This is a genomic window from Savagea serpentis, assembly GCF_015351395.1.
In the GTDB taxonomy this organism is placed as follows: Bacteria; Bacillota; Bacilli; order Bacillales_A; family Planococcaceae; genus Savagea; species Savagea serpentis.
This window is the reverse complement of sequence record NZ_JADKPV010000004.1, coordinates 115,344-173,014: the sequence shown is the minus strand read 5'-3', so window position 1 is coordinate 173,014 and position 57,671 is coordinate 115,344. Positions and strand designations below refer to the sequence as shown.

At 39.9% G+C, this 57,671-nt stretch carries 57 protein-coding genes and 1 riboswitch (2 of these 58 cut by a window edge); of the genes, 41 read left to right on the top strand and 16 right to left on the bottom strand.

Annotated features, from left to right (window positions below; genetic code table 11):
* The 10 genes from IRY55_RS09290 to IRY55_RS09245 all read left to right on the top strand — a co-directional run.
* Positions 1-674, top strand: the 3' portion of a protein-coding gene (locus tag IRY55_RS09290) for an SDR family NAD(P)-dependent oxidoreductase (RefSeq protein WP_194563036.1). It extends 85 nt beyond the left edge of the window; only the last 674 of its 759 coding nucleotides appear in the window; the start codon falls outside the window, past its left edge; the stop codon is at positions 672-674.
* A gap of 14 nt (positions 675-688) precedes the next feature.
* Positions 689-1,726, top strand: coding sequence for a TRAP transporter substrate-binding protein (locus IRY55_RS09285; RefSeq protein WP_194563035.1), 1,038 nt, complete (start codon positions 689-691; stop codon positions 1,724-1,726).
* Positions 1,727-1,789: 63 nt separating this feature from the next.
* Positions 1,790-2,302, top strand: a complete 513-nt coding sequence (locus IRY55_RS09280) for a TRAP transporter small permease (protein WP_194563034.1) — start codon at positions 1,790-1,792, stop codon at positions 2,300-2,302.
* Positions 2,303-3,589 carry a TRAP transporter large permease gene (locus IRY55_RS09275; protein ID WP_194563033.1) on the top strand — a complete coding sequence of 429 codons (1,287 nt, stop codon included), beginning with the start codon at positions 2,303-2,305 and terminating at the stop codon, positions 3,587-3,589.
* A gap of 156 nt (positions 3,590-3,745) precedes the next feature.
* Positions 3,746-4,336 carry a class D sortase gene (locus tag IRY55_RS09270; protein ID WP_235961110.1) on the top strand — a complete coding sequence of 197 codons (591 nt, stop codon included), beginning with the start codon at positions 3,746-3,748 and terminating at the stop codon, positions 4,334-4,336.
* 288 nt (positions 4,337-4,624) lie between these two features.
* Entirely contained in the window at positions 4,625-6,061 is a 1,437-nt protein-coding gene (proS, locus tag IRY55_RS09265; protein ID WP_194563031.1) for a proline--tRNA ligase, read from the top strand.
* A 175-nt stretch (positions 6,062-6,236) separates the two neighbouring features.
* Positions 6,237-6,644: an Rrf2 family transcriptional regulator gene (locus tag IRY55_RS09260; protein WP_194563030.1), complete on the top strand. Its 408-nt coding sequence runs from the start codon at positions 6,237-6,239 to the stop codon at positions 6,642-6,644.
* Between the two features lie 74 nt (positions 6,645-6,718).
* A complete protein-coding gene (locus tag IRY55_RS09255; protein WP_194563029.1) occupies positions 6,719-7,354 on the top strand; it encodes an NAD(P)-dependent oxidoreductase in 636 nt (211 codons plus the stop codon).
* Entirely contained in the window at positions 7,351-7,752 is a 402-nt protein-coding gene (locus tag IRY55_RS09250) for a DoxX family protein (protein ID WP_194563028.1), read from the top strand. Before IRY55_RS09255 ends, IRY55_RS09250 begins: the two co-directional genes overlap by 4 nt.
* A complete protein-coding gene (locus IRY55_RS09245) occupies positions 7,749-8,345 on the top strand; it encodes a nitroreductase family protein (RefSeq protein WP_194563027.1) in 597 nt (198 codons plus the stop codon). The genes IRY55_RS09250 and IRY55_RS09245 overlap by 4 nt, the downstream gene beginning before the upstream one ends.
* A gap of 40 nt (positions 8,346-8,385) precedes the next feature.
* Here the strand turns inward: IRY55_RS09245 and IRY55_RS09240 are convergent, their stop codons facing one another.
* Positions 8,386-9,852 (bottom strand): helix-turn-helix domain-containing protein, encoded by a 1,467-nt coding sequence (locus IRY55_RS09240; RefSeq protein ID WP_194563026.1) that lies wholly within the window; start codon positions 9,850-9,852, stop codon positions 8,386-8,388.
* A 217-nt stretch (positions 9,853-10,069) separates the two neighbouring features.
* Here IRY55_RS09240 and IRY55_RS09235 point away from each other — a divergent pair, with 217 nt between their 5' ends.
* The gene (locus IRY55_RS09235) at positions 10,070-12,253 is read left to right on the top strand and encodes a SpaA isopeptide-forming pilin-related protein (RefSeq protein ID WP_194563025.1); all 2,184 of its coding nucleotides are present in this window, start codon (positions 10,070-10,072) and stop codon (positions 12,251-12,253) included.
* 63 nt (positions 12,254-12,316) lie between these two features.
* On the opposite strand, the gene IRY55_RS09230 is transcribed toward IRY55_RS09235, so the two are convergent.
* Positions 12,317-12,988, bottom strand: a complete 672-nt coding sequence (locus IRY55_RS09230) for an ABC transporter ATP-binding protein (protein WP_194563024.1) — start codon at positions 12,986-12,988, stop codon at positions 12,317-12,319.
* A 4-nt stretch (positions 12,989-12,992) separates the two neighbouring features.
* On the bottom strand, positions 12,993-14,060 hold the full coding sequence (locus IRY55_RS09225; RefSeq protein WP_194563023.1) for an ABC transporter permease: 1,068 nt from the start codon (positions 14,058-14,060) through the stop codon (positions 12,993-12,995).
* Between the two features lie 329 nt (positions 14,061-14,389).
* Between IRY55_RS09225 and IRY55_RS09220 the strand changes: the two genes are divergently transcribed.
* On the top strand, positions 14,390-15,391 hold the full coding sequence (locus tag IRY55_RS09220; RefSeq protein WP_235961109.1) for a c-type cytochrome: 1,002 nt from the start codon (positions 14,390-14,392) through the stop codon (positions 15,389-15,391).
* 63 nt (positions 15,392-15,454) lie between these two features.
* On the opposite strand, the gene IRY55_RS09215 is transcribed toward IRY55_RS09220, so the two are convergent.
* On the bottom strand, positions 15,455-16,639 hold the full coding sequence (locus IRY55_RS09215; protein ID WP_194563022.1) for an alanyl-tRNA editing protein: 1,185 nt from the start codon (positions 16,637-16,639) through the stop codon (positions 15,455-15,457).
* A 104-nt stretch (positions 16,640-16,743) separates the two neighbouring features.
* Positions 16,744-17,640, bottom strand: coding sequence for an EamA family transporter (locus IRY55_RS09210; protein ID WP_194563021.1), 897 nt, complete (start codon positions 17,638-17,640; stop codon positions 16,744-16,746).
* A gap of 336 nt (positions 17,641-17,976) precedes the next feature.
* Here IRY55_RS09210 and IRY55_RS09205 point away from each other — a divergent pair, with 336 nt between their 5' ends.
* Positions 17,977-18,675: a CBS domain-containing protein gene (locus IRY55_RS09205; protein ID WP_194563020.1), complete on the top strand. Its 699-nt coding sequence runs from the start codon at positions 17,977-17,979 to the stop codon at positions 18,673-18,675.
* Positions 18,676-18,816: 141 nt separating this feature from the next.
* Here the strand turns inward: IRY55_RS09205 and IRY55_RS09200 are convergent, their stop codons facing one another.
* The gene (locus tag IRY55_RS09200) at positions 18,817-19,074 is read right to left on the bottom strand and encodes a CsbD family protein (protein ID WP_213086692.1); all 258 of its coding nucleotides are present in this window, start codon (positions 19,072-19,074) and stop codon (positions 18,817-18,819) included.
* A 127-nt stretch (positions 19,075-19,201) separates the two neighbouring features.
* Here IRY55_RS09200 and IRY55_RS09195 point away from each other — a divergent pair, with 127 nt between their 5' ends.
* Complete coding sequence (locus IRY55_RS09195) at positions 19,202-20,281, top strand: AI-2E family transporter (RefSeq protein WP_194563018.1); 1,080 nt, start codon at positions 19,202-19,204, stop codon at positions 20,279-20,281.
* 125 nt (positions 20,282-20,406) lie between these two features.
* Positions 20,407-21,678, top strand: a complete 1,272-nt coding sequence (locus IRY55_RS09190; protein ID WP_194563017.1) for an acetyl-CoA hydrolase/transferase family protein — start codon at positions 20,407-20,409, stop codon at positions 21,676-21,678.
* Positions 21,679-21,712: 34 nt separating this feature from the next.
* Here IRY55_RS09190 and pepT read toward each other — a convergent pair whose 3' ends face one another.
* Both pepT and IRY55_RS09180 read right to left on the bottom strand, forming a co-directional pair.
* A complete protein-coding gene (gene pepT, locus IRY55_RS09185; protein ID WP_194563016.1) occupies positions 21,713-22,939 on the bottom strand; it encodes a peptidase T in 1,227 nt (408 codons plus the stop codon).
* Between the two features lie 96 nt (positions 22,940-23,035).
* On the bottom strand, positions 23,036-23,257 hold the full coding sequence (locus IRY55_RS09180; protein WP_194563015.1) for a DUF2187 family protein: 222 nt from the start codon (positions 23,255-23,257) through the stop codon (positions 23,036-23,038).
* A gap of 239 nt (positions 23,258-23,496) precedes the next feature.
* Between IRY55_RS09180 and IRY55_RS09175 the strand changes: the two genes are divergently transcribed.
* Both IRY55_RS09175 and IRY55_RS09170 read left to right on the top strand, forming a co-directional pair.
* Positions 23,497-23,763, top strand: a complete 267-nt coding sequence (locus IRY55_RS09175) for a metal-sensitive transcriptional regulator (protein ID WP_194563014.1) — start codon at positions 23,497-23,499, stop codon at positions 23,761-23,763.
* A gap of 125 nt (positions 23,764-23,888) precedes the next feature.
* Entirely contained in the window at positions 23,889-25,019 is a 1,131-nt protein-coding gene (locus IRY55_RS09170) for an MBL fold metallo-hydrolase (protein WP_194563013.1), read from the top strand.
* Between the two features lie 40 nt (positions 25,020-25,059).
* Here IRY55_RS09170 and IRY55_RS09165 read toward each other — a convergent pair whose 3' ends face one another.
* Positions 25,060-25,680: a glycerol-3-phosphate acyltransferase gene (locus IRY55_RS09165; protein WP_328799648.1), complete on the bottom strand. Its 621-nt coding sequence runs from the start codon at positions 25,678-25,680 to the stop codon at positions 25,060-25,062.
* Positions 25,681-25,836: 156 nt separating this feature from the next.
* A riboswitch (SAM riboswitch) is annotated at positions 25,837-25,942 on the top strand.
* Positions 25,943-26,048: 106 nt separating this feature from the next.
* On the opposite strand from IRY55_RS09165, the gene IRY55_RS09160 reads away from it, so the two are divergent.
* A complete protein-coding gene (locus IRY55_RS09160) occupies positions 26,049-27,335 on the top strand; it encodes an O-acetylhomoserine aminocarboxypropyltransferase/cysteine synthase family protein (protein WP_194563011.1) in 1,287 nt (428 codons plus the stop codon).
* 38 nt (positions 27,336-27,373) lie between these two features.
* On the opposite strand, the gene IRY55_RS09155 is transcribed toward IRY55_RS09160, so the two are convergent.
* The gene (locus IRY55_RS09155) at positions 27,374-28,261 is read right to left on the bottom strand and encodes a YitT family protein (protein ID WP_194563010.1); all 888 of its coding nucleotides are present in this window, start codon (positions 28,259-28,261) and stop codon (positions 27,374-27,376) included.
* A gap of 348 nt (positions 28,262-28,609) precedes the next feature.
* Here IRY55_RS09155 and IRY55_RS09150 point away from each other — a divergent pair, with 348 nt between their 5' ends.
* The 3 genes from IRY55_RS09150 to IRY55_RS09140 all read left to right on the top strand — a co-directional run bounded on the left by IRY55_RS09150 (position 28,610) and on the right by IRY55_RS09140 (position 32,223).
* A complete protein-coding gene (locus tag IRY55_RS09150; protein ID WP_194563009.1) occupies positions 28,610-29,614 on the top strand; it encodes a TAXI family TRAP transporter solute-binding subunit in 1,005 nt (334 codons plus the stop codon).
* 69 nt (positions 29,615-29,683) lie between these two features.
* On the top strand, positions 29,684-30,202 hold the full coding sequence (locus IRY55_RS09145; RefSeq protein WP_194563008.1) for a DUF1850 domain-containing protein: 519 nt from the start codon (positions 29,684-29,686) through the stop codon (positions 30,200-30,202).
* Entirely contained in the window at positions 30,199-32,223 is a 2,025-nt protein-coding gene (locus IRY55_RS09140; protein WP_194563007.1) for a TRAP transporter permease, read from the top strand. The genes IRY55_RS09145 and IRY55_RS09140 overlap by 4 nt, the downstream gene beginning before the upstream one ends.
* 48 nt (positions 32,224-32,271) lie before the next feature.
* Here the strand turns inward: IRY55_RS09140 and IRY55_RS09135 are convergent, their stop codons facing one another.
* The gene (locus IRY55_RS09135) at positions 32,272-32,511 is read right to left on the bottom strand and encodes a MerR family transcriptional regulator (RefSeq protein WP_408015160.1); all 240 of its coding nucleotides are present in this window, start codon (positions 32,509-32,511) and stop codon (positions 32,272-32,274) included.
* A complete protein-coding gene (locus tag IRY55_RS09130) occupies positions 32,508-33,011 on the bottom strand; it encodes a QueT transporter family protein (protein WP_194563006.1) in 504 nt (167 codons plus the stop codon). The genes IRY55_RS09135 and IRY55_RS09130 overlap by 4 nt, the downstream gene beginning before the upstream one ends.
* Before the next feature lie 175 nt (positions 33,012-33,186).
* Here IRY55_RS09130 and IRY55_RS09125 point away from each other — a divergent pair, with 175 nt between their 5' ends.
* The 7 genes from IRY55_RS09125 to IRY55_RS09095 all read left to right on the top strand — a co-directional run bounded on the left by IRY55_RS09125 (position 33,187) and on the right by IRY55_RS09095 (position 39,829).
* Complete coding sequence (locus IRY55_RS09125; RefSeq protein ID WP_194563005.1) at positions 33,187-33,879, top strand: response regulator transcription factor; 693 nt, start codon at positions 33,187-33,189, stop codon at positions 33,877-33,879.
* Between the two features lie 147 nt (positions 33,880-34,026).
* Positions 34,027-36,216: a sensor histidine kinase gene (locus tag IRY55_RS09120; protein ID WP_194563004.1), complete on the top strand. Its 2,190-nt coding sequence runs from the start codon at positions 34,027-34,029 to the stop codon at positions 36,214-36,216.
* Between the two features lie 249 nt (positions 36,217-36,465).
* Complete coding sequence (locus tag IRY55_RS09115; protein ID WP_194563003.1) at positions 36,466-36,813, top strand: lmo0954 family membrane protein; 348 nt, start codon at positions 36,466-36,468, stop codon at positions 36,811-36,813.
* Between the two features lie 12 nt (positions 36,814-36,825).
* The gene (locus IRY55_RS09110) at positions 36,826-37,413 is read left to right on the top strand and encodes a PspA/IM30 family protein (RefSeq protein WP_194563002.1); all 588 of its coding nucleotides are present in this window, start codon (positions 36,826-36,828) and stop codon (positions 37,411-37,413) included.
* A 73-nt stretch (positions 37,414-37,486) separates the two neighbouring features.
* Positions 37,487-38,179, top strand: a complete 693-nt coding sequence (liaF, locus tag IRY55_RS09105) for a cell wall-active antibiotics response protein LiaF (protein ID WP_194563001.1) — start codon at positions 37,487-37,489, stop codon at positions 38,177-38,179.
* Entirely contained in the window at positions 38,176-39,219 is a 1,044-nt protein-coding gene (locus tag IRY55_RS09100; protein ID WP_194563000.1) for a sensor histidine kinase, read from the top strand. Before liaF ends, IRY55_RS09100 begins: the two co-directional genes overlap by 4 nt.
* Positions 39,188-39,829 carry a response regulator gene (locus tag IRY55_RS09095; protein ID WP_194562999.1) on the top strand — a complete coding sequence of 214 codons (642 nt, stop codon included), beginning with the start codon at positions 39,188-39,190 and terminating at the stop codon, positions 39,827-39,829. Before IRY55_RS09100 ends, IRY55_RS09095 begins: the two co-directional genes overlap by 32 nt.
* 25 nt (positions 39,830-39,854) lie before the next feature.
* Here the strand turns inward: IRY55_RS09095 and IRY55_RS09090 are convergent, their stop codons facing one another.
* Positions 39,855-40,022, bottom strand: a complete 168-nt coding sequence (locus tag IRY55_RS09090) for a hypothetical protein (RefSeq protein ID WP_194562998.1) — start codon at positions 40,020-40,022, stop codon at positions 39,855-39,857.
* Positions 40,023-40,215: 193 nt separating this feature from the next.
* Here IRY55_RS09090 and IRY55_RS09085 point away from each other — a divergent pair, with 193 nt between their 5' ends.
* Complete coding sequence (locus IRY55_RS09085) at positions 40,216-41,838, top strand: long-chain fatty acid--CoA ligase (protein ID WP_194562997.1); 1,623 nt, start codon at positions 40,216-40,218, stop codon at positions 41,836-41,838.
* A 67-nt stretch (positions 41,839-41,905) separates the two neighbouring features.
* Here IRY55_RS09085 and IRY55_RS09080 read toward each other — a convergent pair whose 3' ends face one another.
* Positions 41,906-43,624 (bottom strand): globin-coupled sensor protein, encoded by a 1,719-nt coding sequence (locus IRY55_RS09080; RefSeq protein WP_194562996.1) that lies wholly within the window; start codon positions 43,622-43,624, stop codon positions 41,906-41,908.
* A 261-nt stretch (positions 43,625-43,885) separates the two neighbouring features.
* Between IRY55_RS09080 and IRY55_RS09075 the strand changes: the two genes are divergently transcribed.
* Positions 43,886-44,719 (top strand): undecaprenyl-diphosphate phosphatase, encoded by an 834-nt coding sequence (locus IRY55_RS09075; RefSeq protein ID WP_194562995.1) that lies wholly within the window; start codon positions 43,886-43,888, stop codon positions 44,717-44,719.
* A gap of 129 nt (positions 44,720-44,848) precedes the next feature.
* On the opposite strand, the gene IRY55_RS09070 is transcribed toward IRY55_RS09075, so the two are convergent.
* Entirely contained in the window at positions 44,849-45,469 is a 621-nt protein-coding gene (locus IRY55_RS09070) for a superoxide dismutase (RefSeq protein WP_194562994.1), read from the bottom strand.
* Positions 45,470-45,661: 192 nt separating this feature from the next.
* Here IRY55_RS09070 and IRY55_RS09065 point away from each other — a divergent pair, with 192 nt between their 5' ends.
* The 11 genes from IRY55_RS09065 to IRY55_RS09015 all read left to right on the top strand — a co-directional run bounded on the left by IRY55_RS09065 (position 45,662) and on the right by IRY55_RS09015 (position 57,398).
* Entirely contained in the window at positions 45,662-45,895 is a 234-nt protein-coding gene (locus IRY55_RS09065; RefSeq protein ID WP_194562993.1) for a glutaredoxin family protein, read from the top strand.
* Positions 45,896-46,136: 241 nt separating this feature from the next.
* Positions 46,137-46,826 carry a response regulator transcription factor gene (locus IRY55_RS09060; protein WP_194563087.1) on the top strand — a complete coding sequence of 230 codons (690 nt, stop codon included), beginning with the start codon at positions 46,137-46,139 and terminating at the stop codon, positions 46,824-46,826.
* On the top strand, positions 46,826-47,851 hold the full coding sequence (locus IRY55_RS09055) for a sensor histidine kinase (protein ID WP_194562992.1): 1,026 nt from the start codon (positions 46,826-46,828) through the stop codon (positions 47,849-47,851). Before IRY55_RS09060 ends, IRY55_RS09055 begins: the two co-directional genes overlap by 1 nt.
* A gap of 109 nt (positions 47,852-47,960) precedes the next feature.
* The gene (locus IRY55_RS09050) at positions 47,961-48,734 is read left to right on the top strand and encodes an ABC transporter ATP-binding protein (protein WP_194562991.1); all 774 of its coding nucleotides are present in this window, start codon (positions 47,961-47,963) and stop codon (positions 48,732-48,734) included.
* Positions 48,721-50,634 (top strand): ABC transporter permease, encoded by a 1,914-nt coding sequence (locus IRY55_RS09045; protein ID WP_194562990.1) that lies wholly within the window; start codon positions 48,721-48,723, stop codon positions 50,632-50,634. Before IRY55_RS09050 ends, IRY55_RS09045 begins: the two co-directional genes overlap by 14 nt.
* Positions 50,635-50,650: 16 nt before the next feature.
* Entirely contained in the window at positions 50,651-51,793 is a 1,143-nt protein-coding gene (locus IRY55_RS09040) for a VanZ family protein (protein WP_194562989.1), read from the top strand.
* Positions 51,790-52,155: a YxeA family protein gene (locus tag IRY55_RS09035; RefSeq protein WP_194562988.1), complete on the top strand. Its 366-nt coding sequence runs from the start codon at positions 51,790-51,792 to the stop codon at positions 52,153-52,155. Before IRY55_RS09040 ends, IRY55_RS09035 begins: the two co-directional genes overlap by 4 nt.
* 404 nt (positions 52,156-52,559) lie before the next feature.
* Entirely contained in the window at positions 52,560-54,791 is a 2,232-nt protein-coding gene (locus IRY55_RS09030; RefSeq protein ID WP_408015159.1) for a ribonucleoside-diphosphate reductase subunit alpha, read from the top strand.
* Positions 54,776-55,246 (top strand): flavodoxin, encoded by a 471-nt coding sequence (locus IRY55_RS09025; RefSeq protein WP_194562986.1) that lies wholly within the window; start codon positions 54,776-54,778, stop codon positions 55,244-55,246. Before IRY55_RS09030 ends, IRY55_RS09025 begins: the two co-directional genes overlap by 16 nt.
* A gap of 41 nt (positions 55,247-55,287) precedes the next feature.
* Positions 55,288-56,328, top strand: coding sequence for a ribonucleotide-diphosphate reductase subunit beta (locus tag IRY55_RS09020; RefSeq protein WP_194562985.1), 1,041 nt, complete (start codon positions 55,288-55,290; stop codon positions 56,326-56,328).
* 104 nt (positions 56,329-56,432) lie between these two features.
* Positions 56,433-57,398 (top strand): 2-hydroxyacid dehydrogenase, encoded by a 966-nt coding sequence (locus tag IRY55_RS09015; RefSeq protein WP_194562984.1) that lies wholly within the window; start codon positions 56,433-56,435, stop codon positions 57,396-57,398.
* A 172-nt stretch (positions 57,399-57,570) separates the two neighbouring features.
* On the opposite strand, the gene IRY55_RS09010 is transcribed toward IRY55_RS09015, so the two are convergent.
* Positions 57,571-57,671, bottom strand: the 3' portion of a protein-coding gene (locus IRY55_RS09010) for a DHA2 family efflux MFS transporter permease subunit (protein ID WP_194562983.1). 1,348 nt of this gene lie beyond the right edge of the window; the window shows 101 of its 1,449 coding nt (coding positions 1,349-1,449); its start codon lies off the right edge, out of view; it ends in the stop codon at positions 57,571-57,573.

The window sequence follows — 57,671 nt, the reverse complement described above, 5'->3', positions numbered from 1 at the left end:
AAGAAGGAGCGAATGTTTCGGTAACAGGCCGGCGTAAAGAAGCGGCAGAAGCATTCCAACAAGCTCACGAAGGAATACAAGTCTACACATTAGACGTCATGAATCCGGAGGAACGTGCGCAACTTGTCGAGCGATATATGAGCGACTATGGAACGATTGATGTCCTCGTCAATAACGTGGGCGGCAGTAGCGGTTCAACAACACAAGAAACCGATTTAGAGCAATTTCGTGAAGCATTTGAATTTAATTATTTCCAAGCCGTTGATTTTAGTAAGCGATTTGCATCACATATGGTTCGAAAAGAAAGTGGTGCCATTATTAACATCGCCTCAGTGTATGGACGAGAAAGCGGTGGACTAGTCACTTATAACAACGCAAAAGCGGCATTAATTAGCTTCTCAAAATCATTATCGAATGAACTGATTCCACATGGTGTACGCGTTAACTGTATCGCACCAGGAAGTGTCTTCCATAGTGATGGTGTATGGGATCAACGAATGAAAGAAAATGAATCTTCGGTTCAAAATTTCATTTTTAATGAAATTCCAGCCAATCGTCTCGGTACGCCAGAGGAAATCGCAAATGTCGTCACATTTTTAGCATCAGAAAAATCATCATGGATCGTAGGCGCTTGTTTAACCGTAGATGGTGGACAATCTCGCATGAACCATTAAAAGGAGAAAAGAAAATGAAAAACACATTACAAAAATTTAAAGTATTGTTACTCGTTACGGTATTAATGACAGTGTTAGCAGCATGTTCAGATAAAGAAGGGGCAGAGGGAGCAGAAGGCGAAGTTATTAAAATTCGCATGGCGAACCAAGTAGATGAGGGTAACTTCTTAAATCAAGGATATGTGAAATTTAAAGAAGTATTAGAAGAAAAAGGAAAAGGACAATTCGCTGTAGAAATTTACAATGGCGGTACGTTAGTCGGATCAGATGATGGAATTGTAGAAGCTTTAAAAAGTGGTTCAATTGAAATTTCAACATCATCTGCTTACGGAACAGCGAATACAACAGGCGTAAACGGTTTTAAATTATTCGATATGCCTTTGTTAATTGACAATCGGGAGTCGTTTTACAATTTATTAGATGGTGAATTCGGTGAAGGATTGAAAGAAGAAGTTGCCAAAAATAATAATTTAAAAGTATTAGGGTTTATCGACTTAGGCTTTTATTCTATTTTGAACGGTAAAAAAGACGTCTCAACACCAGCTGATTTAAAAGGTTTGAAAATTAGAAGTTCAGCAGCAGATTTACATTTAGATTCATTAGCAGCAATGGGTGCAAATCCGACGCCACTGTCATACACAGAAGTATTTACAGGATTACAACAAGGGGCGATCGATGGCGTTTCAACGACGACACCATTAATTTATGGAGACCGTTTCTTTGAGATCAATAAACATTTGACATTGACGAATCATGTATTACTCCCACACGTATTGATGATTAATGGCGATCTTTACGAGCGTTTAACAGATGAGCAAAAGAGCATTTTAGAAGAAGCGACAGCGGAGTATATAAAATATGCGCGTGAATTATCAATCGAAGCAGAAAAAGAAGCGGTTGAAGGTATGAAGGCGGAAGGTGTGACAGTTACAGAATTAACAGAAGACCAAAAAGAAGAATTTAAAAAAGTGGTCGCGCCTGTCATTGATAAGCATATTAATGAAATTGGAAAAGATGTGTACGACAAAGCAATCGAAGAATTGAATAAATAATTGATCGGCAACTTGCATATGAATTTTCGTATGCAAGTTCCTTATTCAGATAGGAGGAGGAGTATGAATAAAAAGAAACGACCGATTGAGGCCTATCTTTCATTCTTCTTATTATTGTCAATGACAATTATTATGTTTATTGGGTTTGTTTTCAGATATGTTTTCAATGCCTCGTTATCATGGTCTGAAGAATTGTCACGTTATCTCTTTATTTGGTTTATTTTTATCAGTATGAGCTATGCGGTAACGGAGCGTGCTCACATTCGAGTAGAAGCGTTAAATCGTTTAATTCCGTTAGAAATTCGAAAGTATGTCAATATTTTCGGGAAATGTATTTGGCTTGTCTTTTCATTGTTCGTCTCGTATTTAGGCGTGACGTATGCGATGACGATGTCGAGTTCTGTATCGGCTGCATTAAAATTACCGATGTCCGTTGTCTATTTCGGAATTCCACTTGGATATGCACTCATGTCGGTACGATTATTCGTTCAAATTATTCAAGCGTTCAAAGACCCTTACTTAGAAGTGGCCAATGATTTAGCTGAAGAAAGTTATATAGAAGGGGAGGAAAAATAGATGGCATTTACTTTACTTACGATTTTAGTCGTTTTCCTCATTACTTTATTCGTTAATATCCCGATTGCAATCGGGTTAGCCATTTCTGGTATGGTTGTTGTTCTTATGGAAGGTTCGATTCCTCTTTCATTCTTCGTTCAATCGACGTTTGGAGCGAGTGATTCCTTCCCTTTACTTGCGATTCCTTTCTTCATTTTAGCTGGAGAAATTATGAGTACAGGTGGGATTGCGAAACGTTTAATTGAATTCGTTCAAAACCTCGTCGGTTCGATTACAGGAAGTCTCGGTTTAATTACGATTATCGCAAGCTTCATTTTTGCGGCGATTTCTGGTTCGGGAGCTGCAACGGTTGCGAGTATCGGAGCGATCACGATTCCTTACATGTTGAAAAATGGATACACGCCTGCCTATGCAGCTTCTATCGCAGCGAGTTCGGGATCACTCGGTCCAATCATTCCACCGAGTATCATCTTTATTTTATATGGAGTGATGGCTGGGGTTTCCATCGGTGATATGTTCATTGCAGGATTAATTCCAGGTGTATTAATGGCGGTTGCCTTAGTGACGATCAACTATATCATTTCGAAAAAAGAAGGATTTGGTGGTTCTGAGAACTTTGTAAAGCAAAGTTTCTGGAAGTCGTTAAATGAAGCGAAATGGGCATTGCTTGCACCAGTTATTATTCTTGGTGGAATTTACAATGGTTGGGTAACGCCGACAGAAGCGGCTGTAGTAGCAGTTGTCTATAGTTTAATCATTAGTGTATTCGTTTATAAAGAATTTAAAGTTAGCGAATTGATGGAAGTCTTTTTAAGAGCGGCAAAAGTTTCTGGAACGATCATGATTTTCGTCAGTGCAGCATCATTTTTCGGAAAAGTCCTCGCTTTAAAACAGATTCCACAATATATTGCGATGGTCATTGCTGATTTTACAACGAATCCAATTATCATTTTAATTTTAATTAATATTTTCTTATTGCTTGTCGGAATGTTTATGGAAACAGTCGCGGCAGTGTTATTATTTGTTCCGTTATTGTTGCCGATCGTGTTACCTTTAGGAATCGATCCGATTCATTTCGGTATTATCGTGAGCATTAACTTGTCATTAGGATTAATTACGCCACCATTGGGCATTAATATTTTCATCGCTTCGAATATCGCCAAGATTCGTTTCGAAGAATCATTGAAATATTTCTTCCCTATCTTTATGTCTTTAATTATTATCCTTTTACTCGTGACATTTATTCCGCAGCTAAGCTTATTCTTACCTGAATTATTATCTAAATGATAAAAGACCTCTTTCATTTTTAATGAAGGAGGCTTTTTTGAGTTTAAAAGATGCGTTGAATAACCGTATTGTATACAATGAAACGAAAAGGCTATCTAATCGAATAATTTTAGTACGATATAAGAGAAAGAGGATATTAAAAGAGGAGATTGAATGATGAAGAAATGGATGGGTATTGTCATTATTTTTGTAGGGATTGGATTAATCGCTTATCCTTTTTATATGGAGTACGAGCAAAATAAAGAAGTGCGTGCGTTAGAAGAAGCGATGGAACTCATCATGTCCGCAGATGAAGGAGAAGATATCGATTTAAGCGAAATTGACAATTTACCGTTTACGGAAGATGAAATTCGCAATGTCATGGAATTAGAAATTCCTTATTTAAACATTCGGCATAAAGTATTGGATACGACAACCACACATAATTTAAATGTCGCACTTACGCAAATTAAAGAAAATCAAACCCCGGGAGAAGGAAATTTCACGATAGCCGGACATCGCGGTTATCGAGACGGTCGCCATTTTAGCAATTTGGCAGAAGTTCCGATTGGAGAAGAAGTGTATTTGCATGTAGGTTCAACAAAATATATTTATCAAATTACCGATCGTGATGTAATTGAAGCGACCGACGTCCACGTATTGGATGATCGTGAAGGAATTGATGAATTGACGATGATTACATGTACGATCACAGGAAAACAACGGGTCGCTGTCCGGGCAAAGCTTTTAGATATTGTGAGTGGGTAGGAACATATTGTGAAATTCTCGAAAATTTGGTATAGTAACGTTGATATAAGAGTCATTGAAGCGACTAAGTAAGGATTGAAATGAACAGAGAGTGGCGCATTGCTGAGAGCGTTATCCATCCCTCATCCTGAAACCTATCGACGGAGACTGTACGTTTTGCCAACGTTATGAGGCAACCTGAGGGCTATCATTAGCTAAATCAAGGTGGTACCACGTCTACAATGCATAGACGTCCTTAACTTCAAGGGCGGACTGTGCTTTTTTTAATGAAGAGGAGGATTTTTAATCATGTCAGAACAGAAAAACGATTTTACAAGTTGGTATATTCGCACGATTCAACAAGCGGATTTAATGGATTATACACCCGTGCGCGGTTGTATCGCCTTTAAACCAGACGGCTATGAAATTTGGGAACATATTCAATCGGAAATGGACCGTCGTTTTAAAGAAACGGGTCACCGTAACGCCTATTTCCCAATGTTAATTCCAGAAAACTTCTTCCAAAAAGAAAAAGATCATATCGAAGGATTCTCACCAGAACTTCCTTGGGTGACAGAAGCCGCAGGAGAAAAATTAGAAGAGCGTCTCGCCCTTCGTCCGACATCTGAAACGATGATTGGTCACCTTTATTCCGACTGGATTAAAAGTTATCGTGATCTTCCAGTGCTCATTAACCAATGGGCGAACGTCTTCCGTTGGGAAAAGAAAACACTCCCATTCATCCGTACGTCAGAATTCCTTTGGCAAGAAGGACATACAGCTCACGTAGATGAAGAAGAAGCACGTGAAGAAACGATGAAAATGCTTGAAATTTATAAAGAAGTCGTGGAAGAACTATTAGCGATTCCCGTATACGACGGACAAAAAACACCGTCTGAGCGATTCGCTGGAGCGGTCGATACGTATTCAATCGAAGCGATGATGAAAGACGGAAAAGCGGTACAAGCAGGAACGTCCCATTATCTTGGAACGAAATTCGCTGAAGCGTTCGATATTAAGTATTTAACGAAAGAAAATAAACATGAATACGTTCATACAACGTCATGGGGTACTTCAACACGTTTGATCGGTTCAATGATCATGGTGCACGGCGATGAGCAAGGGCTCGTTTTACCACCACGTGTCGCACCGACACAAGTCGTTTTAATCCCGGTCGGACCGTGGAAGAAAAACCCGGCAATCGTTGAAAAATTAGACGAAGTATTCGCTGCTTTAAAAGTACAAGGGGTACGTGTCCGTCTTGACGATTCAGACCAATCACCAGGATATAAGTTTAACGAGTGGGAATTGAAAGGTGTGCCGGTTCGTATTGAGCTTGGACCACGTGATTTAGAGAAAGATGCAGCGATGTTGAAAGCGCGTGACGAAGACGAAAAGCGTCAAGTTCCATTAGAGGGAATTGTCGATGCAATCGTTGCAGAACTCGACACGATGCAAGGACGCCTCCTCGAAAAAGCACGCGAATTCCGTGCGGAACATTCACATTTGAATGTTGATACGATGGAAGATTTAAAAGCACATATCGAAGCGAAACAACAAGCGGGAGAAATCCCAGGTTGGGTACTCGCAGGATGGTGTGGCGATGATGATTGTGAAGCGAGCGTTCAAACAGAAACGAAATTCACATCACGTAACATTCCATTTAATCCACCAGCAGAAAAAGAAGTATGTATTAACTGTGGTAAACCATCACAACATACCGTTTGGTTCGGTCGAGCATACTAAAATTCGAATGTACGATGAAATTTTTCATCGTACATTTTTTTATATAAAAGTTGAATGGGCAATGTTTATAATCATTCGACAAGTCATAAAATACGTAAACCTAAAATAAAGTGAGCATATTTATTTGACATTTCTTTTACATGTAACTATGATGGTTACATAGGTGGTGGATGAAATGATTAACACACGATTTTCTGTAGCGATTCATATCATTTCTCTTATCGCATCCAATCCGAATGAACAAATGTCTTCTGAATGGATCGCGGGTAGTGTGAACACAAATCCCGTCGTCATTCGTCGCATTATCGGTTTATTAAAAAAAGCAAATATTGTACGCACTTCACAAGGAGTAGCAGGTGTCGAACTTGTCAAATGTCCTTCTGAAACGACATTGCTTGAAATTTATAATGCGGTCATTCATCAAGATGAATTATTTTCGGTGCATGAGAAGCCGAATGTTGCTTGTCCGGTTGGGCGTAATATTCAAAAGGCACTTGATGTTACATTTGGAGAAGCGCAAGAAGCGATGGAGAAAGTATTAGCTGGGAAAACAGTGAGTGACATTATCGACGATATGCGTTAAAAATAGTCGGTAATGCCAATCATTTTTCACACCTTACATGTAACTGAATTAGTTACAAGAAGGAGGAGTTTGAGATGAGAATAGCAGTAGTCGGAGCGACAGGTCGAGTAGGGCGTTTAGCAGTCGACGAGGGAGTAAGAAGAGGATATGACATAACAGGGTTTGTACGTGACGCAAATAAGTGGTTAGAGGCCCCGGTGTCATTAGTGGAGAAGGATGTATTACAATTGACGAAGGAAGATGTGGAATCATTTGACGCCGTCATTAGTGCATTTGGAGCGGAGCCAGGGAAAGAGTCATTATTCGCAGACGTTGCGACTCATTTCATCGAGATCCTTCAAGGAACGAAAACGCGTCTCATCGTCGTCGGAGGGGCGGGAAGCTTATTGATCGGAAATACGATGTTAGCTGACACACCAGATTTCCCAGAAGCATTTTTACCGACGGCGAAAGGACATGAGCGTGCTTTACGTATATTTGAAGCGAGTGCAGGAATCGATTGGACATACGTTAGTCCGGGTGCATTGTTTGAGCCAGGAGAACGCACTGGACATTATGCGACAGGTGGCGATGAATTTTTCGTCAATGAAGCGGGCGAAAGTTATGCAAGTATGGAAGATTACGTCCTCGCACTATATGACGAAATTGAAAACCGTCAACATGTAAATGAACGATTTAGCGTCGTGACTGAGCGAGGTGGAGCGTCATGAATAAGCAAACATTTGCACTCGTCGTCATCCGTATTAGTTTAGGACTCATTTTTGCGATTCATGGTGGGGCGAAATTTGCGGGAGGAATTGGTGGAACCGCAGCTTTTTTTGAAAGCATTTCAATTCCTAGCTTTTTAGCCTACATCGTTGCTACAATTGAATTAGTTGGTGGTGTCTTGCTCATATTCGGCGTATTAACGAAAATCATTTCTGCTTTATTCGTCTTCATCATGTTAGGTGCTATTTTCACAGTGAAAGGCCCACTCGGTTTTTTAGATGGATATGAATTAGAGTTTGCTTTAATCGCGATGAGCGTAACGACATTTATCGCAAGCGACTGGAAAACAGTATTCGCTTTCGTCCCTACAACAAAACAGATAACGGAGGTTTCATCATGACAACAAAGTCAGTATCAGCAGCAATTCAAGAACGTCGTTCCATTCGACGTGTTAAAAAGGATCCAAACGTCACGAAAGAACAAATGGAGCAATTGCTTCAAAAGGCAGTATACGCACCGTCGGCCTTCAATATGCAAAGCGGTCGTATGATGCTTGTAATGGATGAAGATAACGAAAAACTATGGTCAATCGTCGAAGAAGAACTTCGTAAAGTAGTGCCAGCAGAAGATTTCGCAGCGACAGAAGCTCGTTTAGCAGGTTACCGTAACGGAAATGGAACGGTTCTCTTTTTCGAAGATGATGCAACATTAGAACAGATGCGTCAAAACGCACCTTTATATGCAGAGTCATTTACAAATTGGTCATATGAGGGAACAGGAATTTTGCAATATGCGACATGGTTATTGCTTGAAGAAGCAGGACTTGGCGCATCAATTCAGCACTATAATCCGTTAATCGACGAGAAAGTAGCAGCGGAGTGGGACATTCCAAAAGAGTGGCGTTTAATCGCTCAAATCCCATTCGGAGCAAAAGATGAAGAAGCAGCAAAACGTGAATTTTTACCATTTGAAGATGTAGTGAAAATAATTTGATCTTTATAGAAGACACCCCCTTTTTAATGTGAAGGGGGTGTTATTTATTGTCCGCTTGTTCCCAAAAATGAGTTCGTCTTTCAACTTGTAATCGTTTCACTTCTTTTCGAATTAAAATGATATCTTGGTCTTTTAAAATCGTATCGACTAAAATCACTTTATTTTCTAATGAAGGTAGAGGAGTATCGGTCACGATAATATCATATTGCTCTTGCATAGATGGATACCACTCATAGTAAGGGATGCTCGTAACTTTTAAATCATCAGAGAAGTACTGAAATAATGTGGCATTTGTCCACATCTTCAACGTGATTGAATCTGAAAACAAGAAAAGAAGTCGTTGTTTCATTAAATGGAACATAAGTAAATGACGTTCTAAAAACAATGCTAAGTGTAAAAGTAAATCTGTAGAGAACGGTGGTAAGTCATGCTCGTTCGTCCATTTAATGCATACTCTCTTTAAAATATTCATTTGCTTTTCAAATTTTTTTCGTACAGGTGCATTGACAAAAGAATCATCTAATTGAACGAATTTTAAATTCATTAAACGATAGTTAAGACGTTGTTGAAAGTCAAACAAGTGTGAAACGAAGGCCTCGTCCTTTCTTAAAGTCGGCAATTCAAAATGACATTCTAAATGTTGAATAAAAGAAAAAAGTAAAGGATGTTGTTCCTTTTGTTGAAGTAATGCTTCATATGTTTTTGTGTAATTATAAATATGCTTATGCCATGTAAAATCTAAAAAGAAGAAAAATGAAAATGCTTCAATAGACTCAACCTCGGGAAGGCGAACATTGTAGTACTCTTCTATAATATTTTTCCATTTCAAGTATAATGGATGATTTCGAATTAATTCTTCTTCTTCGAGTGCATCAACGAAATATCCTTGAGCCATTCGATGACGTGCAAATGTAAAATAAAGGTGAAACTTACAAATCGGTTGAGAAAGAAGACGAATTCCTAATGTTTTTAGTTGTTGAATGAGTGGCATCGGGTTGTTTTCTTCTTGATATTGATAGTATAAATTTTGTTCTCCAAAAGCGGCGATGAGCAACTTGTAATGCACGATACGAATGTAAGTCTCATCTCCTAAAATACGCAAAGGACTACGTGCTAGTTGGAGTTCGTGTTTATTTAAAAAAAGTTCAAGTCGTTTAACATAGTCTCGTGTTGTAGTCATATGAAAATAAAAGTGATCACCCAACTTTTCTAAAGTAGGATGTTCATTTTCTAAAATAAAATGAAACATATTATACAAGATTATATGCTCGTTTTCGATATTATTAAGTGTATTGATGTTTTCGTCTGCAGGTTTTAAAAGACGAACCCCTTTTCCGCGAAGACGTTCAATCGACCAATCAGGAGGAAAGCTGATTTCCATCTGTTGAATGTCCGTCCGAATCGTTTTATCAGAGTAATGAAGTGCTTCCCCGATTGTCTTCAAGCTCGTCCAATCTGTTTGTTTTTCTAAAAATCGTAAAATTTTAACTTGTCTAGCGGTAATCAATGGCCGTTCCCCCCTTCTTGTCTACTATCGACAAAAATTCAAAAAATGAAGCTCGAATTTTAAAATAGGTCAAATTCGCTATACGTTTATTTCCTTTGGCAAGTCCAAAAAAGCGACTTAATAAAAAAGTAAAGCCAGTATAAAATCAAAAATGATGAAACAACTAGTCTGAAGTCAGACCTTTGAAAATAAATGTAAAGATGAAGGAGATTTATGTATGAAAAAGCGAGTAGTATATTCGTATGTAGCAATTTTTGTGCTCATATTTCAAATGTTTGTCCCATTGTCGACAACGTATGCGGCAGGCGGTCAACAACTACAAGTTGATATTTTAAATGTAGAACTTCAAGGGAATAAAGAAACCTTCTATAATGGAGATTCGGTAGGAATTACAACGGAGTGGAAAATCCCAGAGAGAACACAAGTACATCCAGGCGATTACTTTTTCTTATCGTATCCTTCTTACTTACAAATCGCTGCACAAACATTTCAAATGCAACATGGTGTATGTGAACCATTTGGAGCAGACCAAATGCGTTGTACATTTGACGAACGTGTGCGAGATTTAACTCATGTGAGTGGTGAATTAGAATTAGGAGCTCAGCTTACGGTGGAATCAGGATCGGGTAAGCAGACGAAACCAATTACAGTAAATGGTGTATCTGCGGGTACGATTACAATTGATGGCGGGAGTTCTACAGGTGAAGTAGGACCAGGTGGTACAACAGGTAGAGAAATTGGTAAATGGGGTAAGCATTCTATGGCGAATCCTTCTTTAATCAATTGGACAGTAGAAATGAACGGAGATAAAAACTTTTATGAAGTTCGTTTACTCGATCGACCACAAGAAGGTCATAAAATTGTGCCAGAAAGTATTTCGATTGGAATTAACAATCAGATCGTGACGAAAGATAGTCCTTACGTAAAGTCATTTCATGTCAGTGAAGATTTAATTGATATTACATTATATACGTATAATTTAGATTACACAGTCGAAAAATATATGGCACTTATTTATTATGATACGAAGATTGTAAACCCTACGCAAAAGAAATTTAAAAATACAGCAACACTCATTAATAATCAAACTTCTGAAGAGATCGGATCGAAAGAAGAAACTGTAAAAGTGTGGGGTAGCGCAAGCTCTCAAGGTGAATTAGCGAAATATCAAGGAATGTTAAAGATTCATAAAGTAGATGAAGAAGGCCAGCCGTTGGCGGGAGCAATCTTCACTTTAAAAGGGATGGATGATTCTATTTACACAGTGGAGTCAGATCAGCAAGGAAACGCGAAAATTGAAAACTTAAGTGGAGGCTTTTATACATTAACAGAAGTAAAAGCACCTAAAGGTTATGAAATTGAACTTGCATTCGAAGATATTATGTTGAACTTTAAAGAACAACCTATCATTACACATAAGGTTATCAACAAAAAAATCGAAGAGCCGACACAACCAGAGCCAGAAACACCAGTCGTTCCGGAAGAACCGACGCAACCAGAGCCAGAAACACCGGTCGTTCCGGAAGAACCGACGCAACCAGAGCCAGAAACACCGGTAGTTCCGGAAGAACCGACGCAACCAGAGCCAGAAACACCGGTCGTTCCGGAAGAACCGACGCAGCCAGAACCAGAAACACCAGTCGTTCCGGAAGAACCGACGCAACCAGAGCCAGAAACACCAGTCGTTCCGGAAGAACCGACGCAACTAGAGCCAGAAACACCGGTCGTTCCGGAAGAACCGACGCAGCCAGAACCAGAAACACCAGTCGTTCCGGAAGAACCGACGCAGCCAGAACTAGAAACACCAGTCGTTCCGGAAGAACCGACGCAGCCAGAACTAGAAACACCAGTCGTGCCAAGTGTACCAACGAAACCAGAACAACCAGAAGAAGAGGAAAAACCGGTTGTAGTAGTACCAGAAGAGCCAAAACCGGAGACACCTAAACCGTCTAAACCTTCAGGTGGAGGTAATAGTTCTAAGCCGAGTGAGCCGACTAATCCAGCTCCAGAAAATCCAGCAATTCCAGAAATACCAGTGGAAGAAGATAAACCATCTATCGTTGTTCCAGAACAACCAACTGATGAACGACCTGTTGTAAAACCAGAGCAGCCAGAAGAAGAGGATAAACCAACAGAGACTATCCCTGAATCTCCGCAAGAAGATTTAGAAGAGGTTACTGCTCAACCAGAAGAAATCGAAGAAAAGGAATTAGGGGAAATCGTTGTAAATCATCACACACCGATTTCCACACAACCGAAGCATCCATTGGCTTCACAAACATCGAATGTTCCAACATTGCCTCAAACAGGGGAAGAACATATGCTCATAATGCAATGGGCAGGGGTATTATTAGCTCTTCTCGGTAGTGTACTTCTATTTACACGTAAAAAAGAAGCATGATAGAGAAAAAATAAAGAAATAAAAGTGCTTAGGAACAAGTAATCATTGTTCCTAAGCACTTTTTTAACGTTCTTGAGTGAGCACACCATCTGTCATATTGTAGACGTGATCGAAGTAATCCAGGAGACGTGTATCATGCGTGACGACAATGGTTGTCGTATTTTTATTTTTCGTTTCTTTTTGTAAAAGCTCCATCACTTCAAAAGCTCGTTCTGAGTCAAGTGAAGCGGTTGGCTCATCGGCTAAAATGACAGATGGATTCGTATATAATGCTCGTGCTATAGCTAATCGTTGACGTTCACCACCCGATAAGTCAGTCGGATATTTATTTTTTAATTTTAAAATACCGAGATCACTCATTAACTGTTTTAAATGATTCGCTCTCATATTTTTCTGTTTCACACGATCCATCAATTTAAACTGATCTTTCACTTTTAAAAAAGGGACAGTATTGGAGGCTTGCAAAATAAATCCAATTTCTTCAAGTCGTAATTTAGAGCGCTTTTTTTCATTCAATCGTGATAAGGAACGACCATTAATAATGACTTCACCAGAGGTCGGACTCAATAAACCTCCAACGATGGTGAGAAAAGTACTTTTACCAGAACCAGAAGGTCCGATAATCGCAATTAATTTTCCTCGTTCAGCTTCGAAGTTTGTCGGTTTGAGTGCTTCGATTGTTTTCGAGCCATCGTTATATGATTTTGAAACATTTCGTAATTGTAAAACCGTCATCATTTTAACCTCCTATCGCTTTCAATGGATCAATTTTGACAATCGTGCGCACAGAGAATAATGAACCTAAAATAGCGACGATGACAAAAATGGCTCCATAAGTGAGTAAAATCGGTAAATCAAATGTAACAGGTACAGCATCTGGTAAAAACATGCCTGTTAATAAAGCTAAACCAAGACCGATTGCCACACCGACAAATGCTAAAATGAATGTTTGAGCGACAACGGAACGTGCTAAGTAAGCGCTCGAAATACCTTGTGCTTTCATGACACCAAAAATATTAATCTTCTGAACAGTGAGGACGTACAAGAAGATAGCAACAATCACCGCAGAAATAATGAGTAAGAAATAAATCATAAAATTCAATGTCATATTTTGTTCTGAATAACCAGGTAATTTTTCGATGAAGCTTTCGATTGGAATAGCTTCTAATTCTGAATCTGTCGTAATCGCATTTACGTCATTTGATTGGACGATGAAGCCATTTAACTTTGTGTTATTCGTCTCACTAGTTTCTCCATATTTGATTGAGTAAAATGTATCAAAGTCCGTATAAAGTACAGGAGCAACGTTAAAACGTGCAGAAGCAATAAAGCCGACGATCGTCAAATCATCGTCGGAACCTGATAATTTCACGCGATCCCCAATGGTAAATCCTTCAGATTTTAAAGTCTCACTAGCGATGACTTCAAACTTGTTTTTAAAAGCTTTTCCTTCAAGCACTTCCGGCATAATGAAAGAGTCTGACTCGATAGCGAATAAAGAAATGTTTTGCTTTTCATCTTTGTTGTTTGCGATGGCATTCAATTGACCGATTGGTGCAATTTGGTCTGCTTTTAAATTGTCTTCTTTTTCTCGTAACATAATCGATTGCGCCAAGCTTTTATCCGCTTCATCCGTCAAGACGATTGCATCCGCATCCCAACGGTCGACAGCTTCCCGGTTTAACGTTTGTAAACCTGTTGCGAGCCCTGATAAAAAGAACACTAAATAGGCTACAAGCATTAAAACTCCCGTAATGAGAAAGAACCGTAATTTATTACGTCTAATTTCATTCCATGCTAAAAACATGTATCAATCCCTCCTTATCTACTTTCTTTATTTTACCCTAAAAATTGAAAAATAACGCATTTGAAAGCCTTTAATTGATTATTATTATCATTTATATAACTTATATAGAATAAATATCGTTAAGGATGACCGAAAGTCCTTTTGGAAAGAGAAGTGTAAATGAATAAGTGAAATAAGTATGAATAATCGACTGATGTTCAAAAGCTTGTGATGAAAATGTCAAAACTTTATAAGCAATCTTGTTTTCATATGCAAATAGGCATAGACGCTGTTGTGAAAAGTGTGATAATTTGAAGGTAACAGAAAGAGAAATAAAGGAGGTAACACGAATGAGTAATAAAAAAGGTTTTCCGATGGCATTATTAGCAGGTGTATTTGTACTCGGACTCATTATGGTTTTATCGATGTTCGGTATGCAAGTTGCTAAGGAGAAACGTGCTGAGGCACCGAAAGATACAGAAGTGGCAGAAGGAGAAGAAACAACAGCACCAGCACCTGTCGCAGGAGGGAAAATCGCACATAATCCACCATCATTAGATGATGTTCCAGAAGGTCCATTAGGTGAAGCGATTTTACGAGGTTATGAATTAACGAACAACACATCAGAAGTATTACGCAGTGAAGCAGCGACACCAGAAGATGGTGAGAAACTCGTCAACGAATTATCATGTACAAGCTGTCACGCAGGTGCAGGTATGGATGAGCATTCTTCGTCAATGGTCGGTGTATCTGCCGTGTATCCAATGTACATCCCACGTTCAGGCAAAATTGTTACTTTAGAAGACCGTATTAACGGTTGTATGATTCGTAGTATGAACGGTCAAAAATTCGAAGCGAATGATCCAGACTTAAAAGCGATGGTCGCTTACTTAACTTACATTTCAGAAGGTATTCCAGTCGGTGCTGAATTAGACTGGCGTCACCTTAACAGTATGGATGATGTGCCCGTTCCAGATGTAGATGCAGGAGAGCAATTGTACAATCAATCTTGTATCGCATGCCACGCAGGTGACGGTTCAGGAACAGGTTCGAACACAGGTCCAGCCCTTTGGGGTTCAGGTTCATTTAACGATGGAGCAGGACTCGCACGCATGGGCAAAATGGCAGGATATATTCAACGCAATATGCCAATCGGTCAAGAGAACTCATTGTCAGACCAAGAAGCAGCTGACTTAGCAGCGTTCATCTTGTCACAAGATCGCGATTCTTACCCAACACCTGAAAAAGATTGGCCAAATGGCAATCGCCCATCAGATATTATGGATAAAGAAAAACGTGAACAAGTGAAAAATGGAACAATTGATTGGAACGAAGTATTAGGTAAAAACTAATATATACGAAACACTCCCTTTTAAAAATCCTCCTGTCCGGTAAGGACGGGAGGATTTTTGTCGTTAGACGAGGGAAATACGTGTGATCATTTCATCGAGTAACTGTTGGGCGCTGATATTTACTTTTGGTCCGCCGCCTTGAATAAATTTTGGGCTACCGCCACCGCGTCCTTCAAATAATGGAAAGATTTCTTTTCCAAAATCACGCATATTCGGCAAAGCCTCTTCACCACGCATCGCAATGAGTTGGACAAGTTCATCGTTCGTTGTCGTAAATAAGACGACTACGCTTGTTCGCTGTTCCACAATTTTTGTAGCGAGTGCTTGAATTTCCTGAAGTGGACGATTCTTGAATGTCGCGGTAATGAGTTGCTCAGAATTTTGCAGTAGCTGTGTCGCTTCTACATCGAGTAATTGCTTACGCATATCTCGAATGAGCTGTTCTTGTGCTTCTCTTTCTTCAATCCACCGCTCAATTTTAGGTACAACTCGGGATTCTGACGTTTCGAGTAATTGGGCACAGCGTTTCACTCGCTCGTTTTGTAAAGCGTAGTGAACGAGTGCGCGGCGTCCCGCGATGAAAGAAAGGCGAGTTCTTTTCTTCATGCGCTCTGTTCCAAGCAATTTAATGAGTTGAATTTCATTCGTTGCACGAGGGTGCGTTCCACCACAACCGTTGTAATCGATGTCTGGAATGATGACGAGTCGAATATTATCGTGCGCTTTGATGTCGCTGCGAAGTGGATAATTTTCTAATTCTTCTTTTGTTACCCAATGTGTTTCGATAGGAATATTGCGTAATACGACTTCATTTGCCATTTGTTCGGCGCGCATCATTTCTTGCCTCGATACTTGTTCTGTCATAAGGTCGATCGTCACGACTTCATCGCCTAAGTGAAAGCTATCTGTTTCATACCCTAAAATATCATGAAAAATTGCCGTGACAATATGTTGTGCGCTATGTTGTTGCATATAATCGAAGCGTCGTTCCCAATCGATGACACCAATTACGTGTTCTTCTTCTAAAGGCGCATCGATATAGTGACGAATCACTCCATCAATTTCTTCCACATTATGTACAATACTGTTGTTTAAATATCCCGTATCATAGGGCTGCCCGCCGCCAGTTGGATAAAAAGCAGTGCGATTTAAGATCACATACTGCCCGTGTTCATCTTTACCTTGTTCTATAACGTCTGCTTCAAAGGTTGTTTCATATGCGTCTTTATAATACAGTCTTTCAGTCATTTCATCGCCTCCTCAGAAAATTATAATGATACTCTCTTTAGTATAGTAGAAATGGCGAACGGATACACAAAAAAGAAGCGCAAAGGATTTACGCTTCTTTTCGTTTAAGTTTGCTGTCGTTTTTTTAGTTTCAATTGTTGCATGATGGTTGGGAATGTCATGCCGATTAAAATAATCGCAATCCCTAAAAACTGCAAAGCGGTTAAACGTTCGCCTAACAGTAACATAGACGCAATAATCGCAACAGGCAATTCCATCGCACTTAAAATAGAACTCATACCAGCGCCAACTTTTGGTACTGCGATAGAGAATAGATAAATCGGAACGACAATTCCGAAGAGGCCTAAAATAAGCCCGTATTTCCAAAGCCCTTCTCCGAACAAAGTACCGTCCCACACAATCTCAGGGTTTTGGAACAATGTAATAAAGAATGCCGCAAAAATAGAAGTGAAGAGAAGACGCGTTAATGTGTCCATCCCTTCTACTTGTTTGGAATTCACCATGACGAATGAAGAGAAGCTAATCGCTGAGGCCATTCCCCATGCCCAACCTTGCCACGGAATAACAGAGAGATCGACATCGATGACACCTGCTGCTAAAATCGTTCCTGTGAATAGTAGGATGAGTGAGAATAGTTCTGGACGCGTAGGGAAACGTCGATTCGCAATACAATCGAATAACATGCCAATCCACGTGAATTGGAACAGCATGACCACTGCGAGTGAAGCAGGCATGTACTCGACAGCTTGTCCGTACACAGTACCTGTTGTCGCTGTAAACAAACCAGCAAAAATTAAAGTTTTTCCACCACCCCATTGTGGTTTAGACTTTTTAAAAATTAAAAAGAGTACGATCGCAATAAAAAGCCCAACATAATATTGGCTCGTCACAGCTTGTGAAGCGGTGAAGCCATCTTGAATGGCTAATTTTATAATCGTGGATAAAATCCCGTAACAACTCGCCGCAAAAACGATGAGTAAAGGATAAATCATATTTTTCATAATAATTCCTCCTAACCAACACGGTATTATAACATGAATAGAAGAAACTGTTTGGAAAAAAAGGGTTATAAATTTAAAAAACGGGATGAATGACCGATGTAGTGGCAAAATAGAGAATGAGGAGATTTTAGCAATATGGTCATATAAAGTGAATGTCGTATGACAAACACTGAATAAGGCTTTAAAAATACCGGTTGAGCATCTTGCTGATGAAATGAGTAAGTGGACATTTTAATGATAATTATTTTAATTATATTTCTAATGATAATAAATAAACATGATAGATAGTTAAAAAAGCTTATGATATACTGTAAGAAAAAGGTCGGAGTTGAGAAGATGAAAAATTCTGAACGTTATATTATTGCATTCAATCGAATCGATGCTGCAATGAAAAAAATGTGCCATTCAACAAACATGCCTTTCTTTAAACTAATTGATTGTGCACGCCGCCATAATGCAGTCGTCCGTCGATATGAGCACGATTTGCGAGAGTTTGCAGAATTGCGCAATGCAATTGTTCATGATCGTACAGAACAAGCATATGTTATCGCAGAACCTCATCATCAAGTCGTCCAAAAAATCGAACAAATCGCAAGAAAAATAACGAAACCTGTAACAGTAGGCCAACTTTTTCGTCGAAAAGTCGTCACATTACAAGCAAATGATTCTTTATTAATTGGCTTAAGACTCATTCGCGAACAAAAATTTAATCAGTTTCCGCTCTATGATCGACAACATTTTATAGGGATGATTACAGCGATGGGAATTACATACTGGTTATCCGATCGGATGACAGAAGGAATGCCAAAAGGAAAAATCCCGAAGTTACGTGATGTTCATCAGCATGAAAAGCGTAAAAAATCGTATCGTTTTGTTCGTCAAAATATGCCGATTTATGAAGCGGTAGAGATTTTCCAAAAAGGCGTAACGTCCGGCAATCGAATCGAAGCGCTACTCATCACAGAGAATGGTCGTGAAAAAGAAAAATTGTTAGGAATCGTTACACCTATGGATATTGTCCGTGCGCATAAATAAATGTTGCTTTTCCAATAATATGGGGAAGCAATATTTTTAAATAGATTTATCCATTTTTCATCAAGAGTGAAATGCAAAAAAACTGTCGTTTGTATACTACAAACGACAGTTTTTTAGTCCATTCATTGTAAGTGTAAAACTTTATTTTGTTTCTTTTTTGTCGATATAACGTTCTTTTAATTCGTCCGCTTTATTGACGACGTCTTTTTTCGCTTCATCATAAGCTTCCTTCGTATCACCTTGTACTTCGCCCATTTTCTTTTGAGCTTTTCCTTTCACTTCATCTTTTAAGCCGTCCGCTTGCATTGAAGTATCGTCCATCGCTTTGCCTAATTTTTGTTTTGCTTCACCTTTTAATTCATTGAAAGTACCTTTAACTTTGTTTTTGAATTCACTCATGTTCATTTCCTCCTCTGGAAAAGTTTCTACAATATGTATTCCACATTTTGAACAATCTAAACATAAAAAGAAACGAAAATTTTAAAAAACAGGTATACTAAAGATAAATAAGTAAGAGGAGGTTGCCATGACGAATAAACGATGGTTTCAAGCAGGGGTAGGAATACTTCTTGCAATTTTAATTGTAAAATATTTTTTAAGTATTAGTTTCTTATTTACACCTTTCGTCATTATTGCGAAGACGATTTTCTTTCCTTTGTTATTAGGGGGCGTCTTATTTTATATGACGGAACCGATTCAGCGTTTTTTAGAAAAGCGTAAATTTCCAAGATGGGCGAGCATTTTAACGATTTTGGCAAGTTTAGGAGTGGTCATTTGGGCATTTATTGCAATTATTGGTCCTCCTGTGAGTGAACAAGTGAATACCTTTGTCAAAAATGCTCCAGAATTAGCGAAAGAATTAGATCATGTAAAAGATTATGCATTAGAACAACGAAAAGATTTACCTGACAATATTAAAGCTTCTATTGACGAAGCGGCAGACTCACTGCAAGATGTTGCAATCGGGTTTGGAAAGTGGATTGTGCAATTTCTACAATCATTTTTCCAAGCGATGTTTTTACTCATTCTCGTTCCGTTCTTCTTTATCTTTATGTTGAAAGATCATGAAAAGTTCATTCCTTTCGTCACGCAATTTTTCACAGGGGAACGTAAACATTGGGTCGAGAAGACAATGAAAGACATTAACGACGTATTGAAAAACTACATTCAAGGACAGTTTTTAATTAGTGCCATTTTAGCGACGCTAATTTATATCGGATATTCATTAATCGGTTTAGAATACGCATTATTACTTGCGATATTCGCGCTGTTTATGAACTTAATTCCGTTTATCGGTCCTTGGATTGCGGTCGTTCCTGCCATTATTATCGGATTTTTACAAGAGCCTTCCCTCGTCATCTGGGTCGGGGTCGTTACACTCATTGCCCAACAGACGGATAGTAATTTAATTACGCCAAACGTTATGGGAAAAACATTGTCGATTCATCCACTGACAGTCATCACGCTCATTTTAGCTGCTGGAAATATTGCAGGGTTCCTCGGAATTTTAATTGCGATTCCGACATATGCAGTCATTCGAGCAATCGTAAAAAATATTTATGAACATCGACAAGATATTAAAAAAGCCGCGACGAAAACCGTTTAAAAATGAACCACAAGCATAGGATATGTTTGTGGTTTTTCTCATGGATGTGACAAATATGTATTGACCGTGCTTGAAAGTATTGTAAGATAAATATAATCGATATTGAAAGTTGGTGTTAGTACCAGATGTCAAAGAGATTAACGAAACAGCAGTTTATTGACAAGATTGAACCTTTTGCAGATTTAATTTTACCTTTAGGGCATGGGGAGCCACGCCTTTTATTAGATTGGTTAGAAGAAGAACATCAACAATTAGAACGTGTGAAAATTCATCAAATTTTACCCGTGCAACAAAGAGATTATATGTATGGCAAAATGAAAGGGCATTTAACGCACGTTTCTTATTTTTTAAGTGGTGCGAATCGGCAAGCTTATTTAGACGGTCATATCGAGCTCGTTCCGAACGTCTTTCATGAAATGCCTAAAATATTGCGTCAGTCGACGCATTTATCGGCTGTATTAGCCGTCGTTTCCCCCATTGATGAACATGGGTATTTTTCATTAGGAACGCAAGCAGAATATATTTCACCATTGATCGGAAAAGTGCCGTTTTACGTGGAAGTGAATGAACATATGCCTCGTACATTTGGAAGCAATCAAATTCATATTAGCCAAGTGCAAGGATACGTTGAGCATCACGAACCTTTAATTGAAGTACCTGAGCCACGTATTCGGGAAGCGGATTTGCAAATTGCCGATTTTATTGCAGACCGTGTCCGAGATGGTGATACATTGCAAATTGGGATTGGCTCGATTCCGAATGCTGTCACGCATAAATTGAAACATCACCGCAGTTTAGGATTACATAGTGAATTAATTTCAGACGGCATTGTTGATTTAGTGAAGGCTGGCGTCATCGATGGCTCAGCGAAAATGACCAATCGTGGCAAGTTAATTGGAACGTTCGCATTAGGTACGGAGCGTCTCCATCAATTTTTGCATCATAATCCGGTCATTGAATTACTGCCTGTCGATATCGTTAACCATCCGATGGAAATTGCGAAAGAAGATAATATCGTTTCAATTAATGCAACGACAGAAGTCGATTTTTACGGTCAATGCGCTTCAGAAACGATTGGCGGGACGTATTATTCTTCTACGGGAGGACAAGCGGACTTCGCGCGCGCTGTTCATTTTGCAAAGCGGGGAAGAGGCTATATTTGCATGCATTCGACGGCGAAAAATGGCGAAGTATCACGCATTATGCCTCATTTAACGAAAGGTTCTGTCGTGACGACGAGCAAAAATGACGTCGATCATATCGTGACGGAATACGGTGTTGCAAAATTGTACGGAAAGTCCATTCAAGCGAGAACAGAAGCACTTATTCAAATCGCGCATCCAAAGTTCCGAGAAGAGCTAACATTTGAAGCGAAGCGATTAGGATTTATCATTTAAAAAAAGACGTCAACTTCGTTTGACGTCTTTTTGATTATTTCGCTTTAGCGAAATGTTTACTCATTTCAATAATAACTTCTACTGCTTTTTCCATATTGTCGATTGAAATAAATTCATATTTTCCATGGTAGTTTTCTCCGCCTGTGAAAATATTCGGTGTCGGTAAACCCATATAAGAAAGTTGTGAACCGTCCGTGCCACCGCGAATCGGTTCGATCATCGGTTTTATTCCGAGTTGAATCATAATTTGTTCTACGGCATCGACAATTTCCATCACGGGTTCAATTTTTTCACGCATATTGAAATATTGATCTTCAATGTTTACTTGGACAGAAGATTTTCCGTACAATTGTTGAAGTTCTTTTTCAACTTCGTACATATATTGCTTTTTCTCTTCAAAAGCCTCGCGATCGAAATCGCGGATGATGTAAGAAAGTGTCGTTTCTTCCGTCGTTCCTTGAACGTCCATTAAGTAAATGAAACCATCATAACCATCTGTCTTTTCAGGGACAGCATCTTGTGGCATTCTTTTTTGAAATTCATGCGAAATTAAAATCGAATTGACCATTTTATTTTTTGCTGTGCCAGGGTGAATATTGACACCACGGAATGTCACCGTCGCAGCGGCAGCATTGAAGCTTTCATACTGAAGTTCTCCAAGAGGACCTCCATCCATCGTATAGGCGAAGTCGGCAGCGAATGCTTCGACATCGAACTTATGAGGGCCACGGCCAATTTCTTCATCAGGGGTAAAGCCAATGCGGAACGTAGGGCGAGGAATTTCAGGATGTTCGATTAGAAATTCCATCGCCGTCATAATTTCTGCGATACCCGCTTTGTTGTCAGCACCGAGCAATGTTGTGCCATCCGTCGTCATTAACGTATGACCGACATAGTTTTTTAAGTTTGGGAAGTCTTCTACACGCATCACAACGTCTTCATTCAGTTTGATATCTTTTCCGTCATAGTTTTCATGAATTTGAGGTTGCACATTTTTCCCCGTGTAATCCGTCGCCGTATCGACATGGGCGAGCAGTCCAATCGTTGGCGTTTTTCCTTCAACATTCGAAGGGAGGGTACCGAATAAGTAACCGTTTTCATCTAATGTAATCTGTTGCAAGCCAATGTCCTTCATCTCAGTTTGAAGCAAATGCAATAAATCCCATTGCCCGGGTGTAGAAGGAGTTGTCGTGCTTGCATCATCAGATTGTGTATCAATCTTGGCATAAGTTGAGAGACGTTCGATTAATTTTTGTTTCATAGCCATTCTCCTTTACATCATATTTAAGCAATATTATAATAACATAATTATGCAAAAAAATTCCTCCATACATTCTCGTATAGAGGAATTTTCGTATTACACGACCGAATAGTTTTTATGGGCAACGACTGTTAAATCGGATGGTGCCCCGATTAACTCGGCATCGCGATCAGAGATCCGAACGATGACTGAGTTTTCTAAAATTTTATGAATCGTGCCGGTCACTTCGTGGTCGTTTCGAACGAATGCAATTTTCTCATCCACTTGGCGTGCTGCGACGAAATCCGAAACCTTTTTTTCCCGTCTTGGAAATGACAATCGAATTCCCTCCCTCACCTTAGTGCGTCGAAAGTTAAAAAATCGTCCGAAACATACGATGGACGACGACAGTAAGGTTGTATTTGAATTAGATAATCCCTATCAACTCACTATGATTATACCACAAAATCGGTTATAATGCATGTTGGAATATTTTTACCCCGCAATCAAAAATTTTGACTTCATACCTTCTGGGGTATACAATAAATGTAAGAATAAACGAATAGGAGGCGATCCAAATGACGGATTATGATGCAAAAATCCGAAACCGTCTCAAACGCGTAGAAGGTCAAATTAAAGGCATTTTGCGCATGATGGATGAGCAAAAAGAATGTAAAGATGTCGTCACTCAATTGACGGCCGCTCGTTCCGCAATCGATCGTACAATCGGGGTTATCGTTAGTTCTAATTTAATCGATTGTATTCAGCAAACCGATGGTGAAGAGCCGAAAACACAAGAGGAAATTGTTCAAGAAGCAGTGGATTTACTTGTGAAAAGTCGTTAATTTAAAAATCGATCCTCTCGACGATTGTGTTGAGAGGATTTTTTTCGTCAAATGATAAACACGTTAGTTGACGAGTGAAAATACGCTCGATATGATAATGAAAATAAGGAACGGAGGAATTGTTCATGACAGTACAACCGAGAACTGCTACGGAAGTGGCGGAAGCGATTTTAAATAGAGAAGAAATTTGTATATTAGACGTGCGCTCGCGCGATGCGTTCGCTGATTGGAAAATAGAAGGTCCAGAAGTATGCTCGTACAACGTACCTTACAGCGAGATGAAAGAAAACCCGGAGGCACATATTGAAGAACTTCCGAAAGACCGTCCGATTCTCGTCGTATGCGCGAAAGAGATTTCGTCCGTTTACGCAGCGGAATTGCTAGAACCATTGGGCTATGATGTTTCTTATTTACAAGGTGGTATGCAAACGTGGAGTGAAGAGTTAGCCCCTGTAAAAGTGTATGAAGATGATGATGTCGACGTTTACCAATTTATCCGTATCGGAAAAGGTTGTCTCTCATACATGGTCATTTCAGGGGAGGAAGCACTCGTCGTTGACCCAGCACGCTTTACAGATGTGTACATGAATTTCGCAAAAGAGCGTGGCGCTCACATTACACATATCGTTGACTCACATTTACATGCAGATCATATTTCAGGAGGACGTATGTTAGCGGATGAAACGGGAGCACATTATTACATTATGAAAAGTGAAGGGGCAGTATTTGAGTTTGAGCCTTTAGAAAATCATGATGAAATTCGCTTTGAGCAAGTAAAGTTAGAAGTGCTCGCAGTGAAAACACCTGGACATACACCAGGAAGTGTTTCATTTTTCGTCAATGATCGTTTGCTCTTTTCAGGAGACACGATTTTCGTTAGCGGTCTCGGTCGCCCGGATTTAGGGAATAAAGTGCGTGAATGGGCGGAAGACTTATTCGATACCGTTCAATCGAAAGTTGCTCAAATTGCAGATGATGTCATCGTCTTACCAGGACATTATGCTGATTTAAAAACCGAATTGAATGAAAGTCGCTATATCGGGAATACGTTAGGCGCAATTCGTCAGCAAAATGAGAAAATGTTTGAAGCATCAAAAGAAGAGTTTTTATCACAAGTAGAACGTTCAGCAAGTTCAGTGAAGCCGCCGAACTTCGAACGCATTGTAGAGCTCAATCGAGGTATGGAAGAAACGACAGTAGAAGAATGGCAAGAGTTAGAGATTGGCCCGAACCGTTGTGCCGTACACCACTCTTAAAAAATCGTCCGCACCACGAAATTCGTGAGGCGGACGATTTCTATTTTGAGCGAAAGGCAGCAGACACGCGCTTTTCTGTTTTTAAATGGATGCGTTCAAAGTTTTCGCGATGTTGATAAATCATCACGGCTAGTAGTCCGAGAGCGACCCAAAAGCTCATGACAGAATGCTTTGTCAACGTTTCGACAATCAAAACGAGATAAAGCATAAGTCCACCAATCACGATATAATCGGTCAACCATGTGATGATGAGAAAAGTGATGAGTGCAAATAAGCCCCAATGCCAATCGAGCGCGAGCATCATGCCAATCATCGTCGCTGTCCCTTTTCCGCCATTAAATTTCATCCAAATGGGGAAGTTATGACCGATGACGGCAAATGTTCCTGTAAGAATATATAAGAAAAATAATGAATTCGGTTCAACAGAAGAAAATTGATGTAGCAAGATAGCCATCGTGCCAATCGCGATGGCACCTTTTGAAATATCGACGATAGCGACTAACATACCGTAACCTTTTCCGAGTTCAATAAAAGCGTTTGAAGCACCCGCATTTTTCGTTCCGAGCTCTTTTAAATTCCGTCCAGATAGTCGGCTTGCAAGTACTGAGCCGTGCAAGGATCCGAATAAATAACCAATCGCTATTGAAAGACAGCTCCACACGATCAACAAAATCGCCCTCCTTTTTTTCCTAGTATACTAAATAAAGAGTGATTGCGAGAAGGAAAAACAATATTCAAAATATTTTATACTTTCTCTTGACTTTCGAAAAGGTTTAATTATATACTATGTCACAAGATGGAAAACGACATAATAACACTCTTATCCAGAGAGGCGGAGGGACTAGGCCCTATGATGCCCGGCAACCGGTGAAATTTCACAAAGGTGCTACTTCCTACAGGTTTGACTACCTGGAAGATAAGGGGAGGCTAACAGAACTTACAACCCTCTTCTTATTTTGAGAAGGGGGTTTTCAATTTAGATTGAATCTCCCCAAAGCTCGTTCCATCAATGACTAGGAGGGAATTTCAATGACAAAAAACTATGGCAAAGAAACAATTTTACTTCACGCAGGACAAGAACCAGACCCAAATACAGGATCACGTGCTGTTCCGATTCACCGCACGACATCTTACGTATTTAAAAACTCACAACATGCACAAGACTTATTTGCTTTAAAAGAGGCGGGTAACATATATACACGTATTATGAACCCAACAGTGGGCGTCTTTGAAGACCGCGTTGCACAAGCAGAAGGTGGAACGGCAGCAGTTGCTCTTTCTTCAGGAATGGCAGCGATCGCGTTTTCAATTTTAAATATTGCGAGTGCAGGAGACGAAATTATCGCAGCGAGCAACTTGTACGGAGGGACATATAACTTGTTCGTAACGACACTTCCACGCTACGGCATTACAGTGAAATTAGTGGACGTTACGGACCCGAAAGCGTACGAAGCGGCAATTACAGATAAGACGCGTGCGATTTTCGCTGAAACGATCGGTAACCCTGGACTTCACGTTCTCGATATCGAAGCGATCGCAAAAATTGCACATGACAATGGTTTACCATTGCTCGTAGACAATACATTCCCTTCACCATACGGCTTAAATCCAATTGAGTACGGAGCGGACGTCGTCATCCATTCCGCGACAAAATGGATCGGCGGACACGGTACGACAATCGGTGGGGTCGTTGTTGATGCAGGGAAGTTTGACTGGACGCAAGGACGTTTCCCATACTTTACAGAACCAGATGCTTCTTACCACGGTATCCGTTATGGAGTAGACGTACCCCAAGCGGCATTCGCAACGAAATTGCGCGTTCAATTGTTACGTGACTTCGGTCCAGCGCTCGATCCAGACAGTGCGTTCAACTTCTTACAAGGACTTGAAACGTTACACTTACGCGTTGACCGTCATAACGAAAACGCATTGAAAGTAGCGAAGCACTTACAAAATCATCCGCAAGTCGAGTGGGTCACATATCCAGGTCTTGAAGATCACCCATCTCATGACTTAGCGAAAAAATATTTGAAAAATGGTTACGGTTCAATCGTCGTCTTCGGTATTAAAGGAGGACGCGATGCAGGACGTGACGTCATCGATAACGTAGAAATTTTCTCACACGTAGCAAACGTAGGAGATGCGAAGTCATTGATCATTCACCCAGCATCGACAACTCACCAACAATTATCAGAAGAAGATTTGAAAAAAGCGGGAGTTCCAGAAGAATTAATCCGTTTATCCATCGGTTTAGAATCGGTTGAAGATATTATCGCTGACTTAGATCAAGCGATCGAAAAAGCAACATCGAAATAAAAGAAAAGCGCTGCGACTGTAAAAGTCGTAGCGCTTTTTTAGCTTTGAGCGTATCGTCTAGCTTCCATTTCTTGCAAGCTTTCGCCTTCTTTTCGGAAGAAGCCGAACACATTGACCGTTTGGACAACATTTGTGAAAGCGAATGGATCGATTTCTTTAATAATTTGCTCTAAGTCGTACAGTTCATAACGTGTGACGACGAGGTAAAGCATATCTTTTTCTCGCTTCGTATAAGCACCCATTGCAGGCATCACTGTAATCCCACGCACCATGCGTTCATGAATCGCTTTTTGCAACGCTTCTCCGTTTTCTGTAATGATGAAGACGGTGAGTTTTTCATGACTCGTATGAATTGCATCGATTACTTTCGATGTTAAATACAAACCGACCATCGTATAGAGTGCATTTGCAGGTTCAAACAATAACCCTGCGCAAAAGACGATGACTGCATTCATCGTAAAGAAATACATACCGACTGGACGATCTTTGCTGCGTGCAAGCAACATGACAACGATATCCATACCGCCTGTAGAGGCGCCTAATTTCATCGTAATACCGATACCGACACCGATTAATGTACCTCCAGCCACCGCATTTAAAATAATATCATCTGTTAAAGAAATAACAGGGAGAATTTCTAAGAAAAACGTCGTAAAGCCGACGGAAATAATACTGTAAATGGTAAATCCTTTCCCTACTTTAAACCAACCTAAAATTAATACAGGAATATTGAGGACGAGCAGTAATAAACCAGTACCCCAATTGAGGCCTAAAAATTGCTGCGCGACTGTAGAAATTAATTGTGCGACACCAGCGAACCCACTTGAATAGACATTTGCATTAATTAAGAAGAAGTTCAACCCCATCGCGACTAATAAAGCTCCAACAATCACGGTTCCAATCCGTTTTGATTCCATAAAAAACATAAGACCCCTCCTATTATAGATAGTGTTAATCGATTATCGCATAAAAAAAGTAAAAGAACAGTTCGATTGAAAAAATAAAATAAATGGGAACTTTTAGAAAAGTCAATAAATGTCTTTCTCATATAGACATAAGGTATAAAGTCATAATTTTAAGTCGCAGTTGAATAAATGGATAATTTAAAGAGGTAAATCAAAAGAAGAATAAAAGAAACAGAAAAGAGAGAATAAACATTATTTTTTTGCAAAAAGCTTAGAAAGCGCTTGCAAAATAACGTTAAATAGTTGATGATAATAGTGTATAATGTCTAATTTCAAAAAATTGGATAGCGATAGGGAGGAGAATTATTTATGAACAAAAAATCACTATTATTCGCATTTCTGTTGGCTATGCTAACGGTCGTTCTCGTAGCGTGTGGGGGAGATGACAAGCCAGCAAAAGAAAATGAAAAAGGCGAAGAAAATAATGAAGCAGGATCTGCCGACAAACCGAAGTTTATGAGTTTATTAACAGGTGGCACGAGCGGAACTTACTACCCACTCGGTGGCGGTATTGCAAAAGTTATTTCAGATGAAACAGGTATTCAAACAGATGCAGTATCTTCAAACGCGTCTGCAGATAATATTATGTCAGTGGAAGCAGGAGATGCGGAAATCGCATTCGCCCAAACAGACGTAGCAACATATGCAGAAGAAGGCATTAATGCATTCGACGGCAAGCCAGTTAAAAATGTTGTCGGCCTTGGAGCCCTCTACCCAGAGACCATCCAAATTGTAACAGTGGGCAAATCAGGGATTACGTCAATCGAAGACTTAAAAGGTAAGAAAGTATCGGTTGGAGCACCAGGTTCAGGAACATTTATTAACGCACAACAAATTTTAGAATTACATGGTATCGATATTGAAAAAGATATCGACGCACAATATTTAGACTTCGGTGAATCAGCAGGCGGTATTCAAGACGGTAACATCGATGCGGCTTTCATCACAGCAGGAACGCCAACAGGGGCTGTTGAAGAATTAAAAGCATCTGCTGAAGTTGTCATTCTTCCGATGGATGAAGCAAAAATTGACGAGCTCGTAGCGAAGTATCCATACTACGCAAAAGACGTCATTGAAGAAGGAACGTACGGCTTGAAAGAAGACGTAACGACAGTTGCAGTAATGGCAATGCTCGTTGTATCACGTGATTTACCAGAAGATGTCGTATACGATATGACGAAAGCGTTATATGAAAACACAGATAAAATCGCGCACGATAAAGCGAAGTTTATCGATGGAAAAACGGCTTTAGACGGTGTTGGTATTGACGTTCACCCAGGAGCACAAAAGTATTTTGATGAAGTAAACAAGTAATGAAAGAAGGGCCGGTGTCGGTAAGCTGACGGATCCGGCTCTTTTTTTCTTCAATTAGGTTGTGAAATTATGAAAAAAATCATCGGTCTCTTACTCGTCGTATTAATCTCATTCGCGATCAGTTTATTTATTCCGTGGAAACAAGTTCTACTATTCGAACAAGGCCGTACGGAGGAACCAATCGCTTATTTACCGATAGAAAATGGCGATGCATTCGATATTATATTCGTTCATTCCATACATTTAACGGATGTGACAGAATCGTATGTTATAAAAAATCAACAAATTGAACAAACGATGATTCAGTTTTCGCAATATGGTATCGGTATGCCTGCGGAAGTCCATGAAGGGGAGCGTTACGAATATAAAGATGGGATGCATCATCTTTACGTAAACGATGTGTATTTTGATTCGATGAATATTCGCAATGGAAAAACAGTTTCCAATCATCGTCTCGTCGTGAAGCGACAAGGGGAAGAACAATTTGAATTAAAGTTTAACGATTATTTTGTTCCAGGAGATTGGTATAAAGTATCAATCCAAACATTATCATTATGGCAATTATGGAGAGGAGTGGAGATGCAATGACGAAAGATCAATCGAAACAAAATAATTCATTAGAAGAAACGGATGAATTGACTGAAGAAGAACGCCAAAAATTATTAGAGCAGTATGATACAGAATCGAATACGCGTAATTTATCAGGTGTTGTCGCATGGATTGTGTTCGGAACATTAATCGCATTTTCAATGTTCCAATTGTACACGGGAGCGTTCGGACAATATACGGCATTCATCCAAAGAACAGTTCATTTAGGATTCGCACTCGTTCTTATTTTCTTACTTTATCCTGCGCGTAAAAATGGACCGAAGAATCGTATCTCTGCGTTGGACTGGGTGTTAGCGGCACTTGCATTAATCGTCTGTAGTTATTGGCCGTTATACTACGAAACGCTCGTACAAAAAATCGGAGGCATTTCGGACGTTCAATTCATTATCGGAGGAATTGCGATTTTACTCGTTTTAGAAGCGTCTCGTCGTGCAGTTGGTTTGCCAATTACGATTATCGCTTTAGTATTTATCGCTTATGCGGTGTACGGTTCTTATTTACCGGGCTCACTCGCACACCGTGGTTTAACATTCCGTCAATTAGTCGACGTGATGTTCTTTACGACAGATGGAATTTTAGGGGTACCGCTTAAAGTATCTTCTACTTATATTTTCTTATTTTTACTGTTCGGAGCATTCCTCGTTCAAACAGGAGTCGGAAATTACTTTAACGATTTAGCGATCACAATCGCAGGACGCCGTATCGGTGGGCCAGCGAAAGTTGCGATTTTCTCAAGTGCGTTGCAAGGAACGATTTCGGGAAGTTCTGTCGCGAATACCGTGACAACAGGTTCTTATACGATTCCGATGATGAAACGTCTCGGCTACCATAAAAATTTCGCAGGGGCAGTAGAAGCTGCCGCGTCAACAGGTGGACAAATTATGCCACCCATTATGGGAGCGGCAGCGTTTTTAATGATTGAATTTGCGGGAGAAAGTTATTGGAATATCGCAAAAGCAGCACTCATTCCAGCGATTTTATATTTTGCGGGAATTTGGATTATGACGCATTTTGAAGCGAAGCGTCTCGGCTTGCTCGGTTTGCCGGAAGATCAAATTCCGAAGGCCAAAACAGTATTAAAGAAAATTCACTTACTGTTACCGATCTTCGTCATTATTATTTTATTGTATAATGGTGGCATGAGTATTGAACGTGTTGCATTGTACGGTATTTTATCGACAATTATCGTCAGTATGTTCTTGAAAGAAACACGCATCGGATTCCGTGGAATTATTGATGCGCTCGTCTCCGGTGCGAAAACGGCACTCGGTGTCGCAGCTGCAACAGCGACAGCGGGAATTATCGTCGGTGTCGTAACGAAAACAGGACTCGGTTTAAAAATGGGCAATAGTCTCGTCGGATTAGCAGAAGCGATGTCGACAAATATCCAAATGCAATTAATGTTAACGCTCGTCTTTACGATGATCACATCCCTCATTTTAGGAATGGGATCGCCGACGACAGCGAACTATATCATTACATCTACAATTGCATTACCTGCGCTCTTTGCATTAAACGCGGCTTTACCGATTGAAATTCCAGTATTGGCGATGCACATGTTCGTCTTCTACTTCGGAATTGTAGCGGACATTACGCCACCTGTGGCACTTGCCGCCTTTGCTGCGACCGGGATATCGAAAGGTGACCCGATAAAGACCGGATTTAACGCAGCGAAGCTAGCAATCGCCGCTTTCATCATTCCGTACATGTTCGTTTTACAACCGCAGTTGCTCATGATTGATACGACAATTTTAGAAGTATCATTCATTTTAGCGACAGCAATCATCGGGATGATTGGAATCGGTGCAGGAATGATCGGTTTCTGGTATGTAAAATTAAAAGGTTATGAACGATTCCTTGCCGCGATTAGCGGATTAATGTTAATTTATCCAGGACTTGCATCAGATGGAATCGGACTTGCGATTTTTATCGCACTTCTCCTCGTTCAAATGAAACGCGGGAAAGAAGATGGACCGAAAGCAGAAATCGTTTCTGCATAATGCAAAACCACCCTTTTCAGTATAAATAAAACTGAAAAGGGTGGTTTTTTAATCTTCATCTTTAATATCGCGGTCAGGTGGGAGCGGTTCGCTCCAATAGTCCGCAATTTTTTGTTTCATTTGTTCGAGCTGTTCGAAATACAGGTTGAATTGTTCGCGGTTGACGAGTAATTGCGTGCCATCATCGACCGCTCGAATTTTCCCCTCAAAAATGTATTTTTCCACTTGCTTCGGTGGCATGCCGAGTTCTTCTGCAATGACTTCAACGGTGACATACACTTTCTTCACTTCCCTTCATCTAATAAAGTATCAAGCTTCAAGCGTGAATTCATCGATTGCCAGAGCGGAATCGCTAATGTCATGACGAAAAACTCCGTGAAAAACAATCCGGCCCATGTGATAAAAAAGACTTCGATGGAGAATGAACCTCCTGCCATAATGACGAGTGCAATGATCCACATGAGCGCTGAGAAAATGAAAGAGTTAAATAACATGAGCTTCCATCGTGTTTTAATGAAGCGTGCTACAAGTGTTGTCAGTCCAAGTGCGAGCGCTGTATGAAGCACCCCAAACACGACATCGATCAAACCGAAAGCAGAAAATAAATTGGCGATAAAAACTCCGACGATAATTCCAAAGAAATAACGCTTATCAAAAACAATTAAATGATTGAGCATTTCCCCAATCCGAAATTGTAAAGCACCGAAAGAAAGCGGTAAAATGACGATGCTCACTGTTGCATAAATACCAGCGATAATCGCATTGATCACAAGTGTTCTAAGTTTCATAATAATTCCTTTCTCTACTTAAAAGTAATTATGATTTTAGCATATCGAATCGTTTTCGTACATCATTCAAAAGAGTAGACGATAATAAGAAAGAACTTAATAATTTCTTCAGAATTGCAAGAGGTGTTTATTAAGACATCCCTCTTATAATAAAGATAAGGAAAAGGTGATTAATATGAAAGAACTAACAATACTCGTCGCAGATGACGATCAAGATATTCGAGATGGTATTGAAATTTATTTACATAATGAAGGGTATCACGTACTAAAAGCAGCAGATGGTGTCGAGGCACTCCAGTTATTAGAAAATCATGAAGTACATTTATTAATTTTAGATATTATGATGCCAAATATGGACGGAATTACAGCGACATTTAAAATTCGCGAACAACAAAATATCCCGATTATCATGCTGAGCGCAAAGTCAGAAGATACCGATAAAATTCACGGTTTGTCCGTCGGAGCGGATGATTATGTGACGAAGCCATTTCATCCACTTGAATTAATGGCGCGTGTGAAATCACAATTGCGCCGTTACGTCACGCTTGGAACGTACGAAAGAGAAGAAGGTGTGCTTCAAATCGATGGCTTGCTTTTGAATGATGAAACGAAGGAAGTGAGTGTCGATGGTAAGCCTGTCAAATTGACGCCGATCGAATTTAAAATTACGAGCTTGCTTATGCGTCATCCTGGACGTGTTTTTTCGATCAATGAAATTTACGAACGCGTTTGGGAAGAAGAAGCGTACAATGCGGACAATGTCGTCGCGGTCCACATTCGGAAAATAAGAGAAAAAATTGAAGCGGACCCTAAAAATCCGCGGTACGTAAAGGTTGTGTGGGGAATTGGGTACAAAATTGATAAGTAAAGGTGAACAGTGGTTCGGTTTAGCCATCGCATTTGTCAGTCTCATTTATACTTTTCCTTTCATTATAAATCTTTGTAGCACATGGTTTACGAAAACATTTGAAGTCGCGACATATATTGGGGCGATTATGAAAGGGAGTATGAATTTATGAAAAAACAAATGTGGAAATATAGCGCGCTCGTCACGATTATTCTTGTCGCTTTTTTATTCGTATTGCGCAACGGTTCAACATATTGGCATAGTAATTATCAACAGACGAATGAATTTAAAGAAGCGTATCATGAACAAAAAACCGTCATTGAAAAACAACTATTGCCGAATTATACAGAAGCACAATGGATGACATTGATCGATGTTTCGGAAGGAGATATTGAAGAATATCGTCATCGTTACGGCATGTTAGACGAGCAACTCGATTCGATTCGTGAACGTTATGAAACGAGTATCGCACAAGCAGAAGGACAAAAAGCGGATCAATTACGAGAAGAGATGGAAGCAAAACTCGCAGACATCGAACGTAATTTTCGTGACGAGGAGTATGTCGCAAATAAAATAAAACGTGAACGAGCGAAAGAAATAATAAGAGAGATTAATGAAATTCGAACACATTCTCGTTACGATTTGGATGATGCGATACTTTATCAATTAACAGCGATCGAAACGGGAGAAGAATATACAAATTTAGAGCCAGATGAGACAGCGGCAAACGGAGAAGTATTTACAAAAAATAAACCGTTCATCGTCTCGGTTCAAAATTATGTCAATATGCCTCATCGATTGAATGGAGAAGGAGAAACAGCAGTAGATCCCGAATCGAATAAACTCTCTTTAGAGCAACGATTTGTTGGAAGTATCGACTTGAAAGAACCTTTACCAGAGACGAGTGCATTTTATGCGAGCAGCAATCAATTTCGTTGGAATCAATTCATTTATTTCAGCGTCATCGTATTGGGCATAATTTCCGTCGGTGCGCTCATGCAACAATGGAAACAACATCGTTTACGTTCATTAAAATCATCCAATTGGTTAAAACGTTACGAACAAATTCCGCTCGATTTCCGAATCGGACTCGCTGTGATTGTATCATTTATTGCATTGCGTATCGCGGAGTATCATATCGGATACAGTTTATATTTGTACGGAAGAAGCTTCGGGTATTGGGAGTTGTTTTGGAAACTCATTCACCTCAGCAAAAACATGCTCATTCTTTGGGTGTTGTTATACGTCCTTTTTTCAATGCTCTTAACATTAATTCGTCAAGTGTACCAAGAGGAGTGGACGTTAGAAGAGTGGAAAGAAACGATGACTGCACGCTTTTTCCTTTCTTGTCGCGACGCTTTTTTACACCGCTCGATTGGCGTTCAAATGTTCATTTTACTCATCGGTTTTTTCTTAGCTGGTTTAGGGTGGGTATTCGTCGCATATGAACCATTTTTAATCATTTTTTACATGATGGCTGTTGTATTTTTAGGATTGCCTGCGCTATACATTTTCGTTCGACGCTTCGGCTATTTAAATCGCGTCTTTAAGTCGACAGAAAAAATTGCGCAAGGTGAATTGACAGAAATTCCGATTGAAGGAAAGTCGCCCATCGCGAAACATGCCGAGCACTTAAACAATTTGCAAGAAGGTGTGAAAATTTCGGTTACCGAACAAGCGAAAAGTGAACGTTTAAAAACAGAGCTCATTACGAATGTGAGCCACGATTTACGAACGCCGTTAACATCGATCATCACGTATACGGATTTGTTGAAACAACCGAATTTATCGGAAGAAGACCGTCAAAAATATGTGGATGTCATCGATAAAAAGTCAGAACGTTTAAAAGTGCTTATTGAAGACTTGTTTGAAGTGTCGAAAATGGCGAGTGGCAATATGGAATTGCATAAAACGACATTGGACGTCACGCAACTCGTTCAACAAGTACTCGCAGAACGCAATGAAGAATTCCAACAGTCGAATTTTGAAATTGTGACGAGACTCCCGGAACAGCCGATTATTACGAAAGTAGATGGCGAACGATTTTGGCGAGTGATCGATAATTTAGTATCGAATGCGTTGAAGTACTCCCTTCCTGGAACGCGTATTTACATCGATTTAGAAAAAGAAGAACACGTTGCACGTTTTGTCGTACGCAACATTTCGAAATATGAGCTCGATGCGAATGTGGAAGAGTTGTTTGAACGCTTCAAACGAGGAGACGAAGCGCGAAATACAGAAGGTTCTGGACTCGGTCTCGCCATTGCGCAATCGATCGTCGATATGCATGGTGGAGAGATGGAGATTACGTTAGACGGTGATTTATTTAAAGTGAGCGTCACATTACCTTTGATTTAACATAAAAGCCAATTTGTTCGAGATAGAACGAATTGGCTTTTTTGGTGACCAAACATACTTCGCTGATTGGAGTCGAAGGTGGCTACTCCTAAGGGAATGGCACGAGCAGTACACCCCGGGAGCAGTAAAGTAGAACAATCTATCGCATAATCCGTCTTAAGGCGGAGCTAAATTCAACTGTAAGACCGTATTGAAAATGAGCGTTCTTTTTTATAATAAAGATAACAAGAATAACGAGGAGGAAAACATATGATGACATTGATATTATTTGGGGTTGCATTCGTTTTAGGACTTGTTGTGTTAACGAATGTTCTTCCGTTACTGGCGCTCGCCTTTACAGCATTCGTCGCATTAATGAGTTTAAAAGCATTTATGAAAACAGACTCAACGATTGCAAAATTGTGGTGGGGCTCGATTGTCTTCGTAGCGGTCGTCATTACGGTATCGAACATTCCGGCGTTCATCGGCTTGCTTGCGGTCATCGGTCTTTACATGTTGTATCGCAATGGGAAACGAGAAGAACCTGCACAACAAGTAGTAGAAGCAGATCCATTTGAAAACTTTGAAAAAGAATGGGATAAATTGATGAAAAACTAGGAGGAATTCAATATGAAAGCATTATGGAATCGACTGAAATATACGGTGCAATCGGATTTACATGAATGGTTAGATCAAAAAGAAGAAGAAAACCCAGTGAAAACATTAAATATGTATTTAGAACAGGCGGAGGAAAAAACGGAAGTCGTCGCAGGTTTGTTGCGCCGACAATCACGCCTCGTGAAACAGCTTGAAGACGAACTCGAACAAGCCGAATTGATGTTAGGTAAGCGTACGTTACAATTAGAAAAAGCGCTCGAATTGCAAGAGGAAGAATTAATTTTATTTGCAGAAGCAGAAAAAACTCAATTTGAAAATCGTACAGCGCAATTGGTTCAAGTTGTAGAAGAAGCGAAAAAAGAACATGCTCATCTTGAACGACAATATGCGACGATGCAGCATAAAATTGAAGATATGCGTCTGCGTCAAATGCAGTTGATGAGCCGCGAAAATAGTATTCGTGCAGAACGCAATATGGAGGAATTACTCCATCCAAAAGTCGAAACAGTCGATCAACTGACAGAAGTGTTAACAGATGGACATCAACAGCGAAAACAAGTGACCGATTTAGAAGAACGTTTAGAAGCATTGTTAAAATAAAAAAACGAAAGTGAGAGCAGCGATGGTCTCACTTTTCGTGTTAAACTAATAGGAATGACAAGGAGGGCAAAATATGACGACGCGACAAATGACATTACTCGGGGTCGGAGCGATAACGCTCATTTTAATCGATTTATTTTATTTTTCTCAAAGCTCGTTCGTTTTCTTCTTCCTGGGAAGCTTTCTCGTCTATGTCGGTTTGACGAAATATCGCAAGCTCTCGTTGTATAGCGGTCTCGTCATGTTATTGCTCACTTCTTTTTCGATGTGGAGTTTGCGTTTCATTATCATTGTATTTGTTTTATGGGTCGTCACTCATTTAATGAGAGGGGAGACGACGGAGCACTTATTCCGTCCATTGCGCGAAAAGGTTTCGGAAACACCGAATGGGATATGGAAAAATAAATGGTTTTCTTTTCAAGCGAGTCCCTTTACTTCTTACGAATGGGAAGACGTTCATGCTACGAGCTTTTATGGCGATATGACAATCGATGTTACTCAGACCGTTTTGCCAAAATCGACGAGTTTTATTTCAGTACGTCAATCATTTGGAAAGGTGAAAGTCATTGTCCCCTATGAAATTCCCGTCCGTATTCATTTTTCATCATTATTAGGGGAAGCGAAATTATTTGATTACGAAAAACAACGTCTCGTGAATGAAACATTGCAGATGAAAGATTTATACGATGGCAAAAGAACCGATAGTGCACAGTTGATTATTTCAGTATATGTCGCCTTTGGAGATTTAGAGGTGATTCGTAAATGAAATGGTTCGGTAGGACATTCACTTTAACGATTTTCTTCACGATTTGTACGACAATGGTGTATACGTTAGCATATCGAGACTCTTTAACGAGTTGGAAACAGTTTGGGGTATATTTTTTGGAGGAATTGATAGAGGAGGAATTATTTGAACTCCCTATTCTTGCTTTGTTTGCCCTATTTTCTTTATTGATTAGCGCAGTGATTGTAACAGCATTCACTTCCGATAAATTAGAACGAGAAATGATCGAAACTTTGCGCCAAATGAAAGAAGGGACGCGCTCTCACATTTCACATCGTGCTTTACAACATGAAATTGACGGGTTGTTCGTCTTGCTAGAAGACCAACGAAAAAGTTTGCAAAAAGCGACGAATGAACGGGCAGAAGCGGATGAAAAAATGATTGAAGAACAGCTCATTCAAGAGCGCCAACGTTTAGCGAGAGAATTGCATGATTCCGTGAGTCAACAACTGTTTGCAGCATCGATGTTACTGTCTGCTATGGTTGAAACGAGTGAAGAGGATGATATGTTACGCCAAGTTGAAAATATCGTCCAACAAGCACAACTTGAAATGCGTGCTTTACTTCTTCATTTGCGCCCAGCAGCTCTCCATAACCATACGTTTAAAGAAGGGATGGAACAGCTTTTAATGGAATTAAAGCAAAAGGTCATGTTCGATATTACATACGAGTTAGAGGATGTCCCCTTACAAAAAGGAGAAGAAGATCATCTTTTCCGTATTGCACAAGAAACTTTATCGAATACATTGCGTCATTCGAAAGCGACAGAAGTCCATATTTTATTTGTAGAACGCGATCATTTAGCGATTTTACGCATTCAAGATAATGGGGTAGGGTTTGCACAAGACTCTGAACGAAGCGGATCCTACGGTTTACAAAATGTAAAAGAACGCGCGATTGAAATTGGCGCACAATATAAAATTGTTTCTGTGCCTTCACAAGGGACGATTGTTGAAGTGAAATTACCTTTAGAAGAGGGAGGACGAGTTGATGATACGCATACTATTAGTAGACGATCATGAGATGGTTCGAATCGGTGTGAGTACGTATTTGAAATTACAACAAGATATGGAAGTCGTCGGTGAAGCGGAAAATGGGGAAGAAGCAGTTACTAAAGCGCTCGCTTTACGTCCAGACATCATTTTAATGGACATGGTCATGCCGAAAAAAAGTGGAGCTGAAGCGACAGCCGATATTATAAAACAATGGCCAGAAGCGAAAATTATTATCGTGACGAGTTTTTTAGACGATGATAAATTATATCCGGCACTTGAAGCGGGAGCATCGAGTTATATTTTAAAAACATCGAATGCTTCACGCATTGCGGATGCGATTCGTCAAACGTATGTAGGTGACACCGTCCTTGAACCAGAAGTAGCCGCTCGCATGATGAAACAGATGCGAATGGCGGATGCTCTATCTCATGAGCAATTAACGACTCGCGAAATGGATGTATTATTATTGCTAGCAGAAGGACTAACAAACCAACAAATTGCAGACGAACTATATATCGGTTTAAAAACAGTGAAAACTCATGTGAGCAATATTTTATCTAAATTGGGCGTGCGTGATCGTACACAAGCCGTCGTGTATGCATTTAATCATCAATTAGTAAAACCAAAAAGCGAGTGAGACGAAAAAATCGAATCACTCGCTTTTACACTTCACGAACATCAGCATTGGCACGGAATGTGTCTACGTTGTTAGAATCAGATGGATCAGCTAAAGGCAACTCTTCGGCAATATACACTTCCTGTGTGATAGGGTCTACCATTTTAACAGTGAAGTCGTCACGGCTCGGGTAGTTTTTGTGAGTAATAGTCATACATATCTCTCCTTTAGTTTGAAATATTCTACTTTAATCAATAAGTAGTTTCTTTTATTATGTACCCAGACTTTTCAATTGTCAAACATTTCAAATAAAAACTGAAAACGCTTTCTTTAATTTGCAAACTATGGTAAATTAATAATAATTTCAGTTTACTAATAACATAGAATCAGAAAGGAAGCGATTTATTATGATGCAAATCCCAATGTTATTATCATCTTTTATTACGCGTGCGGAAACTCACTTCCCACATAAAAAGATAGTTTCGCGAACGTCCCCAGATATTATTCATCGTTTAACATACGCAGATTTCGCTGATCGAACACGTCGTTTAGCGAATGTATTGGACGGGCTTGGAGTAGAAAGAGGCATGAAAGTCGGTTCTTTCGCATGGAATCACCATCGTCATTTAGAACTATATTTTGCTGTTCCGAGTGTAGGTGCCGTATTACATATGATCAATATTCGGCTCTCTCCAGAACATATTATCCATATCGTGAATCACGCGGAAGATGAAGTGTTATTTGTAGACGATAATTTATTCTCAATTATCGAACCCCTCATTCCAGAATTAAAGACGGTTCGCCACATCGTCATTATGAGTGATGATTCAGTCATTCCGAATGCAAACTTTGAATCGATGCACGATTATGAAACCGTGTTAGCGAATGCATCGAGCGAATATGAATTCCCGACAGATATTGATGAGAATAGTGCAGCGGGCATGTGTTATACAAGCGCGACGACAGGTATGCCGAAAGGAGTCGTCTATTCACATCGAGGTTTATACTTACATAGTTTCGCCTCTGGATTAGTCGACAGTTTTGGTATTTCTGAACGAGATGTCGTCATGCCAGTCGTACCGATGTTCCACGTTAATGCGTGGGGATTGCCGTTTACATCGGTATTATTCGGTTCGTCTCAAGTATTGCCAGGACCGAATTTCACACCGGAATTGTTGATTGATTTAATCGAGAGTGAAGGGGTTACTTTTACAGCGGGTGTTCCGACAGTTTGGTTATCGGTGTTAAAAGAGCAAGAAGAAAAGCCACGTGACCTTTCCTCTTTAGATCGCGTATTCGTAGGAGGATCTGCTTCTCCGAGAGGTTTGATTAAAGCATATCAAGATCTTGGAGTGAAATACATTTCGATTTATGGAATGACAGAAACGTCGCCAGTCGTTAGTGTTTCACGCTACACATCAGAAGTAGAAAATTATAGCGAAGAAGAGAAAATTGACCTTCGTGCGACACAAGGAATTCCAATACCAGGTGTTCAAACGAAAATCGTAAACGAACATGGACATGTTCCTTGGGATGGAGAAACGATGGGTGAATTAATGCTTCGTGGTCCTTGGATTACAGACGAGTATTATAAAGATGCACGCTCTGAAGAAGCTTTTGAAGATGGCTGGTTACGTACTGGAGATATCGCAGTTTACACGAAAGAAGGCTATATTAAAATTATGGACCGTGTCGGCGATCTCATTAAGAGCGGAGGAGAATGGATTTCTTCTGTCGACTTAGAGAATGCTTTAATGAGTTTAGAAGGTGTGTATGAAGCAGCAGTTGTCGCAGTACCACATCCGAAATGGCAAGAGCGCCCGATTGCAAGTGTCGTATTGAAAGATGGATATGAGGCGAATGAAGAAACAAAACAACGCTTGTATGATGGATTACGTGAACGTTTCGCATCTTGGTGGATGCCAGATGAAATTTTGTTTATGGATGAGTTACCAAAAACATCAGTCGGAAAGTTTTTAAAAGCAGAACTACGTAAAATTGTGTTCGATCAAGTTGGAATGAAACAATAAAATACTCTTTCTATCTGTATAAAAAAACGACGCTCATTTATAAATTTTAAATGAGCGTCGTTTTAGTTTATTTCTGTTCGTTATGAATATAGTCGATTAATTCATCGAGTAGATGAAGTACTTCATTAGAAGCGGTCTCGATGCGTTCCAAAGCTTTTTCAGCTTGAGAAATATTTCCATCACGGAATTCGGTCGCAGCTTTACGAGCGCATTCATGGACATCTGCATGATGCTCATCTAAGTCACGATATGCTTGTAAGTGTCCGAGACGTTCTTTTGTATAAGCGGCAAAATACCATTTTCCGAGGCGACAATCTTTATGTCCCGCGATTTCATTTGGGTCGACGTCTTCCAAACCGAGGAACATATTGTAAATTTTCCATTTCCATAAAATATGATCTGCTTTAGAAAGTTGTAGCAATGCTTCGGATGATAAATGTACATTGTTTTCATCGATCACTTTTGTACGGAAGTCATTAATTGCTAAACTTAAATCATAAATCGCTTCAGAGGTGCTTTCTCCGTAGTTTCGGATATCTTCTTGTAAGTGCGTCATTTCAACCATTCGATTAGAGACTTCGTCTATAGAGGCAGCTTGCTGTTCTGAAATAGCTGCTGTATTTGTGACATCTACATTAATTTCCTCAATTGCTTCAACGATTGCTGTTAACAATGGTAAAGATTCTTTCGCTTCTTCTGTTGCTTTGGAAATAATCGTCGTTGTTTCTTGAATAGATTCTGACACATTATTGGAGTATGATTTCAAATGTTTTACGTTGTCAGACACTTCACTTAAAGCAGAAACTGTATTTTCCGCTAAGTTACGCACTTCTTGTGCGACAACAGCGAATCCTCGGCCGTGTTCGCCTGCACGAGCTGCTTCAATAGAAGCATTTAATGCGAGTAAGTTCGTTTGAGCCGCGATTTCATTGATGAGCGTGACGACATTTTCAATATCGTTGACGCGCTTTTGAAGTTCACCAAATGTGTTAACGATCGCTCCAAATGTTTCTTCTGTTTTGAAAATTTCATCCAATGTATTTTCAATCGTTTTTTTACTATTCGTTGCATATTCGACAGAATCCGCAGTTTTTTCGGAGATTCGTGTGGAAGATTGTGCGACTTCGACGATAGAAGCGGTAATTTGCTCTGTTGCAGCAGTTGATGATTGAATTTCATCGGATTGTTTGTCTAAATTAAAAATTAAGTCTTTCATGAACATAATTTTAGCATTTTTGTCAACAAGCACTGAAATATCCGCAACGACATTATTGACGACACGTTCTTGGAACGTATTCACTAAAATTTGTTGGTCAATATTGACTGCTGATTGGAATGACTGTAACATCGCCATCGCACGTTTTGGGCGCATGCCGAGGTGATGTAAAATATGAGTGGAGACGTAGAAAGAAAATTGGTTGAAGACGACAATCGTCTCTCCAGCTTCAAATTTATATCGGTGCAAGCTTGTAAAGAAGGATAAAACTTGCCTAAAATAAACGTCATCACGTTCGGCATTAAAGAAGTTATGTACGTACTCTTCGATTGCTGTGGTAGGGATAGAACGAGCAGCTTGTGGATTAATCTCACTAAAAAAACGCTCGAACAATTGCACGAGATTTGGGCGCTCGCCCGCAATACGTTCATACAGGTCTTTAAGCTCATTTAAATTTTGCGTATTAAAAGAATTATAATGTAAAATCTTTTGGAATCGACTCTGTAGATCTTGGTCTGTACCGCGCTCAAACAGCTGCTCGATATGTAATTTTGGTCTAAGTGAACTCATGTCATCCAGCTCCTCTTATCATGATATATAATAACAATAGTATACCCTTATATGGAAAATTAGCAACTAAAATCACACAGGTAGTAGGTATATATTAATAGGAAGAAATTAAGATTATCGTTCTTTTGAAGAAATATTAAAGTTGAAACATTTTTTTCTGAAATACGTTCTATTCAATTGATGGAGATGAGCATTGCACTTCAAAAAAAGTTTTAGTACAGTGAGAATAGTAGAAAAAATATTAGGAAAAGAGCGTAGATTATGTCTATCGAATGGATTCAAATTTTAAAAGCAATTATTTTAGGTCTTGTAGAGGGATTGACAGAATTCGCGCCAGTATCTTCGACGGGGCATTTAATTATCGTGGATGAAATGTGGCTGAAGTCAGAAGAATTTCTCGGAGAATATTCGGCGAATACATTTAAAATTGTGATTCAGCTAGGGTCGATTCTTGCAGTTGTCGTCGTCTTCTGGAAAAGGCTATTCAGTTTAGTAGGTTTATACAGTGAAGGTAATCAAAAGATGAGTGAACGTTTTAATTTACTTCATGTCATCATCGGGATGCTGCCAGCTGTTGTGATCGGTTTCGCATTAAAGGATTTTATCGATGATCATTTATTTGGAATCGAGACGGTCATTTATGCGCTTGTCGCAGGAGCGATTTTAATGTTAGCGGCGGATAAGTTCGGTTCGAAAAATCCCCCCGTACAAAGCTTAGATCAAATTTCATATCGCCAAGCGTTCGCTGTCGGTCTCGTGCAATGTTTATCGTTATGGCCAGGGTTTTCACGTTCAGGTGCGACGATTTCAGGAGGGGTTCTTCTCGGTATGAATCACCGTACAGCTGCGGACTTTACATTCATTATGGCGGTGCCGATTATGGCCGGAGCGAGTCTCGTATCCGTGTTGAAAAACTGGGAACATATGTCGATGGACCACTTAGGTTTTTATGTGGCAGGTTTCATTAGTGCCTTTGTATTCTCGTTACTTGCGATTCGTTTCTTCTTGCAATTAATTTCAAAAGTAAAATTAAAGCCTTTCGCGATTTACCGCATGATTTTAGCGGCTGTGCTCGCGTGGATTGTCTGGTTTTAATTAGTAGATGTCGAGCGATATCGCTCGACATTTTTTTAAGCAAAAAAAGATCCTTGCGGCCGCCACCGCAAGGATATCAAAATGTAGGATATTTATAACGTGAATCATAAGGGGAGGTAATGAACGTTGTTAGCGTTGTTGCGCTTTGAGTAAACGTTCATTGACGACGTCCCAATTGACCGTATTCCACCAATTGGTTACGAATTCAGGACGACGATTTTGATACTTTAAATAGTAAGCATGTTCCCAAACATCGATGACGAGAAGAGGAGTCTTCTCATCTTTTAAAGGAGTATCTTGATTCGCAGTGCTCATCACTTCGAGTTCTCCTTCTTTGTTCAAGACAAGCCAACCATATCCGCTTCCAAATCGGCTAATTGCCGCAGTTGAAAGCAAGTCTTGGAACTGGTCAAACGTATTGAAGCGACGTTCGATTGCAGTTTTAATATCGGCTGTCGGTTCGCCCCCACCATTTGGGCTCATCGACTCCCAGAACAACGTATGGCAATAATGGCCACCACCATTATTTTGAACTGCCGTACGAATATCTTCTGGAACAGCTTGCAAGTCCGATAAGATTTGTTCAATCGACTGACTTTTTAGCTGTTCGTGATTTTCAATCGCAGCGTTTAAATTGTTGACATACGTTGCGTGGTGCTTACCGTGGTGAATCTCTAAAGTCCGTGCATCAATGTACGGGTCTAGCGCATCTACTGCATACGGTAAGTCCGGCAATGTGAATGTTGACAATGAAGGTCACCTCCAATTCATTTTTAGAAACTTTCTTGAGTACAACAAAGTTTCCTTAGTACAACAATAAGTGATTTTATTTAAAAATGCAACTATTTTGAGGCGAAAAGATAAAAAAGATGAGCAAATTCATTGATTTAATACCTACAGGGGTATAAAATAAAGATAGAAAATGATTTAAAGGAGTGGATAATGATGAAAGCAACAGTATATACAACATCAACATGCCCATATTGCACGATGTTAACAAACTATTTAGATGAACAAGGAATCGCATATGATGAAGTGAACGTACAAATGGACCCAGCAGCAGGTCAGCGTCTCGTGGCAACGACAGGGCAAATGGGTGTGCCACAAACTGAAATTAACGGTCGTTGGGTGATTGGATTCGACCCAGAAGGCATTCAAGCAGCAATTCGTGGCTAAGATGAAAAGAAAACTATTTTGTACGTCTTGTAAAGTAAAGAAGACAGATTCGGTGGAAGATGTCGAAAGTAAAATGTATCCGAAGTTTTGTATCGGTCATATTGCGCTTGTTGCAACGGGCATTTTTCTTGTTGGGTTTGAATTGTTCGTCAAATAATAGCTGTTTGGAGAGTATTCTCTGAACAGCTTTTTTCTATTCAATCGAGTAAACTAAAAGGAAAAGGAGAGACGAATCATGGAGATGTCTGTATTTATTGTAGAAGATGATGAAGCCATTTATACGAATTTAAAAGACCGTTTGGAAAGTTGGGCATTTCACGTAAGTGGACCGTCTGATTTTCATCACGTAATGGACGATTTTTATGAAGCGAATCCACAAGTCGTATTGCTCGACATTCAATTGCCTGCATTTGACGGTTTTCATTGGTGTCGTGAAATTCGCGCTGTTTCGAAAGTGCCCATTATTTTTTTATCGTCACGAGATCACCCGATGGATATGGTAATGGCGATGCAAATGGGAGCGGACGATTACGTTCAAAAGCCATTTAATATGGACGTGCTTGTCGCAAAAATTCAAGCGCTCGTTCGTCGAACGTATTCTTACGGGGATGAACCGGCAGATGTGATGGAATGGAATGGCGCTTACTTACAAATGAAAAAAGGGACTTTGCAAAAGGATGAGACGGAAATTGAATTGACGAAAAATGAATTTTTCATTTTAGCTGCACTCGTTGAAGCGAAGGATACGATTTTATCACGCGATGATTTAATACGAAAATTGTGGGATGATGAACGTTTCGTCAATGACAATACACTTACAGTGAATGTCAATCGACTTCGTCAAAAATTAGTGGATGTCGCATTAGACGCATATATTGTCACGAAAAAAGGGCTCGGCTATATGGCGGAAACGAAGAGAAGTGATAGTTGATGATGACAATTTGGCGATATTTATATGACAAGCGAATGTGGATTGTTTTTCAATTGATTTTATTGTTTTTATTGAACGTGTTATTTTTTGTTGACAATGCGATTATTTTGCATCGCGATGCCCTTATTTACATGAATGTTTTATATGGTACAGGAGTGGTCGGATTTTTCGTCTGGCAATACCGTATGGAGAAGCCTTATTATAAAGCGCTTATTGAAATTGTTCATAATCCAGCAATCGATGTGTTAGCTCAATTACCACATGCGAACACGTATGAGCAACAACTGACACAGCAATTTGTAGCATCGCTCATAAAGGAATATCAACAGACATTGTCGGAAACGAAACAAGCTTACTTAGACCAAACAGAATTCATTCATGCTTGGGTTCATGAAGTGAAGGCGCCGCTCACCGCGATGAAATTGACACTTGATGCGAATCGGCATGATCCTTCGATGCGCAAAATCGCAGCGGACTGGACGCGAATCCATTTGCTCATCGATGAACATTTGCATTTGTCGCGCATCGCCTCACTAGACCGCGATTATTTAGTACAACAAGTAGAAGCGGAGTCGCTCATCATTCAAGAAGTGAAGACATTATCGAGCTGGTGTTTGGAAAAAAATATTGCAATCGAAATCGAAGGAGAGAATCCAGCTCTTCTCACTGACGAAAAATGGGCGCGCTTCGTCCTGCGACAATTGTTGACGAACGCGGTAAAATATAGCCCGGTAGGTGGTATGATTACCATTGAATCAGGAGTGAGAGAGAATATTCCGTACATTTCCATTCAAGACGAAGGGAAAGGAATTCCAGCGAAAGATTTACCGCGTATTTTCGACAAAGGATTTACAGGACAAACAGGCCGAAAACAAAATGCTGCGACCGGAATTGGTTTATATGTCGCGCATACGATTGGCGAAAAAATAAATATGACCATTCAAGTCGATTCGACAGTAGATGTTGGAACGACGGCTATTTTATCATTTTCTAAACCGAATCATTACGACGCGCTCACAACATGACAAAAATGTCACATTGTGAGCTTTTTTGTTAGATGAATCGAACGATTTTCATTTGAAAGGTCGATATACTAAACGTAATGATAAGTTTTTCGGAAAGGAAGATAGAGAAATGACAGAAGCAATCGTATTACAATCAACTAATGTGCGCAAAGTATATGGCACACGTCAAAATATGCAAGAAGTATTAAAAGGAATTGACTTAAAAGTGCGGGAAGGGGAATTTGTAGGGATTATGGGGCCGTCGGGGGCGGGGAAAACGACATTGCTAAATGTGCTCGCAACGATTGACCGAGCGTCAGAAGGATCGATTCGCATCGCAGGAACAGAAATTGCGACGATGCGCGACCGAGAACTCTCGACATTTCGACGCGAACAGCTCGGATTCATTTTTCAAGACTATAATTTATTAGATACATTAACAGCAAAAGAAAACATTTTACTTCCGATTTCATTGAGTAAAGTATCGAAACAAGAGGCGGAATCACGCTTTAAAAATATTGCGGATATTCTCGGAATTACGGATCTTGCTAATCAGTACCCTCATCAATTATCAGGAGGACAAAAACAAAGAACAGCTGCAGCTCGTGCGCTCATTAATAATCCGTCGATGATTTTTGCGGATGAACCGACGGGCGCACTCGATTCGAAATCAGCTTCTTCTTTACTTGAGACGCTAGAACGTGTGAACCGTGAAAATGAAGTAACGATTATGATGGTGACGCATGATCCACTCGCATCGAGCTATTGTAGTCGTGTCGTCTTTTTACGCGACGGGCAAATTTATTCAGAATTGTACCGGGGAGAGGAGACGCGCCAACAATTTTTCCAAGAAATTTTAAAAGTGCAAGCGATGCTTGGAGGTGAGACGGTTGACTCTATTTGATCTCGTCTTGCGCAATATGAAGAAAAATGTGAAACATTACTATTTATATTTCTTCGCGCTCATTTTTAGTGTTGCTCTTTATTTTGTTTTTGCTTCTTTACAATTTGATACGACAGTAGCGGAACGTACAGCTTTGTCTGGCAGTATGACATCAGGTTTTAAAGCAGCGAATATTTTACTCATAATCATTGCTGGAATCTTTATTATTTATGCAAATTCTATTTTCTTAACGCGACGCAGTAAAGAAATCGGTTTGTATCAATTGATTGGTTTGACGAAAAATGCGGTCGCTAAAATGCTCATTATTGAAAATGTCCTATTAAGTTTCGGCGCTTTGATTGTCGGAATACTAACAGGTACGGTCGTATCACGCCTATTTTTATTGTTATTATTGAAAGTAGTGGGAATACAAGAAACGGTTCAACTTCAATTTTCGATGGATGCTTTAAAGAGCACTTTGCTCGTCTTTACCATTATCATTGTCATTACATCGATTCAAATGATTCGAAAAGTGTATAAAAAGACATTGATTCAACTATTTAAAGCGGATCAAGCAACGGAAATTGTGAAAGAGCCGAAAGGAATCATCGCGGCTATTCTCGCGATGAGTGGTATCGGTTTAATTGTATTTGGTTACTGGTTAAGTGGGCACATGTTAAACCAGTTTTTATTATTGAATATGTTGCTCGTTCTATTTGCTACAATATTTGGGTCTTATTTAATTTTCCGTGTGTCGATCGGTTGGTTGCTCGGCCGTATTCGTCGAATGAAAAAAGGCCATATGTCGTTAAAAGATAGTTTATCGATTGCGCCACTTATGCACAGAATGAAAGGGAATGCGCAGTCACTTACCATTATTACAACATTGTCTGCAATGGCGATGACGATGATCGCGATTTCGTATTCTTTGTTTTATTCTAACGAAGAAGTGACACGTCAATTGTTGCCGAACGATTTTCAATTTTCAGAAGAAACGAGTGCTTTTATAGGATCAATCGAGCAATTGAAACAGTTTGAAGAGCGTTTAACAGCGGAACAAATTGACTATGAACGAGCAGCGGTTCACGCTTATCCGATTGAATTGTCTTTAAAAGAAGCGGAAGTGAATGAGATGGTGCGCGAAGATTTGACCGCTCATGTCGTATCGACCGAAGACTTACGCTATCTCGGTTATGACTGGAACGATGATTATACTGCACTTCATTACAGCATGTTATACTGGGCATTTAAAGATACGAAAATGCCAGTTGATGTCGAATTAAGTGATGGCGAAAAATTAATCATTCATGAATTTTCTGGAGATAATATTTTTAACTTAACGTCGTTTGAGGCAAATTTGGTTGTCTCCCCTGAACAATATGAACGATTGAAACGATATCAAAGTGGAGAGGAAAGTCCTGTGCGTTATGCGATTTCCATACCTAATAAGCAACTGGAAGAAGCGCAACGCATCTTTGAAGAAGTAGTCGAAGATGAAGTGCTTCGCCACTCTACTTATTATGAGAAGTATCAAAGTATGCGCCAAAGTAGCGGATTAATGATTTTTATTGCAGGGTTTTTAGGACTCGTCTTTTTGATTTCGACGGGAAGTATTTTATACTTTAAGCAAATGACCGAAGCTGAGCAAGAAAAGCAAAGCTACAAAACATTGCGTCAACTCGGCTTTAGTACCCAAGAATTATTGAGCGGTATTCGTCGTAAACAATTATTTGTCTTCGGCTTACCTTTATTGATCGGGTTACTGCATTCATGGTTTGCAGTGCAATCGGCAAATATTATCTTTATGACCGATGTGACGATTCCGACTCTAATTGCGATGGCGGTTTACTCGCTCATTTATTTATCGTTTGCTGTATTGACAATGGGGTACTATAAACAAGTAGTGAAACAATCGATGTAAGGAAGGATGAAGTGGAATGAGTGCATATGTAACGCCAATTGTATCGGCAATACTCGTATTTGCTGCAATTGCAATACTTGTAACCGTACCGTGGGCTGTTTATCAATATCGAAAATATGGGTATTACAGCTTTTGGAAGTCATTTATGCTCGCCACATTCATTTTTTACAGCTTAAGTGCGTTCTTCCTCGTTATTTTGCCATTACCTGAGTCTCGCATCAATTGCGTAGAGCGTTTGCCACTTGCTCATTATATGCAGACGACACCGTTTCAATTTATAGCGGATATTCAACGTGAGGCGACGATCAATTGGTCGTCTCTCGCTACATATAAACAATTAGCGAAAACGCCTGCTTTTTATCAATTAATTTTTAATGTTTTATTACTATTTCCACTCGGTGTGTACATTCGCTACATGTGGAAGCAAAAACGCAATGTATGGAGAGCGTTCGTTATCGGATTTTTCATCTCACTCTTTTTTGAAGTGACACAATTGACAGGACTGTATGGATTTTATACGTGTCCGTATCGATTGTTCGATGTCGATGATTTATTAGCGAATACGACAGGCGCAGTACTTGGATTCGCCTTAGCACCACTCTTTTTAATGTTTATTCCGTCAAAGTCTTCACTTCAAATTCGCGACGCCGCGATGTCCGAAAAACGTGAAGCGACACGAGGAGCAGAGTTGTTAGCTTTGTTCTTTGATATTATTGCTTCACAAGTAATTGCGGGTATGCTTGCTACTTTCGGTAATCAGCAATGGTTTGAGCAACAATTGTTATTTTTCGTCACATTATTTGTCATGATTGTAGTCATACCTCTTGTCAATCATGGACGCACGCTCGGAGCACTCGTTGTGAAGATACGATACGAAACGATTCAACGCACACTCGGAATCAGCTTACTGAAGCGTTATATTGCAATTGCATTGCCTTACATTTTAGGAATTATCTCGTCGATGACTGATGCCGCTGTTCCGAATGAAACGGGATGGACGCTCATCTTCTTAATCTCTCTCAATTTACTTTCTGTTTTTGTCACAGTAATCATCATCATACATCTCGTATGGCGTCTCTTACGTCGCACGAAGCCGTTTTATTTTGATCACTATAGTGGAACAGTAGCGTTGAGACAAGAAAGGATGAAAAAGAAATGAAAAAAATAGGATTATTCATAACGATTTTCGTTATTTTATTATTGAGTGTGTTATTTTATTTTTTACGTGGTACAAACTTGAATCGATTTGGTGCTGAACACTACTACATTCAAATTACAACGGATGGAGAAAGTGAAGTAACGGTGCTCGATAATGGTGAGAAAATGGAACGTTTCAGTTATCAATTGCCTGCTTACAATGATAAAGGCGATGTGAAAGAGATGACTTTTACAAGTCATAAAAACTTACGTCGCGACGCTTACTTACAATTGTTTTATAAGGAATCAAAAGGGGTAACCTCTTATGAAGAAGTACAAGAAGATGCCATTCCTGAAAAAGCCTTAAAACAATTAAAAAAGTAAAATGAGAAAGAATGACTAAATTGCAAGGTCGTCTTTGGCGAACTTGCAATTTTTTATTCGTTTAAACAAAAAACGAGCGCAAAAAAAAATAGGTGGTATAATAGAGTTTGCGCCCTAAGGAACGAGAACGGTTGTTCTTTTTGAAACTAGGAGAAATGGCTAAAAAGTGATACTCATTTCGACTGAAATTAAAAAATGGTATTTTATGTTGGTTGCAAATTGCGCGCCACTCTTCTACAATGAAAAAAGAATAAAACACAATATATCGTGGTATGTTTCTTGAATGACATACTATATCTTGTGTTTCGATGAAAAGAGCTTACTTTTGATTTCTTACAAAAATGGCTTTTTTTTAATTAGAAAAGCCGCTTTTATAAGAAAATCAAGTTTATATTTCAGGAGGAATGACGATGACGACGATGACAGAAAGACCTGTAATTCAAGCAATTTTAGACGATGCAATCGCACGTTATGGACAAGAAAAGGTGCAAGATTTATTGGATGCGAGTGAGCGTTGGTTAACACGCTACCCAGAACGATCAGATTCTGAGTGGGCGGATGCGATGGTACTGGACGTATTAAGCTTTATTGACGAAACAGCGCCACACTGGACATTTGTCGCTTCACGTATTTATGCGATTAAAATTTATGCGGATCAAAAACGTAAACGCGGAGTGGACGTCTATACAGATTTTGCGCAAAATGTACAGAAACTCGTAGACGCAGGTCTCTATTCTCCAGTATTAGTAGAAAAATACACGGCGGAAGAATTGGAAAAAGCAGGTACGTTCATCGAGAAAGAGCGCGATGAATTATTTACGTATATCGGGTTAAAAACATTTGTCGATCGTTACGTCGCAGTAGACTATTCGAAAGAACCTGTTGAATTGCCTCAGGAACGCTGGTTAGTGATCGCTTTAACATTGATGCAAGATGAAGCGAAAGAACGCCGTATGGAGTACGTACGTGAAGCATATTGGGCAATGAGCAGCTTGTACATGACAGTCGCGACACCAACATTAGCGAACGCAGGAAAAACGCATGGTCAATTATCATCATGCTTCATCGATACAGTAGATGACTCATTACAAGGCATTTATGATTCAAATACGGATGTTGCGAACTTATCGAAGTTCGGTGGCGGTATCGGTGTTTACATGGGGAAAGTACGTGCCCGCGGTTCAGCAATTCGTGGATTTAAAGGCGCATCATCAGGCGTTCTCCCTTGGATTAAACAATTGAACAATACAGCGGTATCTGTCGACCAACTCGGTCAGCGTCAAGGGGCAATCGCTGTTTATTTAGACGTATGGCACCGTGATATTTCAACATTCCTCGACTTAAAGTTAAATAATGGGGACGAGCGTTTACGTGCGCATGACATTTTCACAGGGGTTTGTATTCCAGACGTCTTCATGGAAGCAGTGGAAGCACGCGGAGAATGGCATTTATTCGACCCGCATGAAGTTCGCGAAGTGATGGGCTTCTCTTTAGAGGACTTTTATGATGAGAAGCGTGGAGAAGGTTCATTCCGTGAGAAGTATGCAGCGTGTGTTGCAAATGAAGAGTTGTCACGTGAAACCGTCCAAGCGATCGACATTATGAAACGCGTTATGCGTTCACAACTTGAAACAGGTACGCCATTCATGTTTTACCGTGACGAGGTGAACCGTGCAAACCCGAACAAACATGAAGGAATTATTTATTCTTCTAATCTCTGTACAGAGATTGCACAAAACATGAGCCCAACAACATTCGAGACGATGGAATTAGAGGATGATGTCATCGTCACACGCAAAAAGCCAGGCGATTTTGTCGTATGTAACTTATCTTCAATCAATTTAGGAAAAGCGGTTCCTGCAGATATTTTAGAACGCTTAATTCCGATTCAAGTTCGCATGTTAGACAATGTGATCGACTTAAATAAAATTCCAGTATTGCAGGCACGCCGCACGAATGAGCGCTACCGTGGAATTGGACTCGGTACATTCGGTTGGCACCATTTACTCGCATTGAAAGGTGTGCAATGGGAATCAGATGAAGCGGTGGAATATGCGGATGAACTTTATGAGAAAATCGCATATTTGACGATTGATGCATCATCGAAATTAGCGGAAGAAAAAGGGGCATATCCTTTATTTGAAGGTTCAGATTGGGAAACAGGTGAATATTTCGAACGCCGTCAATATGAATCAGATGAGTGGAACGAACTCCGTACAAAAGTGAAAGAGCGCGGTATGCGTAACGGATATTTAATGGCCGTTGCACCGAACTCATCAACGTCTGTTATCGCAGGATCAACAGCGTCGATTGACCCAATTTTCCAACCGTTCTTCCACGAAGAGAAGAAGAACTACCGTTTACCAGTAATTGCACCAGACTTAGACCACAATACGTACGACGTGTATCGTCGTTCAGCATATATTGTCGATCAACGTTGGAGCGTGAAGCAAAATGCTGCGCGTCAACGCCATATCGACCAAGCGATTTCGTTTAATATTTACGTGCCGAATACGATTCGTGCTTCTGTCTTATTAGGACTTCACTTACAAGCGTGGGATTCAGGAATGAAATCTACGTATTACACTCGTTCGACAGCGTCAAACATCGAGGAGTGTGAATGGTGTCATTCTTAATTACCTACATGTCGTGGAGTGGCAATACGAGAGAAGTAGCAGAGTTAATACGACGTCAATTGAATGAAGCTTCTATTGACGTCACTTTATATCGAATCGGTTCGAACGCCCCAATCCCTGAAGTGACAGCGTACGATGCTTTTATGCTCGGATCCTTCACTTGGGGAAAAGGGGATACACCTACAAAAGTGAAAAAATTTATCGCGCAAGTCGGATTTAAACCCGACCTCGTCTATATTTTCGGAACGGGGGATACACAATTTGGCGGTGATGATTTATTTTGCCATGCGGCGACAAAATTAGCGAAGTTTTATCACTCACCTTTGCCCCCTTTACGAATTGAACAAAGTCCAAGAGGACATCAAGAACAATTTGTACGAGCATGGACGGAGCGCGTCATTCAACATTTTCACAATTGGAAAAGAGACGAAAAAGCCTATGGGCCTACAGTTTAGGCAATAGGCTTTTTTCTATAAAGAAATAAAGGAGAATGAATATGACGACAATTTTAACGAAAGCAAAAGTGTTGGAGCCGATGGAGCCAAACCGCGCAACGAAGTTATTCGGTGGAGAAGCGAGCGGTATTTTGAACTGGAATGACATTAAATATCCTCACTTTTATGAAATTCGAGAAGAAATTCGTGCGCAATTTTGGATTGCTGCAGAAGTGGATATGACACCGGACGTGAAACAGTTCGCGACATTGACAGCTGCCGAGCAAGACGCTTATTTGAAAATTATCGGTTTATTGGCGACGCTCGATGCGCCACAAACAGATCTTGCGGCGAAACTAGCGGATTTCACCACCGATCCTTCTGTAAAATCGATTATGGCAACGGTTGCGGACCAAGAAAGTGAACATAACCATTCATACGCTTATGTATTATCGAGTGTCACCGACTTGAATGGGCAAATCGAAGCGTTCGAAATGGGACGCCGTGACCCTGTTTTATTAAAACGAAATGAGCGTATCGTAGAAATTTATAATGAATTTGCGGAAACACCGACGATTGAAACGGCATTGAAAGCGATGGTGTATACATCTTTATTAGAAGGGATGTATTTCTATAGTGCGTTCGCTTACTTCTACAACTTAGCTCGCCACAATAAAATGGTAGCGACAAGTACGATGATTAGTTTCATTAACCGTGACGAATTACAGCATGCGCGTTTCATTAGTGAATTGTTCCGTGCGACACTCGCTGAAAATCCAGAGTACAATAATGAACAATTTATTGAGTGGGTGTATGAACAATATCGCCATAATGTCGAGATGGAGAAAGAATGGGCGACATATGTCTTGTCGGATGTGGAAGGAATCGAAATGGATGATATGATTGGCTATATTAAATACCGTGCGAACAAAATGTTACGCATGATGGGCTTATCTGAAATTTATGAAGATTACTATGACAATCCGATGAAATGGATTCGTGCATATGTCGATAACTTTGACGGCGTTAAAACAGACTTCTTCGAACAAAAATCCCGTCAATATACGAAAACATCAGACTTAAACGGATTTGATGATTTATAATATATGAAAGTGTAGCGATTCGCTACACTTTTGTAGTTTTTGTGACAGGAATGTGAGAAACTAAAGAAGAGATTACAATATCGTTGGAAGGGGTTTGGACTAGTATGAAATCAATTATTTATGTAACACGTCAATTAGATGAATCGATCGTAGCGCCACTTCGCGCGAACCATGAAGTCATTCAATGCGACATTCACAACATTACAGGTACACCTATTGAGGAAGCGCTTCAATACGGTGAACGTGTCGTAGCACTTTGGACGGCGCTTAGTGATCAAGTGACGAGTGAAGTAATGGACGCTTTACCGAACTTGAAAGTCGTTGCTAACATGGCGGTCGGTTACAATAATATCGATATTGCTGCGGCAAATGAGCGTGGCATTACGGTGACGAATACACCTGGTGTTCTTTCTGATACGACAGCAGACCTCGCATTCGGCTTATTAATGTCAACAGCACGTATGTTGCCACAAGCGGAGAAATCACTACGCGCAGGTGAGTGGAGCACATGGGAGCCATTCGGCTATGCAGGGATGGATATTCACGGAGCGTCGATTGGAATTATCGGAATGGGACGTATCGGAGAAGCGTTAGCACGTCGTGCATACGGATTTGATATGGATATTTCTTATCACAACCGTACACGTAAAGAAGAAGCGGAGAAAAAATATGATTTAACATATCGTTCACTTGAAGACCTATTGAAAACGTGTCAATTTATCGCAATATTTGCGCCACTTACAGAGGAGACGAATGGACTTCTCGGACGCGAAGAACTTGCATTATTACGTCCAGATGCAATCGTCATTAACGCAGCTCGTGGAGAAATTATTGACGAAGATGCATTGTATGACGTATTAAAAGAAGGTAAAATTTTTGGAGCAGGTCTCGACGTCTATTCACAAGAACCAATTGATCCAAACCATAAATTATTAACATTGCCGAACGTTGTTGCATTGCCACATATCGGAAGTGCATCAATCGCAACACGTACGAAAATGGCAGAGATGAACGTAGAAGCGATTCTTGCTGTGTTAAATGGAGAAACTCCAGAAAACATCGTACAATAATTTAAAGCATAGACTTATTTGAACGAGAGTACTGAAAAAAATAAGGCATTTTCTATTCGTTTTTGAATGGAAAATGCCTTTTTCTTTACGTATATTTTACTCTTTTACGTTTAGTTGGAGCCATGAACGCGGAAAGTGTCCACCAGAATTAATTCCGACATCGAAAAAATTTTTAAGAAGTTGGAACACGTTTGACAAAAAATGTGAGGAGTAGGGCGAGTGCGGCGATGACGGTCGATAAGAAGAATGTATGATTAATTCCGCTTAATGTCG

Coding starts and splice junctions, on each gene's coding strand:
- IRY55_RS09015 (WP_194562984.1), top strand. CDS start 56,433: ATGAAATCAATTATTTATGTAACACGTCAATTAGATGAATCGATCGTA.
- pepT (WP_194563016.1), bottom strand. CDS start 22,939: ATGAAACAAAAATTAATCGAACGTCTCTCAACTTATGCCAAGATTGAT.
- IRY55_RS09285 (WP_194563035.1), top strand. CDS start 689: ATGAAAAACACATTACAAAAATTTAAAGTATTGTTACTCGTTACGGTA.
- IRY55_RS09050 (WP_194562991.1), top strand. CDS start 47,961: ATGACAGAAGCAATCGTATTACAATCAACTAATGTGCGCAAAGTATAT.
- IRY55_RS09040 (WP_194562989.1), top strand. CDS start 50,651: ATGAGTGCATATGTAACGCCAATTGTATCGGCAATACTCGTATTTGCT.
- IRY55_RS09155 (WP_194563010.1), bottom strand. CDS start 28,261: ATGTTTTTTATGGAATCAAAACGGATTGGAACCGTGATTGTTGGAGCT.
- IRY55_RS09065 (WP_194562993.1), top strand. CDS start 45,662: ATGATGAAAGCAACAGTATATACAACATCAACATGCCCATATTGCACG.
- IRY55_RS09235 (WP_194563025.1), top strand. CDS start 10,070: ATGAAAAAGCGAGTAGTATATTCGTATGTAGCAATTTTTGTGCTCATA.
- IRY55_RS09195 (WP_194563018.1), top strand. CDS start 19,202: ATGACGAATAAACGATGGTTTCAAGCAGGGGTAGGAATACTTCTTGCA.
- IRY55_RS09205 (WP_194563020.1), top strand. CDS start 17,977: ATGAAAAATTCTGAACGTTATATTATTGCATTCAATCGAATCGATGCT.
- IRY55_RS09200 (WP_213086692.1), bottom strand. CDS start 19,074: ATGAGTGAATTCAAAAACAAAGTTAAAGGTACTTTCAATGAATTAAAA.
- IRY55_RS09175 (WP_194563014.1), top strand. CDS start 23,497: ATGACGGATTATGATGCAAAAATCCGAAACCGTCTCAAACGCGTAGAA.
- IRY55_RS09095 (WP_194562999.1), top strand. CDS start 39,188: ATGATACGCATACTATTAGTAGACGATCATGAGATGGTTCGAATCGGT.
- IRY55_RS09210 (WP_194563021.1), bottom strand. CDS start 17,640: ATGAAAAATATGATTTATCCTTTACTCATCGTTTTTGCGGCGAGTTGT.
- IRY55_RS09085 (WP_194562997.1), top strand. CDS start 40,216: ATGATGCAAATCCCAATGTTATTATCATCTTTTATTACGCGTGCGGAA.
- IRY55_RS09020 (WP_194562985.1), top strand. CDS start 55,288: ATGACGACAATTTTAACGAAAGCAAAAGTGTTGGAGCCGATGGAGCCA.
- IRY55_RS09025 (WP_194562986.1), top strand. CDS start 54,776: ATGGTGTCATTCTTAATTACCTACATGTCGTGGAGTGGCAATACGAGA.
- IRY55_RS09035 (WP_194562988.1), top strand. CDS start 51,790: ATGAAAAAAATAGGATTATTCATAACGATTTTCGTTATTTTATTATTG.
- IRY55_RS09280 (WP_194563034.1), top strand. CDS start 1,790: ATGAATAAAAAGAAACGACCGATTGAGGCCTATCTTTCATTCTTCTTA.
- IRY55_RS09250 (WP_194563028.1), top strand. CDS start 7,351: ATGAATAAGCAAACATTTGCACTCGTCGTCATCCGTATTAGTTTAGGA.
- IRY55_RS09230 (WP_194563024.1), bottom strand. CDS start 12,988: ATGACGGTTTTACAATTACGAAATGTTTCAAAATCATATAACGATGGC.
- liaF (WP_194563001.1), top strand. CDS start 37,487: ATGACGACGCGACAAATGACATTACTCGGGGTCGGAGCGATAACGCTC.
- IRY55_RS09190 (WP_194563017.1), top strand. CDS start 20,407: ATGTCAAAGAGATTAACGAAACAGCAGTTTATTGACAAGATTGAACCT.
- IRY55_RS09260 (WP_194563030.1), top strand. CDS start 6,237: ATGATTAACACACGATTTTCTGTAGCGATTCATATCATTTCTCTTATC.
- IRY55_RS09215 (WP_194563022.1), bottom strand. CDS start 16,639: ATGACTGAAAGACTGTATTATAAAGACGCATATGAAACAACCTTTGAA.
- IRY55_RS09030 (WP_408015159.1), top strand. CDS start 52,560: ATGACGATGACGACGATGACAGAAAGACCTGTAATTCAAGCAATTTTA.
- IRY55_RS09150 (WP_194563009.1), top strand. CDS start 28,610: ATGAACAAAAAATCACTATTATTCGCATTTCTGTTGGCTATGCTAACG.
- IRY55_RS09125 (WP_194563005.1), top strand. CDS start 33,187: ATGAAAGAACTAACAATACTCGTCGCAGATGACGATCAAGATATTCGA.
- IRY55_RS09140 (WP_194563007.1), top strand. CDS start 30,199: ATGACGAAAGATCAATCGAAACAAAATAATTCATTAGAAGAAACGGAT.
- IRY55_RS09080 (WP_194562996.1), bottom strand. CDS start 43,624: ATGAGTTCACTTAGACCAAAATTACATATCGAGCAGCTGTTTGAGCGC.
- IRY55_RS09130 (WP_194563006.1), bottom strand. CDS start 33,011: ATGAAACTTAGAACACTTGTGATCAATGCGATTATCGCTGGTATTTAT.
- IRY55_RS09225 (WP_194563023.1), bottom strand. CDS start 14,060: ATGTTTTTAGCATGGAATGAAATTAGACGTAATAAATTACGGTTCTTT.
- IRY55_RS09255 (WP_194563029.1), top strand. CDS start 6,719: ATGAGAATAGCAGTAGTCGGAGCGACAGGTCGAGTAGGGCGTTTAGCA.
- IRY55_RS09110 (WP_194563002.1), top strand. CDS start 36,826: ATGAAAGCATTATGGAATCGACTGAAATATACGGTGCAATCGGATTTA.
- IRY55_RS09060 (WP_194563087.1), top strand. CDS start 46,137: ATGTCTGTATTTATTGTAGAAGATGATGAAGCCATTTATACGAATTTA.
- IRY55_RS09055 (WP_194562992.1), top strand. CDS start 46,826: ATGATGACAATTTGGCGATATTTATATGACAAGCGAATGTGGATTGTT.
- IRY55_RS09220 (WP_235961109.1), top strand. CDS start 14,390: ATGAGTAATAAAAAAGGTTTTCCGATGGCATTATTAGCAGGTGTATTT.
- IRY55_RS09090 (WP_194562998.1), bottom strand. CDS start 40,022: ATGACTATTACTCACAAAAACTACCCGAGCCGTGACGACTTCACTGTT.
- IRY55_RS09275 (WP_194563033.1), top strand. CDS start 2,303: ATGGCATTTACTTTACTTACGATTTTAGTCGTTTTCCTCATTACTTTA.
- IRY55_RS09270 (WP_235961110.1), top strand. CDS start 3,746: ATGAAGAAATGGATGGGTATTGTCATTATTTTTGTAGGGATTGGATTA.
- IRY55_RS09245 (WP_194563027.1), top strand. CDS start 7,749: ATGACAACAAAGTCAGTATCAGCAGCAATTCAAGAACGTCGTTCCATT.
- IRY55_RS09075 (WP_194562995.1), top strand. CDS start 43,886: ATGTCTATCGAATGGATTCAAATTTTAAAAGCAATTATTTTAGGTCTT.
- IRY55_RS09170 (WP_194563013.1), top strand. CDS start 23,889: ATGACAGTACAACCGAGAACTGCTACGGAAGTGGCGGAAGCGATTTTA.
- IRY55_RS09145 (WP_194563008.1), top strand. CDS start 29,684: ATGAAAAAAATCATCGGTCTCTTACTCGTCGTATTAATCTCATTCGCG.
- IRY55_RS09120 (WP_194563004.1), top strand. CDS start 34,027: ATGAAAAAACAAATGTGGAAATATAGCGCGCTCGTCACGATTATTCTT.
- IRY55_RS09100 (WP_194563000.1), top strand. CDS start 38,176: ATGAAATGGTTCGGTAGGACATTCACTTTAACGATTTTCTTCACGATT.
- proS (WP_194563031.1), top strand. CDS start 4,625: ATGTCAGAACAGAAAAACGATTTTACAAGTTGGTATATTCGCACGATT.
- IRY55_RS09160 (WP_194563011.1), top strand. CDS start 26,049: ATGACAAAAAACTATGGCAAAGAAACAATTTTACTTCACGCAGGACAA.
- IRY55_RS09115 (WP_194563003.1), top strand. CDS start 36,466: ATGATGACATTGATATTATTTGGGGTTGCATTCGTTTTAGGACTTGTT.